This is a genomic window from Desulfovibrio litoralis DSM 11393 (assembly GCF_900143255.1).
In the GTDB taxonomy this organism is placed as follows: domain Bacteria; phylum Desulfobacterota; class Desulfovibrionia; order Desulfovibrionales; family Desulfovibrionaceae; genus Frigididesulfovibrio_A; species Frigididesulfovibrio_A litoralis.
Genome location: NZ_FRDI01000003.1, coordinates 346030 through 399518, shown reverse-complemented (window position 1 = coordinate 399518; position 53489 = coordinate 346030). Strand labels below are relative to the sequence as shown.

Sequence of the window (53489 nt, the reverse complement as noted above, 5' to 3'; positions counted from 1 at the left end):
GCTCTTATCTGAGCGTGAAAGTTTATGCAGTACTGAACGTTACAGCCTGCGTCAACTTGGTGTTTCTTTTATTCAAAGTTGTAATTTGGGACAAAAAGCTCTTGAAATAATAAAAGAAAACAGTAAAAAAAAGAATTTTAACAAGCTACAAGAGCAAAATAAACGATATAAAAACAGACTGGAAAATATCAATAATCTTGCAGGCGAAGAGGCTGCCCTTAAATGGAGGCAGAATCAGAGTTTTTTAAACTCTGCTGAAAACGATTGTTCTTTATATCCCGTTGATTTAATAGTTTGTACCGAACGTTTGAGCGATGGTCATATTTTAGATTTTCTTGAAACCTTAAGGCAAATGCCGGAACAGGAAAATATTGCCGTGCTTGTGCTTCCCGATTCAACTCGTTGTTGGCGTGAATCGGAAAATCTAATGGCGTGTTGTCTTTCTCGCCCTTATACTTTGAATGAATTTCATTCGAAATTATTGCGTGCCAAATATTTGTTGCAAACTGTTGTTAAAGAAAGGATCGCGAATAAAAAATTTGTACAGATTGGTTATTCTCTTGATTTTAAAGTAAAACAGTCTTTATCACAGAAACAAACGGCTCAACCGAACAATAAAGAAACAGACTTTACGGAAAAACGATTAACCTCAGATAATTATTTAGGTTTAGCCAAACCTGAACCTGAAAAGAGAGAACCTTTTCCGCTACTTGATGAGGATTTTATAGAGCTTGTTCCTCATTTTAAGCGAGAATCTTTTTCCCTTGTCGATGATTTTGATGATGACAGATATGAAAAATTTACAAGATTGAGACAAAGAAGTTTTCCTTTGGTTGATGATGAACAGGAATATTCTAGCAATATAAATGTGTTACGAGCGATAAAAACTGTTGTCCCACAAGTTGAAAAAGAACCGGCAAATATTTCTGCTGCTTTAAAACAGCCAAGCGTTCCCAATCAAACCACACAAAACAATCTTTATTCTTTGAATACTGCACAAGACCTTTTAAGACGTGGCTTTTATATAAATGCGGCACATGCGTTTTTGTCTTGTCATGAAATTATAATTCATAATAAAAGAGTTGAACAGGTTGTTTACGCTTCTTGCCAGTATACCGTTGCTCCCAAAGATAATTTGACAAAAATGGTAGAAGCCATGCAACTTGTCGGCGAAAAACATATTTCTCAAAAATTAGAAAAATTACTTCACAAAACCTATGGCTTGTCTCATGCAAAAAATAAAAACAGTCTTATGAAAAAATTCCCAATTTTATCTGATATTTTGAGTGTTGCATCAATGACGGTTTCTGTTTGGCGTAGTCCCGGCGAGTTTAGTGAGTATAGTTCAATTTAATTGCCTTTTAGTCTCACGTTGCTTTTTGAGGCAAGCTGTTGTATTTTTTATTTTATGTTAAATGTAAAACAATTAATTTTACAACACGCTGAAAGGCTTGATGCCTTATCGGTTGATAGCCCGCGTTTGTCCGTTGAGCTTTTATTTGCTCATATTTTACAAATGTCTCGCTCCGATTTGCTGAAAGAGCTTATGCTTCGCCCTGGCTTAAGTTTAGAACGGGAAATATATACTCAAGCTTTGGAGTTGTTGCAAAGACGCGAGCAAGGAGAACCAATCGCCTATATTTTAGGTGAAAAAGAATTTTATGGGCGTAATTTTAAAGTAAATTACGCTACTTTAATTCCACGTCCTGAGACAGAATTAATTATCGATTACGCTTTAGCGTATTTAAAAGATAAAGATATACCGACTTTAACGTTTGCCGATCTGGGAACGGGTAGTGGGTGTTTGGCGATTACTTTAAGTTTAGAGCTTGATATATTGAAAAACACACACAAAAACTTGAAAAGCTTTGCTACGGCATTGGATATTTCTTCTTTGGCGTTAGCTACGGCTAAAAACAACGCTAACTATCATAAATGTAGTAACATATTGTTTTGTCAATCAGATTTAACTAAAGCCTGTTTACAGCCTCAAAAGTTTAACTTGATTGTGAGTAATCCTCCTTATGTTTCAGAGGCGGAATATAAAGATTTAGACAGAGAAGTGAAGAACTTTGAGCCTTATTCCGCTTTGGTTTCAGATCAAAATGGTCTGGCTTTGCCGTTTAAAGCAATAGAAACCGCCGCTTTTTCTTTAAAGAGTGAGGGGTTATTTTTGATGGAATTTGGGTGGTGGCAAGGCGAACAAATTTTAAACGCTTTGAATCCAGAAGAGTGGAAAGACGCAAAAATCATTAAAGATTTATCTGGTTTAGATCGCATTTTATTCGCTGTTAAAGCTTGAAAAAGATTAAAAATCATAGTCTTAAATATCATGAATATTTCAATGTACGCATATTTAAAAACAAAAAATCCGGCAACTAAAATAAAGTTCCCGGATTTTGCATTTTATTTGGTAGCGAGGAAGGGAATTGAACCCCCGACCCTGCGGATATGAGCCGCATGCTCTAACCATCTGAGCTACCTCGCCATTTTTACATGTAAGCATGTAACAAGAAAAGTCTTATATTATAATAATAAAAATATAGCAAGTATTTTTGTTGCTTTGAACATATTTTTTTTATTACAGTGAAAGGAGCTTATTTTTTTATTGCTCAGCCTGTTCTTCCTGTTCTCCTAGTTCGTCAAGCTGTTCTTGACTAAAGCCGTGTTGGAAATATGTTTGTGGCTGAGAACCAATCATTGTTGCCGCGTTATATAAAGAGGCGTTGTTGTCATTTTCTTTATTTTCGTTACTAGTGCTGTTGGTTGCGAGCGAGGCATCTTTTTTATTGTCTGTTTTGGGGGTGGCTGAACATGCACCAAGAGAAAAAGTTCCGACAATGAAAGAGAATATCATCAATATAATAAATAGTTTATTGTTCACTTAAAGCTCCCTTACGCTTCTTTTGAGGAAGAAGTTGTAGTTGTAAATTTGTGTTCAAATTTTTAAGAATTTAAACTAAAACACAGAGTGAAGCAAGTTAATCTTGGTTAAAAACTTTAGATTTTACAAACGCACACAAATCCGTTTCAATTTCTTGTTTTTGTTCGTAATTTTCTGTGATGGCGTTAAATAAATATCCTTTTATTTCGGCATTTTCAGCCGCATCAAGATCTCTTTTTTTATCACCGATTAAAATACAATTTTGTGGGTTTAGCTTCCACTTTTTCAACAGGTAGGTCAACATTCCGGGTTGAGGCTTTCTACATTGGCAGTTTTGTTTAAATTCCGCCACTGTGGCTTCGGGGTGATGTGGACAGTAAACAAACTCGTCGATATGGGCATTTGCTGATTTTAGCTCTTGTTGCATATATGCATGTAGGCTTTTTAGCTCGTGTTCAGTATAAAAACCTCTGGCGATACCTGATTGGTTGGTTACGACAAAAACTAAATAATCACGGTCATTAAAAAGCTTAATTGCCTCTTTTGCCCCTTTTATCCACTTAAAATCTTCTATTTTATAGACATAGCCTGAGTCATGGTTTAAAACGCCATCTCGATCAAAAAATACTGCTTTTTTCATAGTATTTCCAAAACGGTTATTGGGCATCAAGTTGTTTTTCCAAGGTATTAAAAATACTGTCAATATTCTCTATTTGTTGTATTTTCCAAATTCCCTTATTGTTTTGTAAGCGTAAGACGAGCGGAAAAACGTCGCCTGTTCCGTGATCTTTAAATAAAGCGTTTACTGTTGCCGTATTTTTTCCGGCATGTTCTATTTGGGGATAAACCAGTTCTTTGCGACCTTTTGAAATTCCCGTAAAAAGTTCGTCTGTAAGAATTCCGCTTGGATTATATTTTTTACCGGCAAACGCCCCCGAACTTACGCCGTCTTGCAGGAATTGACGTGCGGCGGCAGCTAAAAAGGCTTTAGAAGTTTGATATTCCATAGAATTAGGACCTTTGTTGACGGCTGAACTTGCCAAAACCAACATGGGCGGAAGCACACCTTTTTCCGCCATTTTATCAGCGATAGAGGGAAGGCGATTTAAAAACACTCCAACAACCTGGTTGGTTAAAGCCTCAACATCAACACGCCCTAAAAACATTTCGAGGTTGGCAGTGTCAATTGCTTTTTGAGTTTCTTTAATTATTGCAATAGCCGGGTGTTTTGCGGAATTTTCCGTTTTTTCTCCGTCTTCTGCTTGAGCAAGCAAGATAGCGTTAGTTTTTGCTAAGCCGATAGAGGCTTGAACACATACGATATTGAAAGATAATATTAGGCTTAATATAAGAAGATATTTTTTTTGCATGGTGGTTCTCTGTGTATTAATTATTTTTGGTTGTTATGCCTAAGAGGGCGTTAGCAAATTCCAGTCCGTCAAAGGGGCGTAGGTCGTCCATTTTTTCGCCAAGACCGATAAAAGTAATAGGAATATCGTGTTGCATAACAATAGCCACCGCAACCCCGCCTTTAGCTGTTCCGTCAAGTTTGGTCAAAATTATTTCATCAATGCCACAGGCTTCTTTAAACAGTTTGGTTTGAGAAAGGGCGTTTTGTCCTGTTGTTGCATCAACAACCAAGATGCTGCGGTGTGGAGCCCCCGGGTGTTTTTTTTCTAAAACACGATAAATTTTTTGCAATTCTTCCATCAGGTTGACTTTGGTTTGCAGTCTTCCGGCTGTATCAATAAAAAGTAGATCATAACCTTCGTTAATCGCTTTGTCTAAGGCTTCAAAGGCAACAGCCGCCGGATCAGAACCCGCTTTTTTTGCGAAAAAACCTGCTCCGACTCTCTTTGCCCAAAGTTCAAGTTGTTCTATTGCGGCGGCTCTAAAGGTATCTCCGGCGGCGATTAAAACTTTGCGTCCTTGCATTTGGGCTCTATGTGCCAGTTTAGCAATAGTTGTTGTCTTTCCTACTCCGTTTACGCCGATCATTAAAACAACTTCAGGTAGGTTAACGGCACTAATACGCTTTTTAGGTTCAAAGATAATATTTAATTCTTCAGCCAGTACCGCTTTAAAGTCTTCCGGGTTGGTAAGACCTTGTTTTTGAATTCTGGCTTTTAATCTTTCGATTAAATTAGAGGCGACTTCATAGCCAACATCAGCCATAATTAAGATTTCTTCAAATTCGTCCCAAAAACTTTGGTCAAAACTTTTGTGTCCTTTAATCAGGGTGTCTAAGTGTTTTGAAAGTTGTTCTCTTGTTTTTTCAAGCCCGTTTGAGAGTTTTACAATTAAGCGGTTTCGCTCGTCTTCTTCATCTTCAAGGTCTAAGGCGAGAGCTAAGCGATATTGAAGTTCGGAGCGAAATTCATCAACCTGTTCATAATCCATTTCGTTTAGCCACTTTTGAAAGCTGTCGATAAATTTTTCCGCTTCCGCTTCCGGAACTTCCAAAGAGGCTAAGAAAAAGCGTAAACGCTCCCAAAAATAAGGGGTTACCGTATCGACATCTTCCAGAACATGAAAAAGCCAAGCGGATAATTTGGGTTCGGCGGCTCTTAAATCAACGGTTAACTGTTCTTTCCACGCTGTATCATCAGCGTCAGATTGTGTATCGTTTTGGGTTTGTTCAAGGTTGGGTGGTTGTTGTTCCGGGTTTGGTGTTTGTTCTTTGTTAGAACTCCACAAATTTTTTATGCTCGAAAAAAAGCCCATTTACAAGCTCCTCTTGTTTGTGAAATAAGTTAAAACTAAAATGTTGTTGATTATAATCTGTATTTCATAAAACATCAAATTAAAGATAAAGCTTGTTTTTTATACTAAAAGCTCCTCTTGATATTTTTATCTAAATAGGGTTAGTATAAAAAACGTGCCTTGTGTTACTTGTAATTTATAGGATTAGGTTATGAAATTATCAACAAAAACCCGTTATGCCGTTCGTGTTTTGTTTGAATTGGCTCAGGCGAATAAAGCTTTACCTATGGGGACTATTTCGCAAAATACGGGTATATCGTTACGCACTATTGAACAGATTATTGTTGTTTTAAACGCAAATAATATGACAAAAGGGATTATTGGGCCGGGTGGCGGTATTGTTTTAGAAAAGAAAATAGAAGAAATCAGCTTAGGTGATTTGGTTTATCTTTTTGAAGACGGAATTGAGTTTGTTGTTTGTTGTGGCGATAAATCAAATGATTGTCCTAATCAGCATACTTGTAAAACAAGGTTTATGTGGAAGAAGATTTCGCAAAAGATTCAAGACCAATTAAATACGGTTTCTTTGGTTGATGTTTTGTTTGAAAATAAAATAAATAAAATTTAATTTTTGATTCAATTTTTTAAACTAAAACGGCACTGTTTTTATGATAGACAGTGCCGTTTGTTTTTATGTTATTTATTTTTAAGATTATTTTTTGTTTAAAATGGTATTAAGGTCTTCGCCAGGAGTGCTGATTGGTTTAATGTCAAAAGTTTTTACTAAAGTATCTAAAACCGCAGGAGATAAAAACGCCGGCAGGCTTGGCCCAAGATAAATACCTTTAATACCTAAAGATAATAGGGTTAGTAAAATAGCCACTGCTTTTTGTTCATACCATGATAAAACCAAAGTTAGTGGCAGTTCGTTAACTCCACACTTAAAGGCATCAGCTAAAGCTAAGGCAATTTTAACCGCACCAAAAGCGTCGTTACATTGCCCCACATCTAAAAGTCTTGGAATTCCGCCAATGTCGCCAAGTTGTTTATCAAAAAAGCGAAACTTGCCACAAGCCAGAGTTAAAATTATAGTGTCTTTTGGAGTTTTTTCCACGAATTCAGTATAATAATTACGCCCGGGTTTAGCCCCATCACAACCGCCGACTAAAAAGAAATGTTTAATCGCACCGCTTTTTACTCCGTCTATTACTTTGTCTGCGACGCCTAAAACGGTATTGTGTCCAAAGCCGACCAATATTTTTTTCTGTGGATATTTGGCTATATCTTCTTTGGTGAAACCTTTTAAAGATAGGGCGTGTTCTATAACCTTGGAAAAATCTCCGTTTTTAACGTGAGTAACTCCGGGATAACCGACTAAGCCCGTAGTAAAGACATTTTTTGCGTATTCTTCGGCTGGGCGTTGAATACAGTTTGTCGTAAACAAAATAGCCCCTGGAAAATTAGGAAATTCCTTAGCTTGATTTTGCCAAGCTGTTCCAAAATGTCCTACTAAATGTGGGAATTGTTTTAGCTTAGGGTAAGCATGGGTAGGGAGCATTTCACCGTGGGTATAGATGTTAATCCCTTTACCTGCTGTTTGGTTTAAAAGGTCGTATAAATCTTTTAAGTCGTGTCCGCTGACTAAAATCGCCTTACCTTCAATCGGGGCGAGTGATACTTCGGTTGGAACAGGTTGACCATAAGTTTCGGTATTAGCCGCATCAAGCAGTTCCATTGCTCTTAAGTTGGCTTTTCCACAGTTTAAAACCGCATCAATCCATTCCGTTAAACTAGGTGTTTTCCCATCAAAACCAAAACTTAAGCCACGATAAATATCAGCGTAAAGTTCTGGGTCTTCCTTTTCTAAAATAGCTGCATGATCCGCATAAGCCGCCACGCCTTTTAGTCCAAACAATAGAGTTTGTGCCAAGGAGTTACAATCTTGATCATTCACAAGGGTTTCTATGCTTGCGAGTTTTGCTTGTTCTTGCAAGGCTTGTTCGGAACCTGCTAATTCAAAGTTGAGTAGCGGAGAAGAAGCAGGCATTGAGATTTTTTTCATAAGCTCTTTTCTGGCGCTTATGACTTCTTTTAAAAGAGCAACTAAAGCATCATTATCAAAATTAACGTTTGTCAAAGTTGAAAATAGAGCTTTAACAGTGAGCCTATCGGTTTCTTTATCGACAATTTGTTTTTTTCTTGCTTCTAAAGCGACGAGAGCCAAGCCTCTTAAGGCGTAAACGATTAAATCTTGAGTTGTTGCTACTTCGTCTGTTTTTCCACAGACTCCCGCCTTATTACAGGCTATCCCTCTGGCGGTTTGTTCACATTGATTGCAAAACATGGTCGACTCCATAAAAGTTAAGGGTTATTAATATATTATTTACTATAAAAACGAATAATAAATGACTTTATGATTAACTTGATTTTAAAATAGTCATCTTTTTTTTAATTAACAACCACCTTGGAAGTACGCCTTTTAGTCGTTTGACTAAAAACAATAAAAGAGTAGTGTATAGAATGCTGGATATCAATTGCTTTATTGTTAAACAACCCACTCGCAAGGTGGTTGTTAAACGGTTCTGTTGTGATATATTTCTCAAGTGTGTGTTTTTTTAAATGTGTTTTATTCAGAAACTTTAAATAGGAGGTATAAAGCTTATGCCCAATGATGCCGTGCCTAAAAAAAATAAAAGGCGTCTTGGTTTGGTGTTTTTATCGATGTGTGTCGGCATGTTAGTCTTAGTTGTCGCACATGTGTCTTTAAAAGCCACAGACTCAGCACCTTTTTGCGGTAGTTGTCATGTGATGTCTGATGCGGTAGTTACTCACAGAATGTCGCTACACGCCAAATTAGACTGCAATGACTGTCATTTGCCGGTTAATTTTACAGAGCGAATGATTAATAAAACTATCTTTGGGTTTCATGATTTTACTGCTTTTCATTTTAGTGCTGTAGAGAGTCCTATTTTCTCAAGCCAGAAAACAAAAGATATTGTTCAGGCTAATTGTGTTCGCTGTCATACAGAGAGTACAAGGAATGTTAATATGAACTCTAAACCATATTGTGTTGATTGTCATAGACAAGTACCACATATGAGAACTCTACCAATATCAAAAAGGAAGGTCGGTGATGTCTAAACTATTTTCATTCAGACAAATGAAATATATTGTTACTGTTGGCTTAATAGTCGGGTTGGTGAGTCTTGTGGCTTGTTCCGATACGCCTGATCCTGTTGCACCAAAGTATAATACCAACTTAACGGCTGAAGAAGGCTTGAACGCCTCAGCTTTTGAAAAGCTTTTTCCAAATCAATATAAAACCTATCGAGATAACGACCAAACCGGCGTTAAGCATATGACTGATTTTGGCGGTCCTGTTGCTTGGAGAAAAAACGATAATGTTAATGTGAATGTGATGAGAGCTGACGGAATTACTCCCGAAGGTTTTAAACACGCTCAACCATATTTAAAGAACCTTTGGCTTGGTTATCCGTTTTCTTATGAATACAACAAAGCCCGTGGACATACCTATGCGGTGCATGATATTTTAGAAATTGACCGTATAAACAATTATAGTGAAAAAGCCGGTTTGCCTGCTACTTGTTGGAACTGTAAAACTCCGAATATTCCAAAATGGGTTAAAGAAAACGGAGACGATAAGTTTTGGTCAATGAACTTTCATGATTTTCGTACTAAAGATAAAATCAGCATGAAAGATAACTCAATCAGTTGTGCTACTTGCCATGATCCTAAAACCATGGAACTTGTTATTACTTCTATTCCTCTTAATGAAGCTCTTTTAAAGAAAGGAATTGATTGGAAAAAGGCCTCTCGTAATGAAATGCGTTCTTTAGTTTGTGCCCAGTGCCACGTTGAATATTACTTTAACGAAGCCAAATCTAAAAACGGCGGAATTGATAAAAAGCCTGTGTTCCCTTGGGCAAATGGTTTTGACCCTCAAGATATGTATGAATATTACTCAGATCCAAATCTTGGAGCCACCAAAAACCCCGGATTTGAAGGTCTCTTTGCTGACTGGATTCACCCGGTTTCAAAAACCCCTATGTTAAAGGCTCAACACCCTGAGTATGAAACCTTTATGAATGGTCCTCATGGAGCGGCCGGTGTGGCTTGTGCCGATTGCCATATGCCATATCGTCGTGATGCAAGTGATAACAGAAAATTCTCAAGCCACCAGTGGACTTCGCCTTTGCTTGACCCTAAAATGGCGGCTTGTCGTCAGTGCCACTCAGACAAAACCCCTGAGTTTCTTAAAGAACGTGTAGTGAATACTCAGCAAAAAGTCTATGACCAATTAATGGTTGCTCAAGATTTATCAGTAAAAGCTCATGAAGCCGTACGTCAAGCCCTTGAGTTTGAAGGCGCTAAAAATGAGAAATATGGTGATCTTATAATTGCGGCTCAAGAACAAGTGCGTAAAGGACAATTCTTCTGGGATTTAATTTCTGCTGAAAACAGCGTTGGTTTCCATAACCCAACCAAAGCGTTAAATACTTTGGCAGAGTCTCAACAATATAGCCAAAACGCCATAAACTTGGCAATGCAAGCGACTAACTATGAAATAGGGAAAACGCTTGAAGGTGATATTAAAGAACTTGTTCCGCCAATCTTGAAGTTTTCTCGTGAGTTGCAAATGGATCCTGAGTTTATGCAAACTCATAAGTGGTTAAAATACTTACCTGTAACTCCAAAAGCCGAAAGAGTTTGGAACTTGCAAGAAAAAGTTAGTGCGGTAAAACAGTAAAACAGTAACTTGTTCGTGTAATTAATTATTTAATTAAGCGAAGTAACAAGAATAAAAAATAAGACCATTGTAGATTAATGTTTGCAATGGTCTTATTTTATTTGAGTTTTTTTAAATTTATTGCCAATTTTTCATAAAGTTTATGGTGCTACCTGTTTTTTCTATGTCTTTTAATAAAGCACTACCAAAAATAATACCATGCGGTATATTTTTAAGCTCTTTAATTTGTTCGGGTTTGCTAATTCCAAACCCAAGAGTTATGGGAATGTTTTGTTCTTCATAAAAGACTTTTTTAGCTCGGGCGAGAGTTTCTTCTACCTTTGTGTTAAACGTTTTACGCTCACCTGTTGTTCCCAATACAGAAACCACATAAACATAACCTTCTGAATTTTTAGCATACATACGCATTCTGTCTTCGCTGGTGTTTGTTCCAACCAAAGCAATCAGGGCGATACCCGCTTTTTTTAAAATATCTCTTAGGTTCTCTGCTTCTTCAAAAGGTAGGTCGGGAATAATAAAACCTTCTATCCCTGCTTTTTTAGCGTCAATGGCGAGCTTTTCCAACCCATATTGTAAAAATGGATTATAATAGCCCATTAAAACAAGCCCAGCTTTAAAAGAATATGTATTTTCAATAAGGGTTTGTAAAATCCAGTTTAAAGTAACTCCGTTTTCTAAAGCAAGCACAGAAGCGGCTTCTACCACCGGACCATCAGCGACTGGGTCGGAAAACGGTACGCCAATTTCAATAATATCCGCTCCGTTTTGGTCGAGTTCTTTTAATAAACCCAGAAAATTTTCTTTTTTAGGGTAACCGGCTGTAATAAATGGAATTAAAGCTAAGCGTTTTTGAGCGTTGGCTTTTTCTATGCGTTCTTGTAATTTATGCATGATTTTTCTCGTATATTCCAAGATGTTTAAATAAATTGGTAGTAATTTATAAAAAATTAAAAAAATTAAAGATTGATATGTTGTGTAATAATGCCCATATCTTTATCGCCACGCCCTGATAAATTTACTACAACTTTTGTGTCTTTAGCGAGAGTATGAGCGTTTTCCAAGATCCAAGCGAGGGCATGAGAAGATTCAAGAGCGGGGATAATGCCTTCTTTTAAACTTAAGGTTTTAAGGGCGTTTAGGGCTTTGCTGTCATTAATCATATGATATTCCACACGTTTATTGTCGTGTAAAAAAGCATGTTCAGGTCCAACACCGGGATAATCTAAACCCGCCGAAATGGAATGCGAAGGCAAAATTTGTCCGTCAGCGTCTTGAATGAGCATACTGTGTTGACCGTGCAAAACACCGGGGCGGCCTAGGTTAAGCGGAGCGGAGTGGTAACAGTTAGGTTCGCCTGTTCCGGCGGCTTCAATACCAATAAGGCGTACATTTTTGCAGTCATCGCTATAAGCAAAAGGGTAAAACATACCAATAGCGTTAGAACCACCGCCCACACAGGCTAAGATTATATCAGGTAAAGAACCTATTTGAGCAAGGGCTTGCTCTTTGGTTTCTTCGCCAATAACGGACTGTAAATCTCTCACCAGAGTAGGAAAAGGGTGAGGGCCGGCGGCTGTTCCAAAACAATAATGTGTTGTTTCTTGTTCGGCTATCCAAAAGCGTAAAGCTTCGTTAATAGCGTCTTTTAGAGTTTGCGTTCCGCTAGTAGCAGGCACAACTTTAGCCCCTAATAATTTCATTCGCATAACATTTGGAGCTTGGCGTTCAATATCCACAGCTCCCATAAAAATTGTACATTTTAAACCTAAACGAGCGGCGGCTGCGGCTGTTGCTACGCCGTGTTGTCCTGCTCCGGTTTCGGCGACCATGTGGGTTTTTCCCATATATTTTGTGAGTAGGGCTTGCCCAAGGGTATTATTGACTTTATGAGCCCCCGTATGCAAGAGGTCTTCTCGTTTAAGCCAAAGGGAAATCCCCAATTCGGTTGATAAATTTTGGCAGTGAGTTAAAGGTGTTTTACGTCCTGCGAAATTTGTTAAGAGGTCTTGCAGTTCTTTTTTAAACTTTGTACTCGGCAGAATGGTTTTGCAGGCTTCTTCAAGTTCTAAGAGCGGGGGCATAAGTAATTCCGGTACAAATTGTCCGCCAAAATTACCAAAATAACCTTTTTTCATAAATATATTCCTTTAATTTTATTCTTTATTCTTATATTTGGCTTCGCCACTGATTTAATTGAATAATTTTATTGCAATCTTTTATACCCGGGCTAAGTTCCAAGCCTGAGTTAAAGTCTAAGACGTTAGGCTTGGCTTCATTGAATGCTTGCGAGGCATTGTTTAAATTTAAACCACCAGCTAAAAACCAAGGTTTTGGAAACTTTATTGTGCTTAAGTTAAGCCAGTTGAGGCATTCTCCGCTACCTCCGCCTGATTTTCCCGCATCACACAAAAAATATGCACAATAAGAAGAAAAGCGTTTTAGTTCCGCTTCAAATTTTGTTTGAAATTCGTTTTTATCTTTACACTTTTCCGCAATTTTGTCAGCCCAAACGACTTTAATAATTTTTTCAGGCTTAAAATGATTGCAAAAGGCTTCGTCTTCGTCGCCGTGGAGTTGAATATAGTCTAAATTGAGCGTTGTTGCAATTTCCCTGACTTCATCAATAGGCTGTTTGACAAAAACGCCGACTTTTTTTGTTTTATAGGTCTTGAAAGCTTGAACGCTTTGTTCCAATAAGCTTTGAGCTTGTTCAAGTGTCAATTTTCGAGGGCTTTTAGAAGCAAAAATCAGACCTGTAAAATCAATTCCTTGTTCGCAACAGGTTTGTATATCTTCGGGGCGTGTTAAACCACAAACTTTAAGTTTTAGAGTTGTTGACATTATAGTTTTTCATTAGTGTTTGAAATTTTTGGTAAAAATATACTAAACCGAGCCCCGCCGTCGAGGTTGTTTTCAGCTTTTAATGTTCCGCCAAGTTCAGTTGTTAAAGCGTTCGCAATAAAAAGACCGAGACCTGTTCCGCCATCTTGTTTAACTGCTGAATTTTTGGTGGAAAAAAATGGAGTAAAAATCAGTTTTAAATTTTCTTCGCTGATTCCGTTTCCGTTATCAATAATTTGGATTATGTAAGATTCTGAATTATGGCTTGTTTCAATCTTTATAATACCTTTTTCCTCAACAGCGTCTAAAGCATTATCAAGAATATTAAAAATTATTTGCTCGGTTTTGTTTGCATCAAGTTCGTTGAAATATAGATCAGGTTCAAAATGAGTTTGTATTTCAATCTGTTTCGTTTTGATTTTCTTTTCTAAAAATGAAATGATCTCAATAATTAATGCTTGTAAGTTTGTATTTGTGTTGCGAATATTTTTATTGCGTGCAAAATTTAAGGTTCGTAGTAAAATTTTTGAGGCCCTATCAACGCTTTGTTCTATTTTGCTCGCATTATCTTTTATTTGATCATACTCATTGATATTGTTTTGATTTTCATCATTTAAAATATCTTTAATTAAACCTGCTCGTTCTTTAATAATAGTTAGAGGATTATTTATATCGTGGGCAAGTTCGGCACTATGTTGCCCGAGGCTTGCCAGTTTTGAGCATTCTAAAAGTTGAGCTTCAAGTTTTTTTATGAGTTCTTCTTTTTGGCTGAGACTGTTTGTAAGTTTTTTGAGTTTATTTGTGAATAATAAAAGCACAAGCCAAGAGATTCCCACAAGAAAGGCGAGAAAAAACAACAAGCTGTATAATAGCGTTATATTTGAGGTAAGATTTTGCATGGAACATCAGTAGCATTGATATTGTAATTGGTTAATGATTGTTATCATAAAGAAAAAGCTTGAGGGTGGCAAGCACTCTCAAGCTTTAACAGGATATTGAAAAAAAGCTTTTACTTAGTTTTTAGGCGAGTTGATTCCAAGTTGCCGAAGTAAAACGCTCACCGCTGTTCTCTAAAATAAGACATGCGGTATTAGGGGTTTGATTAATCAATTTGATTGCACTTGAAGTTGGTAAAAGAGCAATGGTTGTTGCCAAAGCGTCTGCCAACATTGTATTTGGTGCAACGACGGATACGGAAGCTATATTAGGGCTTTTTCCCGTATACGGATTGATCAAGTGGTTGTTTTGTTTAGAGCTATCAAAAAAGTTTTCCGAACCGCCTGAGCTTGCAATAGCACCTTGGTTCAGGCGAATTGTTTCAACGCTTTGTCCTTTTTGATAGGGATTGGCTATTCCGATATTCCAGCTTTGTGAATCAATATTAGTTCCACTAACTTTAATATCGCCACCGGCGTTAATCATATAGTCATGGACTTGGTTTTTTTCCAAAACCTTTGCAGCCATATCGGTGATATAACCTTTGGCTATTCCGTCAAGCGTAATACCCATGCCTTGTTTGGCAAAGCTAATACCACTTGCATTAATCTTTACGGAGTTAAGATCAGCGAGTTCTCTTAATTCTTTTATTTCAGAGCTAGAGACGTTTAACTTGGCACTATTGGTTTTATGCGTTTCATAATAACGCAATAAAGGTTCTATAGTCGGGTTAAACATTTCATTCGAACTGAGTGTTATTTTTTGAGCATTTGTTAATACTTCACTTAGCTCGACTGGAATATCTTTAATCTTACCTTGAGCATTTAAAGTTCCGATTACAGAACTCGAAGAGTGGCGATTAAAAATATCAATCAGGCGTTCTATTTCATTAAAAGCAAGACCAATAGCCGTTTCTGCTTGTATTTTGCTTTGACTTTTGGCGGTGATATTAACGATAGTACCCATTAATAGACGGGTTTCTTGGCTAATATGATTTTTAGTCAGGCTGTCTGCCAAAAGTTGAGCCGGGCTTAATACAAATAAAGACGCACCGAGCGTTGTGGCTTGTTTTAAAAAATTACGCCGTGTGAGAGACTTATAGTTCATAATTATATCCTTAAATCTTTGGCGTTATGCGTTAACGGAATCTTCAACGAGTTCTTTCGGTTGTAACACTATTGGCTGTTTTGTGCCTTTGTTTCTTGAACGCAGAATCTTTCTTGAACAGGCCGCAACACAGGCTTCATTACAACTTTCGCCATATGCCAAACATTTTGCGTGATCAATCTCAATACGCAAGTTTTCATATTTTATAGCACCGCCCGGACAAGCTTTAAGACAACTTAAACAGTTAATACAGCCAACTTCGCAAACTTCGCTAACCAATTTAAGCTTTTCTCTTGTGGCACAATAAGACATTACTCTGGCTTGTTGTGGTATAATTTGCAAGATAGAGCGTGGGCAAGTTTTGACACAAACTCCACAGCTTAAACATAGGGCGTCGTTTATTTCTGCCATATTATTTTTTATGGTAATAGCATCAAAAGGACAAGCTCTTACACAGTCGCCAAGCCCTAAACAAGACCAACCACAACGATAAGGTCCACCCTCGATAAGAGCAGCACTCGCACAAGTAGAGGCACCGATATAGTCAAAGCGTTGTTGTACGTTTCCTTCTTCACGAGCACAGCGGCGAAAACATACGTTTTGAGCCCCTTCTTCTACGGCTTTTCCGGCGAGCAGTCCAACTTGTTTCGCTGTGTCCTCTCCACCGACTACACATAAGTTAGCACCAACGTCGGGTGAGTTTAAAACGGCAATAGCATAAGATTCACAGCCGGCAAATCCGCAACCACCACAGTTGGCACCGGGAAGAGCTTCAGTTATTTCTTGGATACGCGGGTCTTCTTTAACATAGAGAAGACGGGAAGCTATAGCCAATAAGGCGGCTAAAGCAAAGCCCAACCCTGCCAACATTAAAACAGAATCGATAACCATATTGCCTCCTTATTAGATCATGCCTTTAAAAGCCATAAAACACATGGACATGAGTCCTGCCATAATTAAGCTGATCGAAGTTCCTTTTAATGCTCTGGGAACATGACATACAGCTAAGCGTTCTCTTATTCCCGCCATTAAAACCAAGGCTAACATAAAGCCAAGACTGGCAGAGAAAGAATAAAACAGGGCTTCGAGAAGACCAAACTCTTCTCTTTGGGCTAAAATCGCAAGACCAAGCACACAACAGTTAGTTGTAATTAATGGTAAAAAGATTCCCAACGCTTTATATAAGGGAGGAGCCGCTTTTTTTAAGAACATTTCAACAAATTGTACAAGTCCTGCAATAAGCAAAATAAATACAATAGTTTGCAAATATCCAAGATCCATAGGGTTAAGCAGATATTTTTGAGCCGCCCAAGTCAAGCCTGTTGCGAGAACGGCAACAAAGATAACGGCACTTCCCATTCCGATTGAAACCGATTTTTCTTTAGAACAACCAAGATAAGGGCATTGTCCCAAAAATTGTGCCAAAACGATGTTGTTTACAAACACGGCTCCGATAAACATAAGAAAATATTCCATAATGAGTTCCTTTCGCTAAGCTCTTTATTTATCGGAACAACCACTGCAACCGCTACAACCGCCACATTCCGCAGGATCTAAAGCTAGTTGATCTTGACCTGCTTTTTTCGCAGACCACATGGTATACCAGTTCATACAAGCGAGCACGATACCTAATACTAAAAACGCACCCGGGGCTTCTACCATTATTCTGAAAGGTTCAAAGTTAGAAAATAAAACGTCATATTTTGTAGGGTCGGCAAAGCCCAAAAAGTCTCTGACCATTCCTATAATAGTTAAAGAGCCAGTTCCTAAAACTTCCCTGATTGCTCCAATAAAAGTTAAGGCAAAGGTATAGCCTATCCCTATTCCAAGGCCGTCAGCCGCAGAGAGCAAGACAGGGTTTTTGGCGGCAAAAGCTTCGGCACGCCCTAAAATAATACAGTTTACAACAATAAGCGGAACGAAAATTCCGAGCTGTTGATAGAGTGTGTAAGTATATGCCTGCATTAAAAGCTCAACGGCTACAACGAGGGTAGCCGAAAGGGCAATAAAACAAACGATACGGACTTTTTTAGGAATAATTGAGCGAACTGAGGATATTACCATGTTTGATAAAACCAAAACAAAGATAACCGCAAGACCCATTCCAAAGCCGTTCCATGCCGATTTGGTAACGGCAAGAGTAGGACAAAGACCTAAAACAAGGCGAAAGGGAGGAATTTCCTTCCAAAGACCTTTTGAAAATTCTTTCCAGATTGATCCCATAACTTACCTCTTTATTGCCACTGACTGGTAATATTGGCTTTAAGTTCTTTATAAATATTAACAGCACTTTGTACTGCCGTAACTGTACCGGTAGACGATATGGTTGCTCCGGAAATAGCGTCTATTTTGCCACCCCTTGAGCTAAGGTTAATATCAAGTCCCTTTCCTTTAAACTGGTTGGTAAACTTGGGTAATGCAACGGCACTACCAATTCCCGGAGTTTCTTTGTGTTCGGTTATACCAATTCCGAGTAAGGTATCTTTTTCGATATTAAATCCGACAATAACACCTATATCTCCGCCATATCCGCCACCTTTTGCTTCAAGGGCAACCCCGATAAGCTTATTGTTTTGTTTATAAGGGAATACGGTAACAACGGTTTTTCCGTCTTTAAGGGTAAAGTCTTTATATTCTTCAAGGGGTTTGTTGTCTGCTTGACTAAAAACGCTCGTAATAGCAGGGCCTTGAATATATTTCAAAACTTGAGCACGAATTGTCGGAGCTGTGGTTTGTTTTAAAAACGAAAGCGTTAAACCGGAAACTCCACAAATAGCAGACAGTACCACCAACATGCTTATTATTTCTCGCATCGTTTAGCTCCTTTTGCCCCAAGGGCGTGGGCGAATAATGTCCAAAAGCGGTGTGCAAAGGTTTGCCAATAAAACCGCAAAAGGAGCACCATCAGCATAAATACCGTAAATACGCATAAGAACGGTCAATATCCCGGCGAGTAGACCGAATAAAATCAAACCGATTGAAGACACAGGGCTTGAGGCGTGGTCGGTGATAAAGAAAAAGCCCATAAGCACGGTACTTCCGGTAAGAAAATAGAGTTCGGGAGAAATATGAGTATTTGGATCTATTTTCCAAAAAATCACTCCGCTAATCAATACGCCTAAAAAATAAGCGATAGTTGCTTCGGGGCGAATTGTTCTTGTTATTAAAAGGTATATTCCGCCTAAGGTAATTGCGGCGATAAAGCCTGTTCCGAGTCCACCGAGTTGTTCGCCAAGCAATAATGCGGAATTAATTCCTTCGGGTAAACTTTGAACTCCGAAATATTTTAATTTTAATAACGGGTCAATTAGGTTAGAGCCTAAAACCATTGCGTTTGGATCCATTTGAGTTGGCCAAGAAATGGTTAAAATTGCCCAACCTACTAGTGGTGTACAGAGCGGGTTTGCTCCAAGTCCGCCAAAAGCTTGTTTCCCGATTGCAATACTTAAAGAGCTTCCGATGATAACGAGCCACCAAGGTGCTCCCGCCGGCAACAATAAAGCAAATAAAAGACCTGCAACCATGGCTGTTCCGTCATAAATGCGGTTTTCTCTATCTGCTAAATACAAACAAAGAGCTTCTGTAAGAACGGCTGTTCCAATAGCCAACATCATAACTCGTAAAGAGAGCAACCCGTAAGTCATTATCGAAAGAATAATGACGGGTATAAGCCCTATAAACATATTGCGAGACATTTTTTGAATACTTCCGCCAAAGTGAGCGTATGGTGGAGTATCTACTGTAAAAATGGGTAGTAAGTTTTTTTCTGTTTTACTGGTCATTACTTTTTCCTGCCTTACACTGGTTGTTGGATTGTATGTTGTCTGCTTACAATGCCAAGCTGATGTTTAGCTATCTTGAAATACTGTTGCATCGGGCGACAGGCGGGACAAACATAACCGCAAAGACCACATTCGATACAAAGTTCTATATATTCTTTGTGGCAGTTGTTGTATTGTTCAAACTCAGCGTAGCGACTCAACATATTGGGGCGTAAACGCATTGGACAAATATTGACGCAAAGTCCACAGTTAATACATGGGTTATCTGTAAGATGAGGAACAGTTCCGTATTTTTCATGGATAATGGCACAATCATTTTGATCTATTCCTCTTTGAGTGCTTGAAAGAGGATAACCGCGCATAAATCCGCCCAAGATGATAGTATCTTTATCTTGAGGTACTGCGTTGACTTGTTCCAATAAAGTGCTGACTGGAGTTCCGATATAAGTAAAGAAGTTTTTGCCTTGAACACTAATAATTGTTTTGTTTAAAGGCAGTCCGCTTTGTGCAACAAGACCAAGGTTAAAGACGCTGTTAAGGTGTACCATGGTAACGTCTTTACTGCTTTCTGTTCCGGTGATTTTTGTAATCAACGGGCGAGCCAAGCTAATTGGATATACGGCTTTAACAAATTGGTTGGTAAAACCTTCGATATTGGTTTTGTTGCCTTCGGGTAACGCCAGAATATATTTATCGGCGTTAGATAAACGTTGAATTAATAGAAGAGCGGCTTTTATTGTTGCCGCATGCGTTGCCAACAATTCTTCGGCATAACACATTCCGGGTTCAGGGTTTAAACCGTTTAAGATGAAAGTTGTGCATGGTCTGGTAAAAGGTCTGGCTGAGATCCCCAAGTTTTTTAAGGCAACAATCAAGTCTTTTGGGGTAAGTTCAAGCAGGTTAACGGGTTTTGCTTCTATATTGGCGTTTGTGTTAGAGTTGAGCGTTTCTTGCCCTTCTCCTTTTGCCAAAGCTTCTTCCATGAATTTTTTTGCATTTTCCAAGGCAGTAGCTTGTGCTTCCTTGCTACAATCAATCTCGATATAGGTACGAGTAATTTCTTTTATTATCCCTGATTTGGGTGCATGGACATCAGGTATATCGTTGTCCTGATGACTTGCGAGTAATGCACCTTGCATAACGCTGCTACGTTTTTTGACATATTTGCAAACGTCGTGTCCTCTAAGAGGAACGAGCAGTGTTTGAATATCGTCTAGCTCAGTAATTTGTAGACGTTCCGGAAAGGTAAGATTGAATAGTTTGTTCATTAGTCCCTCTCTAAGATGTATGACATTGTTTACATTGATCTTTTTTAGGACCTTTCCCGACTTTGTCATGACAACTTATACAGCTGTTGTGGAAAGTATCCATGCGTCCTAACATATTTGAGTGGCAACTTTCGGTACAGCTCGTAAAATACTGTCCTATTTCTTTTAAAGGAAGCTTTTGCAATTCAGGTTGTTCTTCCAAAGTTCCCGGCAACTCATTTTCATGGTGGCAAGAGATACAGGTTTGGATACCGCCTGTGTTAAAATATTTTTCTTGGTGGGCGGTTTTAAAATCGGGAGCGGTACTTGCTCCATGACACGCACCACAAGCATAAACCAAAGGCGTTTTGGTCTTTTCGTTAACCAAGTTACTGACTTTTAAGTCATGATGGCAAGTTACACAGGCAGCATTAGCAGCCTCTTGCAGATTGGTTTTGGCTTTTTCCGGATCAATTGCATAGTCCAAATGTTTTGTGTGTGTAAACACAACCCTTCCGCCGCTGTTTGGCAGGAGGACTTTATTGGGTAGCTCTTCTTTTGCCGTTGCCGGAATAAGGTAGATTGCGAGTGCCGCAAAAATTAGCACGCAACTCACTACTAGCATGGGGAAAGAACGTTTGTTCAAAGTGCCTCCTTTTAACAAATACTGTTTGTTAATCTCAAAAGCTTTAATCAAAAACTCGTTTTAATTAAAGCGTATTAAACTTCTTAGGAATATTTTGTTTATTCCTGTGTATTGTTATATAACAAGAATCATTACATATAATAAAATAAGTAGTGATTAACCCTAGTTTGCAAAAAAATATATTTACGCTGCGAACTGAAGTTTTAAGGAGGTTTTAAGATAGGATATTCATCTTTGAATAAAAGCTATATATAACAAGCTTTACTGTAAAAAGGAAGTGTTGGCAATACACTTTGTGAAAGTACTTTTTATCACAAATACAAAACTATACTTACCACTTTTTAAAAATAATAAAAGTCGCCAAACAAATTAACCCAAAACCCAAGACATAATTCCAACGCATGTTTTCCCCAAGATAAAAAGTTGAGAAAAACATAAAAATGCTTAGAGAAATTACTTCTTGAATTGTTTTTAACTCAACCGCATTAAAATAGCCATAACCAATACGATTGGCAGGGACTTGAAAACAGTATTCAAAAAAGGCTATTCCCCAACTGACTAAAATCATTAAGACCATTGGTCTGGCGGTAAATTTAAGATGTCCATACCATGCAAAGGTCATAAAGATATTGGAAATAAACAATAAAACTATGGTTGTTAATGGGGTTGTAAAATTAAAAGTTGGCATATTTTATTTTTTACGAGCTAAGTTGGTTTGACGTTCACGGGCTATTCCGAGATTATTTTCCGGAACATTTTTAGTAATTGTTGAACCGGCAGCAATAAGGGCATTTTTTTCTATAGTTACCGGAGCAACCAAGGCTGTATTTGAGCCGATAAAGGCGTTGTCTTGTATAATTGTTTTATATTTATTTTTTCCATCATAGTTACAAGTGATTGTTCCCGCCCCTATATTAACGCCGTTTCCTATCTCAGAATCTCCCAAATAGCTTAAATGATTAGCCTTTGAGTTTTTTCCCAGTTTGGTCTTTTTTAGTTCAACAAAATTTCCAACATGAGAATTTTCTTCTAAAATACTCTCGGGACGCAGGCGGGCATATGGTCCGACTATACACTTTTCTCCCACAGTGGCTTGTTCTATATGTGAATAGCTTCTAATTTGAGCGTCTTGCAAAACAGTACTGTTTATAATCGAGGTAAAAGCTTCAATCAGGGCACCTTTTTTAACGGTTGTTTTTCCTAAAATGCGACAGGGACCAAATATTTCAACGCCCGGTTCGATAATGGCTTTTGTTGAGATTTCCACACTATTTGGGTTATGAATAATTACACCTTGTTGCAGTAATTTTTTATTTACTTGTAAACGCAGTAAATCTTCTGCTTCCACCAATTCAAGAGGGCTGTTTATTCCTAAAAGTTCGGGGTTGTTTCCGGCATTAAAGGCGTTTACGTTGAGTCCTTGTTTGTAGGCAAGGCTAATAAGGTCAGTTAGGTAATATTCGGCACTTTTATTTTCTTTTGTGATCAAAGAAAAGAGCGGGCTTATTTTTTCAAGGTTTAGATAATAAATTCCTGCGTTAACTTCTTTTGGTGCGTCGCCATATATTTTGGGGTCATAGTCTTTGGCTTCGATAATTCCGGTAACTTGTTTACCCTTATATATAACTCGCCCGAAAGAACCCGGGTCGTTAAGGCTTAAGCTAATAAAGGCCAGGTCTGATTTTTCTTTTTGGCAAAATTCCAAAAATTGTTGTAGGCTGTTTGATGAAATTAAAGGCGTATCCCCGTTAATAATCAAGATATTTTTTGCCAGAGCTTTTTCAAAGGTTTTAAGACTGACTTGAACGGCGTGTCCTGTTCCCAGTTGTTCGGATTGTAAGATAAATTTTAAATCAGAGTCTTTAAATTCTTTTTCAACCTGTTCTGCTCCGTGTCCGATAACTGCGTAAATTTTTTCAGCGAAAATATTTTTAGTTGCAGTATAAACATGCTCAAGCATCGAGTCTCCGAGTAAAGTTTGCAAAACCTTGGGGCGAGGGGAGTGCATCCTTGTTCCCTTTCCGGCGGCTAAAATTAAGGCAAAAGTATCGGATATTGTGTTTTGACATGGAGATTTTTGGGTATCGGAACAAGGCATATAACTATCCTTAAATATATTGATGTTTTTTTATGATTACTTTAAAAGAAGTTTAATTGAGATTAGCATAGCAAAATTTATTTTGATATACCAGATTAATATTTGAGTGAAAAAAATATTACTTAGCTTAAGTTGAATAAGATATGATAATTTTGTGTTTTCGAAATAACCGTGTTCAGATTTGATGTAAAGTTTTTATTAAAAAAATATTTTTATTATATTTTTTTAAAAAAGTGCTTGACCTTTATGTTTATAAGATATAAATAAACTTTCTGTTAAGCAATAAAGTCAGCTAAAGCTTTTGGCTTGGGTGATTTTTGATTAAGAAATTAATCGGCTTGATAGTGTTAGTATGCTTTAGAGTGTGCTAATCCCTCGTCCTCCTACGGTAGGAGGAGAGCAGGTTGAACCTGTTCTAGTGCGTTCGACTGTATAAAAGCCAGTTGAATTGACATTTGCAGGCGTTGTTGCCTTCTATGTCTAGCCGTTTCAGTTGTTATGACTGTAAGGTTCGTGATAAGAACTAAGGTTCTGTTTACGTTTGGCAATAACCTCCTGTACCCACCTATTAATTAACTCTGTGTGTTGATTAAATAAGGCTGGTGACATACAAGCATTCTTTAATTTATTTCTTAAGCTGTCATTAGCCTGAAGTTTAGGCTTGGTGGTGGGTTATGTTAATAAACTTAGAGGGTGCTTCGTAAAAGAAGTAACCCTTTTTTTGTTGGTTTTGTCAGTTTGTAAACTGCGTATGAGATGCTTTGACGCGTTTAGCGTTGGGGTTTAGTGCCCCTCTTTCGATTGTCGAATTGGGGTTATGTTTTCCAGATTCCGGAGTAAACTGAAATGACAGCAGTAAGCAGTGATCGTATTAGGATAAAGCTTAAAGCCTACGATTACCGCATCCTAGATAAGGCTGTGGCAGAAATCGTTGATACGGCAAAGAATACAGGTGCAGGCATCGCAGGTCCCATTCCTTTGCCAACAAATATCCACAAATTTACGGTAAACCGCAGCGTTCACGTTGATAAAAAATCTCGTGAACAATTCGAGATGCGAATCCACAAACGTCTCATGGATATCCTTGAGCCAACTCAACAAACCGTAGACGCCCTCGGCAAGCTCTCGCTGCCGGCCGGTGTGGACGTTGAAATTAAACTTTAGCGAGGGCAGTGTAATGGCGAAAAAACTTGGAATTTTAGGGCGTAAGCTTGGCATGACCCGTGTCTTTGCCAGTGATGGCTCTGTAGTACCTGTTACAGTTATAGAGGCTAGCCCTAACTATATTGTTAAAGTAAAAGATGAAGCCAAAGATGGCTATCATGCTCTTCAACTTGGTTTTGAAACAGCTAAAGAAAAGCATGTTACAAAGCCAATGAAAGGCTACTTTGCTAAAGCAGGTTGCGGTTTATTCCGCAAACTACAAGAAGTACGTTTATCTACCCCTTCTGAATATCAGGCAGGACAAGAACTTAATGTTTCTATCTTTGCTCCCGGTGAGAAGGTAAAAATTAGTGGTAAAAGCATTGGTAAGGGCTTTCAAGGCGTTATGAGACGTTGGAACTTTGCTGGAGCTTGTTCCTCTCATGGTGCTGAAAAAGTTCATAGAAATGCTGGTGGCATTGGTGCCAATACTGAGCCTGGAAAGGTTTGGAAAGGCAAAAAAATGGCCGGTCACTGGGGTGATGAACAGGTAACTGTACAGAATCTCGTCGTCGTTGATGTACGTGCAGAGGAAAACCTTATCTTAGTTAAGGGTGCTGTTCCTGGTCCTAAAAATGGTCTTATTCTAGTGCGTAAGCAATAAAGCGAGAGGTTTATACAATGGCTGTGGTCAAAATTTATGATCAGCACAATAAAGAAGCAGGTGAAGTAACTCTTTCATCTGATGTATTTGAAGTTTCGCCTCGCCCTGAGATACTTCACTTAGTTGTGAGAGCTCAAAGGGCCGCTAAAAGAGCCGGTACTCATGCTACCTTAACCCGTACTTTAATGGCGGGCGGTGGTGCCAAACCTTGGAGACAAAAAGGTACAGGCAGGGCTCGTGCGGGAAGTAGAAATTCCCCGATTTGGCGTGGAGGTGCGGTGCTTTTTGGTCCTCAACCAAGAAGTTATGAATTTAAAGTAAATAAAAAAGTTAAAAGCCTTGCTCTTAAAATGGCTTTGTCTTCACGTTACCTTAATGGAAAATTAATGGTAGTTAAAGACATTGAGTTGCCGGAAGTTAAGACTAAGCTTTTTACTCAGGTAGCTAAGGTTCTTGAGCTTGAAAAAACTCTTATTGTTGCTCCTTTAAAAAGTAATAATCTGATTCTTTCTGCTCGAAATGTTCCGGGTGTTACCGTAATCACTCCTGAAGACCTCAACGTTTATGATGTCTTGCGTCACAAAAAGCTCGTGCTTTTAGCACCAGCTCTTGAGACGGTTGAAGCCAGGTTTAAGTAATAGTGAGGCTGTAAATGCACTTTACACAAGTCATAATGCGCCCTGTGGTGTCTGAAAAGTCTACTGCCATGAAAGATGAAAATGGTAAGGTAACTTTTATCGTGAACCCTAAGGCAAACAAAATTGAGATTGCCAAAGCTGTTGAAGCTTTGTTTTCTGTTAAAGTAGAAGACGTTAACGTCGTTAGGATGCGTCCTATCGCTCGTCGTCGTCAGGGCAGAGTAGTCGGCAAAACCGTCGGTTATAAAAAAGCCTATGTTACTTTAGCAAGTGGCGATAAAATTGAATTTTTTGAGGGAGTATAATCTATGTCTGTCCGCATTTTAAAACCCACCTCCCCTGGGCGCCGTGGCATGACCGCTTATACCTTTGACGAAATTACTCGCTCAACACCTGAGAAGTCATTAGTTAAAGGAATAACCGAAAGTTCAGGACGTAACAGCTACGGCAGAATAACAAGCCGTAGACGTGGCGGAGGGCATAAACGCCTTTATCGTATAATTGATTTCAAACGAGACAAAATGGGTATTCCTGCTAAGGTTGCTCATATTGAATATGACCCTAACCGTACGGCTCGTATTGCTTTATTGCATTACGCCGATGGTGAAAAACGTTATATTTTGTCTCCGGTTGATTTAAAAGTCGGCGATCAGGTTATTTCCGGTGTCGACGCAGATATTAAAGCCGGCAATGCGTTACCTATGGTACGTATTCCTGTTGGTACCATTTTGCACAACATTGAACTTAGCCCGGGTCGTGGCGGTCAATTTTGTCGTGCAGCCGGTACTTATGCACAACTTGTAGCCAAAGAAGGTAAATATGCTCTTTTGCGTATGCCTTCCGGGGAAGTGCGCAAAGTACTTTCCGCAGGTATTGCAACAATAGGTCAGGTTGGTAATATCCATCACGAAAATATGAATCTTGGTAAAGCCGGCCGTAATCGCTGGCTTGGTCAAAGACCTAAAGTTCGCGGTGTTGCGATGAACCCTGTTGATCACCCATTAGGTGGTGGTGAAGGTAGAAGCTCTGGTGGTAGACACCCGGTTACACCTTGGGGTAAACCAACTCGTGGCTACAAAACTCGTGATAGAAACAAAGCCTCAACTAAGCTTATTGTTAAGCGCCGCAGCAAGTAGTAGGAGTTCCACATGCCAAGATCACTTAAAAAAGGTCCCTTTGTGGACGTTTCTCTCCAGAAAAAAGTGGATACAGCGAATGAAAATAAAGACCGTAGAGTTATTAAAACTTGGTCTCGCCGTTCCACTATCCTTCCAGAAATGGTTGGAATTACCTTTGCGGTTCATAACGGTAAAAAGTTCGTGCCTGTTTTTGTAACAGAAAACATGGTCGGACATAAACTTGGTGAGTTTTCTTTAACTCGTACCTTTCATAGCCATTCTGGCGACAAAAAAGCCAAAGGCAAGAAATAGTGGGTGAACAAATGCAAGCTAAAGCAATTGCAAAAAACGTACGTATTACTGCACGCAAAGCACGCTTGGTCGCCCGCAACGTTAAGGGTATGCCGGTTGAAAATGCTTTAAATGTGTTGAAGTTTACGCCAAAAAAAGCAGCAAATATCATTTATCAGGTTATGCGTTCTGCTCTTGCTAACGCAGAAGATCAATTAGCCGGTGTTGATATTGATGCTATGATGGTTAAAGATGTCATTGTTAACGAGGGTCCAACCTGGAAGCGCTTTATGCCACGTTCTCAAGGACGTGCGAATAATATCATGAAACGCACCAGTCACATTACTGTGATACTCTCAGAATAGTAGGAAGAGCCACATGGGTCAGAAAGTACATCCCTTCGGATTCCGGCTTGGGTATAATAAAAACTGGCAGTCTCGCTGGTTTAGCACAAAAGAATACCCTGCCTTCGTCTTTGAGGATCACAAAATCCGCAAATATGTTAAAAAACTTCTCTTTAGTGCCGGTCTTGCCAATATAGAAATTGAGCGTGCCGGTGGAAAAGTTCGTCTTATTCTTTCAACCGCCCGTCCCGGTATTGTTATCGGACGCAAGGGTGCTGAAATTGAAAAATTAAGAAGCGATCTTAAAAGAAAGTTTGGTTGTGACTTCAATATTGAAGTTAATGAAATTCGCCGCCCTGAAATCGATGCACAGCTTGTTGCCGAGAATATCGCTCAGCAACTAGAACGTCGCGTTGCTTTTAGAAGAGCCATGAAACGTACTGTTTCCATGAGTCGTAAATTTGGAGCAGAAGGTATCAAAATCAACTGTTCCGGTCGTTTGGCTGGTGCTGAAATCGCACGTACCGAATGGTATCGTGATGGTCGAGTGCCTCTGCAAACTTTACGTGCAGATATCGATTATGGTTTTGCTGAAGCCAACACAACTTACGGCATAATTGGCGTAAAAGTGTGGATTTTCAAAGGCGAGCTTTTAGATAAAGAGGTTGAACAATAATGTTGAGCCCATCTAGAACAAAATTCCGTAAGCGTCAAAAAGGACGCTTGAAAGGACCTGCTGTTAAAGGTTCCAATATCGCTTTTGGTGATATTGGCTTGAAAGCTATGGAACACGGTAAGCTGACTTCTCAACAGATCGAAGCTGCTCGTATTGCCATGATGCGTCATATTAAGCGTGGTGGTAAAGTTTGGATTCGTATATTTCCGGATCAATCTTATACTTCTAAACCGCTTGAAGTGCGTATGGGTTCAGGTAAAGGTTCACCGGCTGGTTGGTATGCACCAGTTAAGCCGGGTCGTATTTTATACGAAATCAAGGGCGTTAGCTTAGATTTAGCGAAACGTGCTTTAACTTTAGCCGCTCACAAGCTCCCTGTAAGAACCAATATTGTGGTTAAGGAGGGTGCATTCTAATGGCAGATAAAAGAAAAAATAATCTCTTAAAGCTTAACGACTTAAGTGTTGCTGAGCTTAAAGCGAAGCTAGAAGAAGCCCGTAGAGCAAACTTTGATGGTAGATTGCAAAAAGCAACAGGTCAGTTGACCAAAACCTCAGAGCTTCCTCGCACGAGAGCTGAAATAGCTAGAATATTGACTATATTGAAGAGGAAGGGAGCCTAATATGCAAGGTACACTTCAGAACCTGAAGGGGAGAACCCAAACCGGCACTGTGGTGAGCGACAAAAACGACAAGACTATTGTTGTTAGAGTTGAAACCTTGGTGAAACACCCCCTTCTAAAAAAATATGTTCGTCGTCATAAAAAGTTTACCGCTCATGACCCTGAGAATCAGTGTCATGTTGGTGACGTTGTGACTATTGTTGAGTTTCGTCCGCTTAGCCGTAATAAGCGTTGGCATCTTGTATCTATACTGGAAAAAGCCGTTTAGGCAGGGGTAAACCATGATTCAGGTTGAAAGTACACTTGAAGTAGCGGACAACAGCGGAGCCAAAAAAGTTGCTTGTATTAAAGTACTTGGTGGTTCAAAACGTCGTTACGCTTCCGTGGGTGATATTATTGTGGTTTCTGTTAAAGATGCCATGCCCCACAGTAAGGTAAAAAAAGGCGAAGTAATGTCTGCTGTGATAGTTCGCACTAAAAAAGAAGTGCGTCGTGCTGATGGTTCTTATATTAAGTTTGATACTAACGCCGCTGTGCTTTTAAGCAAACAGGGCGAGCCTGTCGGAACTCGTATTTTTGGACCAGTAGCTAGAGAACTCAGAGCGAAGAACTTCATGAAAATAGTTTCACTCGCCCCCGAAGTTCTTTAAGAAAAAAAAATTCTAAAGAATTTCTCAGGCGTGTAAGGAGTTCATCTTAATGAAAATGTTCAGAATAAGAAAAGACGATAAAGTTATTATCGTTGCCGGAAAAGATAAAGGTAAAGTAGGTAAGGTTCTTAAAGTCCTTCGTAAGAAAGACAGAGTCCTTGTTGAAAAGGTAAATATGGTTAAACGCCATACAAAACCTAACCCTTATCAACAACAACCCGGTGGAATTGTCGAAAAGGAAATGCCAATTCACATTTCTAATGTGATGTTTATGTGTAGCGCGTGTGCTAAGCCTTCTAGGGTTGGTTACCGCTATTCTGACGATGGTAAAAAAATTCGCTTCTGCAAGAAGTGTAACGAAAATATTGCTTAAGGTGATAGACGATGACGCGTCTTGAAAAGATATACAGTGAAAAAGTGGTTCCGGCTCTGCAAAAAGAATTTAACTATAAATCTACAATGCAGGTTCCCGGGCTGGAAAAGGTTTCATTAAACATCGGGCTTGGCGTTGCCTCGCAAAACAACAAGCTAATGGAAGAAGCCGTCGCGGAACTTTCCGCTATCGCTGGTCAGAAGGCCGTTGTTACCCGAGCTAAAAAATCAATAGCTGCTTTCAAGCTCCGTGAAGGAATGCCTATTGGCTGCCGAGTAACTCTACGTGGTGAACGTATGTGGGACTTCCTTGACAAGCTTGTTAACTTCGCATTGCCACGCGTTCGCGATTTTCGCGGAGTTCCTGATCGTGGTTTTGATGGCAGAGGTAATTTTACTCTAGGTATTAAAGAGCATTCGATCTTTCCAGAGTTAGAAGCTGACAGAGTTGATAACCCAAAAGGTATGAATATCACTATTGTCACAACTGCAGAAAGCGACCGTGAGAGCAAGTTATTACTTGAATATCTCGGCATGCCCTTTAGGAAATAAGGAGAATAGACCTTGTCACGCACAGCTCTTGAAGTAAAGGCACAACGTAAACCAAAGTTTTCTTCTCGTGCCTATAACCGTTGTCCTATTTGTGGGCGTCCTCGCGGATTTCTTCGTAAGTTTGGAATTTGTCGTATTTGCTTCCGTAATATGGCATTACGCGGAGAATTACCGGGCGTTCGCAAGTCTAGCTGGTAGTATTTTATATTAAATTAAATATAAAATAAGTAGCGTTTGCTACTCTCAAAAAGTTATTAAATATTTTTTATAATTAATATTTTTTGTTAGTTGTTAAAATAATTGGGTTTATTTAATTATTTCAATTGATAAACCCTTAATTAAACTTTTGAGCTATTTACAAAGCTTGTATTTTTTTGTAAATAACTTTCTGCACGAATTTTTTGTGCAGAAAGTTATATAATTTATGTTAATTTGGAGAGCAAGGAATGATTACAGATCCTATTGCGGATATGTTAACTCGAATCCGCAACGCACATTTGGCCCTTCATAAGGAAGTTCTTGTGCCGCGCTCTAATCTTAAAGTCGCTATCGCTGATATATTAAAAGAAGAAGGATATATCAATAGCGTTACTTTAGATGAGCAGCACATTAAAATTTCTTTAAAGTATGTCAAAAACACCGCTGCTTTAGCCGGTCTTAAGCGTATAAGCAAACCCGGTCGCCGTGTTTATGTTAATGCCCATCAAATTCCAAAAGTTCAAAACGGACTCGGAATTTGCATAGTTTCAACCTCTCGCGGTTTGCTTGAGGGTAGTAAAGCCCACGCACAGAAAGTAGGCGGCGAACTACTTTGCGAAGTTTGGTAGGGGGAAATTATGTCAAGAATAGGTAAACTCCCTATTTCAATTCCAAGTGGCGTTGAAGTAAAATTTGGTGATGTTATTGAAGTTAAAGGTCCTAAGGGAAGTCTTTCGACTCCTTTAGAAGCGACATTAAGTTACGAAATTGTCGATAACCAAGTTGTTGTAACTCGTAAAGATGACTCTCGCTACGCTCGTGCCCAACACGGTCTGCGTCGCACTCTTCTTTCTAACTGCATTATTGGTGTAACAAACGGTTTTTCCAAAACTTTAGACGTTTTGGGCGTTGGTTACAAGGTTGCGGTAAAAGGCAATACTGTTGAACTTGCTATTGGTTTTTCTCACCCTGTTTTGATTGATTTACCTGCCGGTATTCAAGCAAAAGCAGAAGGTCAAAAACTTACTATCAGCGGAATCAGCAAAGAGTTAGTCGGCGAAGTCGCAGATCGTATTCGTCGCTTACGCAAGCCTGAACCTTATAAAGGTAAGGGTATTAAATATGAGACCGAAATTATCCGTCGTAAGGCCGGTAAATCGGGCGGTAAGAAGTAGGCGGAAAATATTATGTTGAGAAAAGAAGATGCTAGAATTCGCCGTAAGGTGAGAATTCGTAAAAAAATTTCTGGTACTTATGAGCGCCCACGTTTAGTCGTATTTCGCTCTAACCTGCATATTTATGCCCAGATTATTGATGATACTAGTGGTACAACTTTGGTCTCTGCTTCCACTCTTTCTTTACAAAAAAATAAAGAAAAAGCCGGTTGTAATAAAGAAGGTGCTATGCTCGTAGGTAAAGAGATTGCTCGTCTTGCCAAAGAAAAAAGCATTGCACAGGTAGTGTTTGACCGTAACGGCTATATTTATCATGGTCGCATCAAGGCTGTTGCCGATGGTGCCCGTGAAGCCGGACTTGAATTCTAGGCAGGGAAAATAATGGAACAAAATGAATTAGGCATACACGAAAAAATAGTGGCTCTTAACCGAGTTGCTAAAGTTGTAAAAGGCGGACGTCGCTTTAGTTTTAGTGCCCTTGTTGTTGTTGGCGACGGAAAAGGTCAAGTCGGTTACGGCTTAGGTAAAGCTCAGGAAGTTCCCGAAGCTTTGCGTAAGGCTACCGAACGTGCCAAAAAAAATATGGTAAGTATTGCTTTGGTTGACGGAACTTTACCTTATGAAGTGCTTGGTGCTTACGGAGCAGGAAGAGTTATGCTCAAACCTGCCTCTAAAGGAACGGGAATTATCGCCGGTGGTGCGGTGCGTGCTGTTATGGAAGCCGTTGGCATTCATGATGTGCTTGCAAAAGCTATCGGTACAAATAACCCCCATAACGTTCTTAGAGCGACTGTTGCCGGTTTAGCTTCTTTGCGCAGTGCGGAAGAAGTAAGCGAAATTCGTGGCATTAAACTTGAAGCTCCTCGTAAGTAGGGATAATTTAAGGATAAAACCATGATAAAAGTAAAATTGATTCACAGTCGTATAGGCTGTAACCCGGCTCAACGTAAAGTTTTAGATGCTTTAGGGTTACGTCATACATATATGGAAAAGACTTTTAAAGATAATCCTGCCGTACGCGGAATGCTCAATAAAGTTAAACATTTGGTTGAGGTAATAAACTAATGGAATTACATGAACTTTATCCATTTGCTGAAGAACGCAAGACCAGAAAACGCGTAGGACGCGGTTCAGGTTCCGGTCTTGGTTGTACAGCCGGTAAGGGTAATAAAGGACAAAATGCTCGTTCTGGTGGTGGGGTAAGACCCGGCTTTGAAGGCGGTCAAATGCCTATTCAACGCAGACTTCCAAAACATGGTTTTAGCAACTATTTGTTTAAAGCCGAGTATTCTATTATTAACTTAGATCGTTTATCTGCAGCCTTTGAAGGTGTTAGCGAAATTAGTCTTCAAGATATTTATGACCGTGGGCTTGCTAAAAAAGGTAGCTCCGTAAAAATTCTTGGAAGCGGTGAAATTGCTAAAGCCGTTAAAGTTGAAGCACACAGCTTTAGTGCTTCAGCCAAAGCTAAAATCGAACAAGCCGGCGGCAGTATAAAATCTATTGAAGTCGTTAAAGCTTCTTAACTTTTGTGAAAGTTTGAGGATTGGTGAAGCGTGTCTAACCCAGGAACAGATAAGTTCGGTAAACAACAATCAGAACTGCTAAGTAAAATTCTTTGGACTTTAGGGCTACTGGCTGTATATCGTATTGGTATTCATGTCCCTGTTCCCGGTGTCAATATCGAAGCACTAAAATTAGTCTTCGAAGAGGCAGCCAGAAGTACAAGCAACTTAGTCGGTATGATTGATATGTTTTCCGGCGGTGCTTTGTCTCAACTGCCTATTTTTGCCTTGGGTGTTATGCCTTATATTTCTGCATCTATCATAATGCAGTTGCTTCAGGTTATCTTTCCTGATTTAAAACGCATGGCAAAAGAAGAAGGTGCGGCAGGGCGGAAAAAGATTACTCAATATACTAGATACGGTACAGTTTTTATAACTGCTTTACAGGGTCTTGGTTTGGCTATTACTCTCGAAGGAATGCAAACAGGAACGGCTGTTCCGGTTATTATGGATCCGGGTTGGAGTTTTAGACTTATTACGGTTATTACCTTGATTGCCGGAACAAGCTTTCTTATGTGGCTTGGGGAACAAATTACCGAAAAAGGAATAGGAAACGGAATCTCTCTTATTATCTTTTCCGGAATTGTTGCCGGTATTCCAAGAGCGATAACAAACTCTGTTTCTCAGTTTTCCGCCGGGGATATGTCGATTCTTATCCCTGTTGTTGTCTTGATAATTATGGCTGTTGTATTGATTTTTATTGTTTTTGTAGAAAGAGGGCAACGCCGTATCCCTATCCATTATGCCAAAAGGCAAATTGGAAGAAAGATTGTTGGCGGACAAAGCACTCATTTACCTTTAAGAATTAATACAGCCGGAGTTATTCCCCCTATTTTTGCTTCAAGTTTGTTGATATTTCCTGCGACTATTGCAAGTATTTCTTCAAACGAATGGGTAAAAAACATTGGTGCGTATATAGCTCCCGATACCTTAATTTATAATATAGCTTTTATTGTTCTTGTCGTATTATTTTGTTTCTTTTATACAGCGATTATTTTTGACCCAAAAGATATAGCCGAAAATTTAAAGAAACAAGGTGGCTTTGTTCCCGGTATAAGACCCGGGGTGAATACGGCAGAATATATTAACCGTGTACTTTTACGCATTACTCCTTGGGGTGCCGCCTATATTTGTTTGGTGTGTCTACTTCCTTTGATTTTGCGTATATATTTTAACTTACCTTTTCAATACGGTGGAACAAGCCTATTGATTTTAGTAGGTGTTGCGATGGATTTTATGAGTCAGGTTCAATCTCATATGATCTCAACCCAATATGAAAGTTTATTGGGTAAAACAAAGCTTAAACCTCGCTATTAATTTTAGGTTGTTAAATGAAAAAGTATCGTGGTATATTTCTGAAAAACGAAAAAGAAATCGCAATAATGCATGAGGCGAACAAGATAGTTTCAAATATTTTAGATATTTTTGAAAAAGAAGTTCGCCCCGGCGTTGAAACGATGCTTTTTGAAGAAATAGCCCAAGATGAATGTCTTAGTAATGGCGTTAAGCCGGCATTTCAAGGCTATTGCGGTTACCCTTACGCGATATGTTGTTCGGTTAATGAACAAGTAGTTCACGGGTTTCCGTCAAATCGCACTCTTTTGGAAGGCGATATAGTTAGCTTTGATATGGGTGTTGTTTTAAACGGTTTTTTTGCTGATTCAGCACGAACTTTTACCGTCGGGGAAGTTAAACCTGAGGTAGAAAAGTTGGTTGCTGTTACCAAAGAAGCTCTTTGGAAAGGTATAAAAAAAGCCGTTGTAGGCAACTCATTGTCAGATATTAGTCAGGCTGTTCAAGAACATTCCGAGCAAAACGGATATGCGGTGATACGCCGTTTTGTCGGTCATGGCATTGGCGTCGCCTTACATGAAAAACCCGAGATACCTAACTTTGTATCAAGGGGAATGGTTGATGTTCCATTGCAAAGTGGAATGGTTTTAGCTATTGAACCCATGTTAGCCATGGGTACCCATGAAGTCGAGATCCTCTCCGATAAATGGACAGCTGTTACAAAAGACGGAAAATATTCCGCCCATTTTGAACACAGCGTTGCAGTTACACCGAATGGTCCTTTGGTTTTAAGCCACTGGGCAAAAAATCAGTTATAAATGTATTATCTAATTTTGTTGACGAATAGTTGAGATAGTGCTATTACTCAACGTTGTTACAAAAGTCTTTATTTTTTTTTGTAAAGACACGATAATTATGGAGTGATCATGAAAGTCAGACCTTCAGTTAAAAAAATGTGCCCCAAATGCAAAATTCTTCGCAGAAAGGGCATTTTGAGGGTGATTTGCGAAAACCCCAGACACAAACAACGTCAGGGATAAGCGAAGCAGGAGTTTTACGTGGCAAGAATTGCAGGAATTGATCTGCCCAAGGGCAAACGTGCCGATATTGCTCTTACTTATATTTATGGGATTGGTCGTGCTAGCGCCTTGCGTATCCTTGATGCGGCAAAAGTAGCTTGGACTCGTGGCATCGACGATCTCAGTGCAGATGAAATTAACGAAATCCGTAAGGAAATCGAACAAAGTTGTAAGGTTGAGGGCGATTTACGTCGCGAAGTTTCATCAAACATAAAAAGATTGATGGAAATAGGTTGTTATCGTGGACTTCGCCACCGCAAGGGTTTACCTTGTCGTGGTCAAAGAACTAAGACAAATTCTCGTACTCGTAAAGGACCACGTCGTGGTACTGCCTCTAATAAAAAGAAGTAGAGCTGAGAATTTTTTCTTATCCTAAGATAAATTATTAGAGAAAACCTAAAACTGGATAATCCAGTTATTCAGCTTTAAGAGAGTAAGTACATGTCAGCAGCAAGACCCAAAAGAGCGGTCAAGAAAAAAGAAAAGAAAAATGTTCCGGTTGGCGTAGCCCATATCCAGGCAACATTCAATAACACAATAATTACTTTTACAGATACTCGTGGGAATACCGTGAGCTGGTCAAGTTCGGGTCAAAGCGGTTTTAAAGGTTCTCGCAAGAGTACGCCTTTTGCTGCTCAAGTCGCAGCAGAACAAGCCGCACGCAAAGCCCAAGAAAACGGTATGCGTACCGTTGGTATATTTGTTAAAGGTCCGGGATCCGGACGTGAAGCAGCGATGCGTGCAATTAACAGTGCAGGCTTTAAAATTGCTTTTATTCGGGATATTACCCCCATTCCTCACAACGGTTGTCGCCCGCCTAAGCGACGCCGCGTCTAGTTAAGGGAGGATCTGATTTTGGCTAAGTATAATGATTCTAAATGCCGCTTGTGCAGACGCGAAGGAGCTAAGCTCTTTTTAAAAGGTGATCGTTGTTACACTGATAAGTGTGCTTACGACCGTCGCCCTTATGCCCCCGGTCACGCCGGTCGCGCTCGCAAAAAGCTTTCTGATTATGCCTTACAATTGCGTGAAAAACAAAAAGTGCGTCGTGTTTACGGCGTTCTGGAACGTCAATTTAGCAATTATTTTGTTAAGGCAGATATGGCAAAGGGTGTTACTGGTACTAACCTGCTTTCCTTCTTGGAACGCAGACTTGATAACGTAATATATCGTATTGGTTTTGCTAACTCTCGCTCTCAAGCGCGCCAGCTAGTAAGACACGGTATCTTTACTTTAAACGGTCGTAAGGTTAATATCCCATCACTATTGGTAAAAATTGGCGATCAGCTTTCTATTCCTGAGAAAAATCGCAAAATTCCTGTAGTGGCGGAAGCACAAGAAGTAATTGCTCGTCGTGGTTGTCCTGCTTGGCTCGAGGTTGAAGCCTCAGCGTTTAAAGCGACAGTAAAAGCTTTACCACAAAGAGATGATATTCAGTTCCCAATCAACGAAAGCCTGATAGTGGAGCTTTACTCCAAGTAAGCGGGGTTGATATGCTCATAAAACAAGGTGACAGATTGATTAATAAGCGAAACTGGTCTGAGCTTGAAAAGCCGGAACAGATTATTCGCACCAGTGATCCTTCTGATGTCCTATATGGCAAATTTATTTGTGAGCCTTTTGAAAGAGGCTATGGAATAACAATAGGTAACTCTTTGCGTCGAGTCCTTCTCTCTTCTTTACAGGGTGCAGCTTTTGTATCAGTAAAGGTTAGCGGAGTTCAGCATGAGTTTTCTACTATTCCGGGTGTACTTGAAGATGTTACGGACATCGTTCTAAACTTAAAACAAGTACGTCTTTTTATGGATACGGAAGAACCTCAGCGTATTGAGCTTAAAGTTAAGGGTAAGGGTGTTGTTACTGCGGGTAATATCGAAGTAAATCAACACCTTGAAATCTTAAACCCTGAGCAACATATACTTACTGCAACAGATGATGTAGACCTTTTATTTGAACTTGAAGTGCGTATGGGTAAGGGCTTTGTTACTGCCGATATGCATGAAGGTCTTTCTGATGAAATTGGTCTTATAGCCTTAGATGCAAGCTTTTCGCCTGTGCGTAAGGTTTCTTATGCCGTAGAACAAGCACGTGTTGGACAAATGACCAACTATGACAAGCTTGTTTTAGAGGTTTGGACTGATGGTTCTGTTTCCCCTGATGATGCTATTGCATACAGTGCAAAGATATTAAAAGATCAAATGTCTGTGTTTATCAATTTTGATGAACGTGGAATTATCGAAAGTAGCTCAGGTACAACAGGACGCAGTGAATTAAATGAAAATCTGTTTAAGCATATTGATGATCTCGAACTTTCCGTTCGGGCTACTAACTGCTTAAAAGGTGCTAATATCTCTACTTTAGGAGATTTAGTCCAAAAAACAGAAAATGATATGCTTAAATTTAAGAACTTTGGTCGTAAAACTTTAGATGAAATTCGTAAAGTTCTCGCTGACTTAAGTCTTGATTTTGGCACAAAAATAGATAATTTCGATAAGAAATATCAAGAATGGAAGAGGAATCAGCAAAATGAGGCACAGTAACACCGGCAGAAAGCTAAGCCGAAGCGGTAATCATCGTAAAGCGTTGTTTCGCAATATGACTAAAGCCCTGTTAACTTATGGCAAAATTCGTACTACCGAAGCAAAAGCTAAGGAATTGCGTAGTGTGGTGGAACCTCTTATTACACTCGCTTTGCGTGATGACTTACACTCTAGACGTTTGGCTTATGATTTTTTAGGTAATCACCAGATGGTTCAAACTCTGTTTGCAGAAGTTGCACCGCCTTTTAAAGGTGTTAATGGTGGTTATACTCGTATTACTAAGTTGGCTCTTCCCCGTAAGGGCGATTCTGCCCCAATGGCAGTTTTAGAACTAACTAAAGAATCAGTAAAAACAGAAGCTTAATTACTACTGTAAAAAAACAATAAAAAGGGTATATCTTAATTATAAGATATACCCTTTTTATTTAACTATATAAAAATTTAAGATTATTATTAAAAAATTGCAAAAATATAAAAAATAGTATTTAATCCTTTTTGTTTTTATGAATAAAATTTTAGAGTACGGTTAAATATGAAAGAAGTTGAAATTTTTACTGATGGGTCTTGTTTGGGAAACCCGGGCGCCGGGGCTTATGCGGCGATTTTACGCTATAACGGCACAGAAAAAAATATTGTGGGCGGTTTTTCTTTAACCACAAATAATAGAATGGAAGTAATGGCGGCGATATCTGCTCTTGAATTGTTAAAAGAACCTTGCAAGGCAACGATTTATACAGACTCTCGTTACTTGTGTGATGCGATTGAAAAAAAATGGTTGAAAGGTTGGCAAAAAAACGGTTGGAAAACAGCCGCCAAAAAAGCCGTTAAAAACCAAGATTTATGGGAACGTTTGGCGATTTTATTAGAAAAACACCAAATACGTTTTGTGTGGGTCGAAGGACACGCCGGACATATAGAAAATGAAAAATGCGATGAACTCGCCAGAACAGAGGCGGCGAAAAAATCTCTTCCGCCTGATTTAGGTTTTGAACCGAATAAATAAATTTTGCCTGAAAATAAATGAAATATTTTAAATAATAAAATTAGTATGATGTATAAAAACACAGAATCCTTGCAAGTTGTCAAAGCTTCTCGAATATTTCCTTTTCGCAAAGAAAAAATCGCCAGAGGAAGAGAAAAGCTATTTGCTCCGACAGAAGTTTTGGATAATGCTGTTATTGTGGCTAAAGACGGTTGTATTCTTGAAGTAGAAACTTGGTCTGATTTTAAACGTCGTGCAAATATTAAACCCTATCAGCTTAAAGACTTAGGTGATGTCAGTTTGGCACCATCTTTTACAAATGCCCATTGCCACCTTGAATTATCACATTTACGGGCTGAATATAATTTAGGCTTAGTTCAAGGACAAGGCTTTGTTCCTTGGGTAAAAAGCTTGTTGATTGCTGTTGATCAAGGGAAAGGCTTGGCTCAAGAAAGTTATAAGCAAGCTATCTCTCAAGCAATCGACGACTTATTGATAAGTTATACTCAGGCTGTTGGAGATATAAATAGTGGAAATTGTTTACAATTAAGCAAACAATTAAGTTTTGTGGGAATTAACGCCCACTTTTTTTTAGAAAGTTTTGGATATGGGGCTGAGTCTATTCCCTCTTTTTGGCACGATTTACCCAAAACGTGGACGCAGGCAAGAACGGAAAGGGACGTTAAAGAGTCTTTGTTTCAGGCAAGTGTTTCCGGGCATTCTTTATATAGTTGTTCTATTGAAAATTTGCAAAAGGCAAAGGCTTTGTGCAATGTTCAAAACAGTATTTTTTCCATGCACTTAGCCGAACATAATGATGAACTTGAATTTTTGCAGACAGGCAAGGGGGCTTTAAGCGAACTTTTATCCGTGCGTGTTTTACCAAAAAACTTTACGCCTCCTCGTTTATCTCCTATACTTTTGGCTGATAAGCTTAGTTTGCTTGATGACAAAAGCTTGGCTGTGCATTGCGTGCATTGTACGCCGAGTGAAATTGCTTTAATGGGTGAGAGGCAGGTTTTTGTTGCTTTATGTCCAAGGAGCAATGAATTTATCGGGGTTGGTGAGGTTGATTTACTCGCTTTGATAAACTCCGGTGTTGCTCTTTGTCTTGGAACGGACAGCATTGCCTCAAATAATGATTTGAATATGTTGAATGAAATTAACGCCTTAAAAAAATTAGCTCAAAAACAAAAGATTGAGTTACCTTTAAGAACAATAATACGCATTGCGGCTTTAAACTCGGCTTATGCCTTGGGTTTTATAAAAAATAAAAAGTTTGGGCTTGGTAGACTAGAGAAAGCTTATAAATTTTGTTATAGTATTTTTGAGAATGAAAATTAAATATATTTTTTTAATATTTTAAACCAGTTATGGTGTTTTTATATGCAGACACAAAGTTACGTTTGGAAACATAAAGATTTAATCGACGTTACTGCTTTAAAAGAAGCTGATGTAATGTATCTCTTGGATAATGCAGAACAATTTTATGAGCTTAATACTCGCCCGATCAAAAAAGTGCCTACTTTACGTGGTAAAAGCGTAATTATGTTTTTTGTCGAACCGAGTACGCGTACAAAAACTTCTTTTGATGTAGCAGGGAAACGCCTTTCAGCCGATACTTTTTCTTTGGCAAAAAGCGGAAGCAGTATCAGTAAGGGAGAAAGCCTTAAGGATACTGCGTTAACCTTGGAAGCTATGACGCCAGATGCGATTGTTATTCGCCATTCTGCCAGCGGAGCGGCACAATTTTTAGCAGAACGACTTGATTGTTCAGTAATTAACGCCGGAGACGGTTGGCACGCTCACCCGACCCAGGCCCTGCTCGATTGTTTCTGTTTGCGTCGTTATTTTAAAAGTGATTTTACCGATAAAAAAGTTTTAATTTTGGGCGATATTGCTCACAGTAGGGTTGCCCGTTCCAATATACATCTTTTAACAATGCTTGGAGTTAAAATTAAGGTTTGTGCTCCAAGCACTTTACTGCCAAGAGGGATAGAAGAGTGGGGCGTTGAAGTATTTACTGACTTAGATAAGGCTTCTAAAGATGTTGATGCGATTATGTGCCTGCGTCTTCAGTTAGAACGTCAACAGGCGGGTCTTTTACCTGATTTGAATGAATATTCCAAGCGTTATTGCCTAACTCAAAAACATCTTGAAAACTCCGGTAATATTGTCAAAGTTTTACACCCCGGACCTATTAATCGAGGTTTAGAAATTTCTTCTGAGTTGGCAGATTCGCCGGAAAGCTTAATTTTAGAACAGGTGGCGGCCGGTGTTGCCACTCGCATGAGTATTTTATTTGCCTTATTGACTCGTAACGAAAAAGTATAATTTATCTTTTTTAGATATAAGAATATATTAAAACTATTGCAAAATAATGATTCTGATTTGATTCAACGTAGTTAAACAGCTGAGGAATTTTTTAATGTTTACAAATAATCTGCTTTTAAAAAATGTAATTTTAGCCGGAAATTCCGAAGGGCTTAAAGACATTTTGGTTTTAGACGGAAAAATTAATCGGGTCGATAAGGTCGGAGTAATTAATCATACTGAAAATACTCCACACTATGATGCCAAAGGTTTATTGTGTTTTCCGAGTTTTATTGATGCCCATACGCATATGCGTGAACCTGGTTATGAATATAAAGAAGATATTCAAAGCGGTTTAACGGCGGCGGCTTATGGTGGATTTAGTGCAATTATGTGCATGGCAAATACCAAGCCTTGTAATGATTCGGCGAGCGTTACTCGTTTTATGCTTGAACAAGCGAATAAAGCTTTTCCTCAAGGTCCTTTTTTATACCCTGTCGGAGCTTTGACAGTTGGACTTAAAGGAGAAGAATTGGCTCCTTTGGCGGAATTGAAAGAAGCCGGTTGCATTGCGTTTTCCAATGACGGTCGCCCTATGGAAAATTCCGATTTGTTTCGTCATGCGGTGGAGTATGCCGCTGATCTAAATATGTTGGTAATTGATCATTGTGAAGATTTAAGCCTTGCCAAAGGCGGGGTTATGAATGAAGGCATTAGTTCGGGGCGTTTGGGCTTAAAAGGTCAACCTGTTGTTGCCGAATCTTTGCATGTTGCCCGTGATATTTTAATGGCGGAATATTTAAACCTTCCTGTTCATTTAGCTCATATTAGCACTGCACAATCAGTTGAGTTAATACGTTGGGCAAAAAAACGCGGAGTTAAAGTAACGGCCGAAACTTGTCCGCATTATTTATTGTTAGATGATACTGCTTTAAGCGGATATGATGCCAATTATAAAGTCAGCCCGCCTTTACGTTCGATTAATGACGTGGTTGCTTTAAGTTTTGGACTTGCCGAAGGGGTTATTGACATAATGGTTACTGATCATGCTCCGCATGCGGCTCATGAAAAAGAAAAAACTTTGGACGAAGCACCTTTTGGTTTTACAGGATTGGATTTAGCTGTTAGTTTAAGCTTTGAACTTGTTAAAAAGGGAATTATTTCTTTAACTCGCATGGTTGAAATTTGGTCAACGGCTCCCGCCTCTTTATTTAACTTGCCGGTTAATAGATTTGAAGTTGGCGATCCTGCTGATTTCTTTTTATTTGACCCTGATGAAAAGTGGGTTGTTGGGCGTGATACTTTAAAATCAAAGAGCGTAAACACCCCTTGGCTTGGCGAACAGATAACCGGGCGAGTTAAACAACATTGGCTCTCAGGGCGTCCGCTTATAGCTTAGATAAGTAATTTAAGGAGATTTGATTAATGAATTCAGCTTATAAAGAAGCTTTAAGTATAGCAAAAATTTTAATGCGTAACGGCTTTGATGCTTATGTTGTAAATGCAAAGTTACAATCAGAAATATTGGAAGCGAGTGAAGAAAACGGAATAATGCCTGCGGTTGATATTGCCTGTAAGGCGAGTTTTGATGATTTAAAACCTCTTTTTTCCTCTTTAAATTCTTCTTTTGACCTTGGGGTTGTGGGCGTTTTGGAAAGCAATAACGTGCAGATTACCTTTTATAGTTTAAATAGTGCCGATTCTGCCAATCCTGAAAATCTTTTTATCTGGATAACTCCGGGTATGTTAAAGCGTATGCAACAAGCGGGCATGGCAAACGTTGGCTTATCCAGAGGTTGTACGCCGATCAGCCAGAATGAGTTTGAAGGTTTTAATGATTTTTCAAGTGGTTTTGTTAGTATAGTCGGACTTCCCGAACAGACAATAAAACGTGATTATTTATTGGGTTTACGTGCCTTGCGTTATGCTGCCAACTATGAACTTCCGATTGAACCGCTTACTTGGATGGCGATATTAAGAAGTGCCCAAGATTTGCTTGATTATACTTCGCCAAATGACTTTATAAAAGAATGGCGTTTGGTTGAGCCAAAAAAAATGTGGAAATTTGCCCAACTACTTTTTGACGCTCATATTTTACACGGTATTATTCCTGAAGTTTCAGCACTATCAAGAGTTATGCAAACCAGAAACGATAGTTCTGATGCGACTGAAAATGTTTTTGATCATACTATCGCTTGTATGAAACATTATCCTCAGGGCGAGTGGGAAGATGATTGGCTTGGAACTTTTGCCGTATTTTTCCATGATGTAGGTAAGCTTTATACAGCCGACTATTTTAGAGGTCTGTGGACTTTTTATCAACATCATACTGTTGGAGCTCAAATTGTAAGGAGTATTCTTAAACGTTTGAATATTCCTGCTGATGAAAGTGCTGCAATTTGCCACTTAGTAAAACATCATATTGCGTTTTCTTTTACTTTAACAGACCGTGGTTTGCGTAAGTTTAATCAGATAGATGACAATAAACGTATAATGGCGATGTATCAGGCTGATATTAAATCCAGAGACGGAAGTTATACGGCATATAATCATAATATCAAATACCTTGAAAAAGCTTTAAACCCAGAGTCGATGAACGAACCTCTTTTAAACGGTAATGAGATTATGGATTTTAGTGGCTTTGAACCCGGTAAAGAGATAGGTGAAATTCGTGATGCTTTGTTAAAAGCTCAAATATCCGGTGAGGTAAAATCAATTCCTGATGCGGTTGATTTTGTTATGGCACTGGTTAAATCAATAAAAGAAAAAAAGAAATAGTTTTAGATAGATTTACATAAAAAAAAGAGCGGTATAATTAAATTACACCGCTCTTTTTTTAGTTTGTTTTATAGAATATTTTCATTAAGGTTCAGGCTGTCTAAAACTTCTTTAACTATTTGAGTTCGACTTTCTATTCTGTTGTCTATTAAAGAATCTTGAGTTTCCAGTAAAATTCCACCGCTTTGAATATTCGAGTCTGCTTGTACTCGCCATATTTTTAAGTCGGGATATTTTAAAGAAGCACTACTTATAATATCATTAATAATAAATTCATCATCAGGGTTAACCTTAATAATAACATTATTTCTATTATCAAGTTTGAGCATTGCCTCTCGGAAGAGCTTTTCCAAAACAAGTTTCTTTTCTTCTGATAATTCATAAGCAAGAATTTTTTCTACGGCTTGTTTGGTTAAAATTACCAAATCTTCTCTATATTTATCAAAGATTTTAGAACTTTGTCCTTGTATGGCTTCAATCACAGACCCTACGTTTGCCCCAAGCTCTTTTCTAAATTCTTCAAGCTCGTTTTTAGCTTCGCTTAAACCATCAGTATAGCCTTTTTCTTTGGCATCTTTATAGAGTTGTTCAGATTCTGCTTTCGCATCTCTAATAATCTCAGTAGCTTTAGCGATAGCTTGTTTTTTGATACGTTCCAAATATTCTTTTTCTGTTTTTTCGTCCCAGATTTTTGCATTTGAACTACCGCTTAAGTTTTTTAGCGATACTTCAAGCAAGGGGTTTGGTCCCATAAAAACCGTGCTTGAACCATGTGTTTTTGAAGTTTGATTTATTGGGACAGCAGCCTGATTTAACGGCATTGCCTCTGTATTAATATTTTGATTAGACAAAGACATCACCACCTCCGCGGCTAACAACGACTTTTCCTTCTCCCTCAAGTTTGCGAACGGCTTTAACAATATTTTGTTGTGCCGCTTCAACATCAGCGAGTTTGGTTGGTCCCATAATTTCAAGATCTTCTCTGATCATTGCGGAGGCACGTTCGGACATATTCTTAAAGAAGATTTCTTTTAATTCATCAGAAGCACCTCTGAGTGCCATAGTCATATCTTCGTTTGAGATTTCTTTTAAGAGTTCACGTACAGAACGATCATCAAGCGCTTTGACATCTTCGAATACGAACATGAGGTTTCTGATGTCTTCTGCCATTTGAGCGGCTTCTTCTTCGATTTCTGCCAAGACTTCTTCTTCGGTTGCCCTGTCGCATGAGTTAAGTATTTCGGCAACAGATTGAACACCACCGACTTTGCGTCCTTCTTTTCCGCCCATGGCAATAACCTGACTTTGTAATACTTTATCAACAGCGGCGAGCATTTCATCAGAAACAGCTTCTAATCTTGCCAAACGCATTAATATTTCTGAGCGAGAACCGGCAGGAAGGTTTTGTAATAAACCTGATGCTTGTTCCGGTGCTAAGTGTCCGAGTAAAAGAGCCAGAGTTTGCGGGTGTTCGTTCCTTAATATTTGAGCAAGGAAACGAGGGCTGATATTGGCTATATCTCTAAAAGGAGCAGTACTTGAACTTAAACCAAGCGTATCGATAACATACTTGCTTGTATCGCTGTCAAGGTTTTTCAAGAGTAAGCGTTTAACAGTCTCAGAACCACCGCGTACTTCTTCGCGTCCGCTGATCATGCTATAATGAAACTCTCTTAAAACAGCTTCTACTTCTTCTTTGGGTACAACATCAATAGCTACTATGGCTTTTGAGATTGCGGCAATTTCTTGACGCTCCATACGTTTAAATACTTCTGCTGCAAATTTGTCGCCTAAGGTTAATAATAAAACAGCGGTTTTTTGTAATCCGTTTAAGGTGGAGTTATTATCGTTTTGCACCTTTTGCTCCTTCTGGTTCTTTTGACCATTGGCGAATAATGCTTACAGCTTGTTCCATGTTTTGCTCAGAGAGCTGGAGTGCGTGTGCTTTAATATCTTCTATTTTTTGAATTGCTTCAAATACTTCAGATTCGGCTATTCCCTCAATAAGGGCTAAGCGTTCTTCGCCCATAGGTAAACCTTCGAGCCCCTCAAGCATTTCGCCTTCGACTTTTGGTCTAATTAGAGCCAAGACCACAGGGCGTACAACCATTACAAGGAAGAGGAAGATAAGCAGGGCGTTTAAGAATGGCTTGCCAAAGCGTAAGGCGTAATCAGACATTACTTCGCCAACACTTAAATCAGGTAAAGATTCGCTTTCTGAAAAAGCAATACTGCTAACTTCTATACTGTCTCCTCTTGCACTGTCAAAGCCAACAGCCGAGGCAATTAAAGACTTAATGCGTTTCATTTCTTCATCTGAGCGAGGGCTGAAAACTGTTTCGTTGGTATCGGGGTTTGTGTTATAAACTCCGTCAACAATAACGGCAACACTTAATCTTGTTATTTCACCGACTTGACCGACTATGCTTTGTTCTTCTTTGTTAATTTCAAAGTTGGTGGTACGAGATTCACGGTTGCTAGCTTGGTTGCTTTGTCCGTTTCCGAGTCCATCACCTCTAAAGTTAGTTTCCGGAACACCGGCATTTAAGTTTGATTGCCCTTGGGTTGATTCTTCGCTTCTTTGTTCAGAGCGTACAACGGTTTTATCGGGGTCAAAAAGTTCTTTTCTGAATGTACGTTGGCTAAAATCGAGGTCGGCGTTAACCTTAGCAATTACTTTTCCCTGACCGATAATGGGGGTAAGCATTTCCTCAATGCGGCGTTCTATACTTTGTTGTACTGATAATCTATGATCAAGTTGAGTCGAGCTTGTTCCGACTAAGCTTCCGTCTTCTGCCGGTTCAAATAAGATTCTTCCGCCTGAGTCCGCTACTGTGATGCGGTTTCTATCCATACCTTCAACAGACATGGTAACTAAGTTAACGATAGCTTGAACTTCTTTTGGGTCTATTTTTGAGCCTTCTCTGAGCTTTATAACTACTGATGCAGAGGGTTGAAGTTTTTCTTCAACAAAGAGGCTACGACGTGGAATAACAAGGTGGACTCTGGCTGATTCAACGCTTGGAAATTCTGAAATAGTTCTTGCGAGTTCGCCTTGTAAGGCTCTTTGATAGTTTATTTTTTGAATAAAATCGGTTTGTCCGACTTTTACATCGTTAAATATTTCAAAGCCAACGCCTTGTCCTTGAACAGTACCTTCTCCGGCTATTTTCAATCTTGTTTCATAAACCAGATTTGAAGGAACGCTAATGGTTGTTCCCCCGTTTTCAAGTCGATATGAAACTTTTTCTGCCTGCAACACTTTCACTATGCGTCCGGCATCTTCTTGTGCCAGATTACTATAGAGTACTTGATAGTCGGGTTGACCTACCCACCAAACCAAAGCGGCAAAAGCAACAACAAAGGCGACTGCCAAAAAACTTATAAGAAAACGTTGAGAGGTCGTAAAACGAGACCAAAAATTTTTAAGTTGTTCAAGCACTGTATTAAAAGACATATGACGTACTCCACAGAAGAAAAGATATATTGACTTTTTAAGTTAAACTATTGGTTAATATTAATTAAAACTGAACCTTGCTGAGTTCACGATAGGCGTCCATCAGCTTATTACGTACAGCCGTTGTCATATTCATGGCTAAGCCGGCTTTTTGTAAAGCAATCATCAATTCATGAACATTTTGTTGTTCACCAGAGGCAAAAGCTTCTATCATGGTATTTTTTTCTCGTTGCATATTATTGACGGTATTTAGAGAACTTTTAAAAGTTTCTTCAAAGCTGTTTACCGGTATGGTTTTAGTTTGCAACATTTGAGAGCGGTTAGATCTATCTGCTCTGTCAAAATTTGCCTGAGCTTCGGAATAGGCTTTTAGAGCCGTATTTTGTGTGTTATTGTTAAAACCCATGTTGTCCTCCTTTATCTACCTATTTCTAAGGCTTTGTTATACATAGCTTTAACGGTATCCATCGTCGCTACGTTGGCCTCATAATTTCTTTGAACAGTCATCATGTGTGCCATTTCTTCAACTACGTTAATATCGGGATATTTAACTATTCCGTCTTGGTTGGCGTCCGGGTGTCCGGGTTCGTATATTTCTTTTTCCGGTCTTTTGTCGGCGACTATATCCATTACCCTTACGCCTTTTAGTTCTCTGTCTAAGGCACTTTGCATTTGTCGACTAAAAGAGCTGTCTACATCTGTTGCCGCCATAACTACCGATTTTCTGCGATAAGGTCCGCCTTCGGCTGTTCTGGTTGTTTTAACGTTGGCAAGGTTCATGGAAATAATATTTAAGTAGGTACGATCAGCAGAAAGAGCAGAAGCACCTATATCAAGAGCAGTCATAAAGTCCATTATTTTTGTCCTTCTTGTATGATGTTTTTTACACCGTCATAGCCACTTTTAATTACGGTTGTGAGTGTGTTATATTGTAGAGAATTTTTAGCCATAGCCGCCATTTCTTTATCTAAATTAACAGCATCAAGACCATCAATGACACGTGGTTCAAACTGTGTATTTAAGTCTGCTTCAAAAGTGTTGGGGTTAAATACTGACGGTAGGTGGCGTGGAGAGGTTCGACTCATTTTACCTCTTGCATCAATTCCCAAGGCTGATTGAAGTTCTTTTTCAAAATGAAGCTCTTTTGACTTGTATCCCGGGGTCTGTATATTTGCGAGGTTACTCATGACAACATTCTGACGCTCAAGTTGCATGTCGAGAACTCTGCCTGCAAGAGCCAAGTGGGGTTCAAATAGTGTTTTCATGTGCTTTATCCTTTGCGTTGCGGAAAAAAGTTCCGTTTTTTTATAAACTTACGCAAAATAGAGAAGCAAAAAGCGTTCCAATTTGATAAATCAAATAAAATCAATATGTTGTCTGAAAATTATTTTATAACAGTGTCAAAATACAGGCTGTTCGCTATTGGCACAAGAAATGCTCTTTTCTATATATCAGTGAAAGTTTGGAATACTTTTCCTAGTGCCAGCATTTTATGTCAAACCAATAAAGTATAACATTTAAGTATGAGGGGAAACACAATGAGCAATCATATTGATTATGAAATTAACAAAGAATTGGGCGAATGTTATTTACACATGGGCGATTATGATAAAGCTGAAGAATATTATCAAAAAGCTGCCCAGAGTGCTGATGATATTGCAGCTCCTTTTTTAGGTTTAGCAACTATTTATGTGCAACGTGGTGATTATGATGCTGCTTATGCCCAATACAGTAAAGCCGCCGGCATTGAAAAAAGTGATAAAGCTTTAGCCGGAATGGGTTTAGTACAAATGGAACGCAAAGATTATGATGCGGCCTATGCTAATTTTAAACAAGCCCTTGAAATTAATCCTGAAAACATGGTTGCTATGAACTGTTTAGTTCAAATTGCTCATGTTCAAGGTCGCTTGTCTGAGCTTGTAACTGTTCTTGAAAACTGCTTAAAGATAAAAGAAAGTGATGCTGTAAACTTTACTTTAGCCGGTTGTCTTGTCGCTTTAGGGCGTAAAGAAGAAGCAAAAAAATATTTACAGGCGATTATGGCTCAAAACCCTAAACACGAAGCCGCACAAACCCTGCTTGCAAATATTGCCTAATTATTTATATTTTTAAATTTTGTTTTAACCTGCCAGCCTAAGAAAAAGCTTAGACGGTTAAACGCATACGAATAACCCATAAGAGGAATATGGCAAAAAAGCCGTAAAAATTCCCCTCCCCAATTGACTCTCCGTATATTTTGAGCTGGCGCCAAATATCGGGGAGTCTTTTTTAGTTGAGCATAAAAAAATTGTTTTGCCAAAATTTTATCTTGCAACGTGTGATACCGAGTGTTTGATAGATTGCTTCGAGTTTATTGGCGTGTCCAAAAAGTTCGCCTTGATAACGTTTGGGGATAAAAATTTTATTAATTTTGCTTTTATGTAAGGCTTTATAATAGATAATTTTTTGACTTATAAAAGCTAATAAAGCTTGGCTTCTGATAATTTGCCCAAGAGCGGGGTGGTTTAATCCTGCTATTGTTGCTTTTTCAAGCTCGGGTTCAGGAGACAAGCCCATGCGGATAATTGTTATTTTATTTTCCCACGCCATTAATTGAGCTTGACTGAATAAGATTGTGATTAAGGGAAGGTTCCAAATTTTAAATTCTTTTTTCTGCCAAACCGTCTCAAGCTCGGCACCTTTGATTACCTGACAGGGATAAAGGCGTAATGATTTTGGTTTGAGCCTTTTGACCCAATCAAGGTCGTTTAAAAACATGGTTGGGGTTTGTCTGGGTAAGTTTGGTAAAAGCTGAATACCCAAGTTTAAGCCGGAGTTTTTTACTATTTCACAGGCACTTATTGCCTGTTTTGCAGAATAGCCCCTGCGAACCGCATTGAGAACTTCGTCAGAAAAACTTTGAATGCCAAGTTCGATCATGCTTAACCCAAAACTTTTTAAGGTAATAAGCCAATCTTTTTCGATACTGTCTGGTCTTGTGGAACAGCGAATATTACTTAAGAAACCGTTTTCAACATTGTTATGATATTTTTGTGTCGTTTTTAAAAGGGCGAGTTGAGCTTCGTTTGGCAGGGCGGTAAAAGTTCCGCCATAAAAAGCGAGTTCTACGTTTTTATTTTTAAGAGTCTGAGTTTTTTTTTGATATGCTGATAAAAAAATATCTAAACGTTGAGTTTCGTCTTTTAAATTAAAAGGTTTAAGCGTTTTTATACCTGTTTGTTTTTCTTGAGCACAAAAAATGCATCTTTGTTTGCAACCGGCATAAGGTAAAAAAAACGGCAAAATAGTTTCTTTTTTTTTATTGTCCGGAGCGTTGAAAAACATAGATAAGCCTTTTGTGTGTGATAAAACTTTTAATTGTTTTAATATATGGTAAATATTTAGTTTGTGTTATTAAAAAGTTAGTTGAGAGTATAGCTTACAGTAAGAATTTATTTTCGTAAATAGGAGAATAATGCTTGCCAGTATTGATAAAAAAATATAATAATACCTTATATTATAATGAATATTGTAGAATCTAAAGGGATAAAATGCAAAAACAGCCATTAAACCAAGATTGTATTTTTTGCAAGATCATATCAGGGATTATTCCTTCTTCAAAGGTTTTTGAAAATGAAACTATTTTGGCATTTTTAGACGTAAGTCCGATTAAACCCGGGCATACTTTAATTATTCCCAAAGGACATTATGAAAATCTTTTAGACTTGCCCGAACAATATTATTCTGAATTAATTAAGATTTCTCAGAAAATCGGCAAAAGCATTATTGAGAGCGGTTTAGGAACAGGCTTTAACTTAGTGCAAAATAACTTTCCTTCTGCCGGGCAAGTAGTAATGCACGCTCATTGGCATATTATTCCTCGCAATGATTCTGATGGGCTTTATTGTTGGGCGGGCAATCAATATAAAGATACAAATCAAATGCTTGAAATTGCAAATAAACTTTCAAGTTTAATAAAATAATAAGGGAGAAGTTACTATGAATGCAACGACTTTAACAAAGGCTGATTTAGTAGACGGAATTTACGAAAATGTTAATCGTAACCGTGCTGAAGTAAAAGATATTGTTGAAGATTTACTCAACATTATGAAAAATTCTATAAAAAAAGATCATGCCTTGTTAATTAGCGGTTTCGGAAAGTTTGAAGCTTACGGAAAGACTGCTCGCAGAGGCAGAAACCCTCAAACTGATGAGTCTATTACTTTACCTCCGCGTAAAGTTGTTGTATTTAGACTTTCTCGTAAGTTTAGAGAAGAGCTAAACGGCTAATTTTATTATAAAATAAAAGCTTGTTATAAGATTTTTGGCTTTATCCAATAGTCATTCTGCTGGTGTTGCCTTTTGTTGCGTTGTCTTTTGTTGCGTTGTCTTTTGTTGTATTTTTTTATAAGAAATACAAGATGTGGAGATGTTATGGGATTTTTTAGCAATTTATTTAAGAAAAAAGAAACAAAAAACTTAGATCAAACAAATGACAACAAGCAAGCCTCTGTACAAAACACTGATCAGAATACTGTTCGAGCCGATAATAATAAACTCTTAACTCCGCCAACAATGGATGAATCTAGCGATTTTAAAATGGTTATGGAGGTACACCCGCTTGCCGGTAATCTTTGTATTGCCTTGCCTGTTGAATGGGTACCTTTTGAAAGCGATAGGTTTAGAGCCAAAAATGCTGATGGTTCTGTTTTAGTTTCTGTTTCAGTCTTTTCTATTAGTCCGGAACAGGCGGCTTCTTTTTCTTCTAGCGATTATATTCAAGACCAACGTGGATTATTCCAACGTTTTGTTGATGAAGGCGGTTATGAACCTTATGATGACTTTCATGCCGAAGATACTTTTGTAATGCAAAGCTTTAAGGTTGATGAGGAAACTCAATATTACCTTCATATGCTTTTGCAAGCTGATGAATTGTATTTGATCAATATTATTATTCGTAATGTTGGTGATTATTCCCTGAAAATGCGAACGACCATACAAGCAATAAAAATGAGTATCGCTCCGTGTTAATTGAGACTATTGCACAATAGGCTCAAAGTGGCTTTCGTCAGAAAGACACTCCAAAACAGAGTTTTGCAATGGTGTTAATTTGATAAAAGTTAGTCTGATAAAATAAAAAGTCCGCTATAAAAACGCTTGGTTTTATAACGGACTTTTTTTATATTTATTTCATGTGGTTATAAAAAGGGGCTAAGTGCCTCTTTTCCTTCTCTGGTTAAAATAATATGCTTGGCTTTTATTTTTGAACCGCTAGTTTTTATGGCATTTTCTACCGCAGCAGCCAACCCTCTGCAACAAGGGACTTCTACTCGTAAAACAGTACACGAACGCATATTGGCATTTTTAAAGATCGCCTCAAGTTTTGGCTGGTAATTATCAAAGTTTTCAAGCTTTGGACAAGCTAACAGCAGAACTTTGTGTTGAAGATATTCCGCATGAAAGTTTTTTGCCAAAGCTACCGCACAATCTGCACAGATTAGTATATCGGCATTTTTCAAAAACTCGGCGTCAGGGGAAACAAGGTGTATCTTAAAAGGCCAGTTATTGAGACTGCCGTTAAGTTTTTCCCCTGTTTTATCAAGAGGCTTGTTTTGTGCCGTGCTGAGGCAACTTTGTGTTTTCTTTGTCTTTAAATATTCAATGGTTGCTTTTTCGTCAAAAGCTTCGGCTTTTCGCTGAATTACTTTTAATGCACCCGTTGGACAATGACTTAAACAGGCACCAAGCCCGTCGCAATAGATTTCTTTAACAAGTTTTGCCTTGCCGTCGATAATTTCTATTGCCCCTTCCATACAACCAAGTACACAAAGCCCGCAACCGTTACAGAGTTCTTCATTAATTTCAACAATATTGCGTAGTTGTTTCATTTTAAATATGTCTTATGACTTTTTAAATTCAGTAACGAGCGAAGAAATAGATTCGTTAAGTTGTGATAACTCTTCTACTAATTTGGTTGCATCAACCATTAACTCTGTGTTTTCGTTAGCAAATCTGTGAATTGCCGACATGCCTTGGTTTATTTCTTCA

Annotated in this window: 71 protein-coding genes and 1 tRNA gene (2 of these 72 only partly in view); 43 read left to right on the top strand and 29 right to left on the bottom strand. The window is 38.7% G+C overall.

Going from position 1 to position 53489, the window contains the following annotated elements:
- Nucleotides 1-1354: the 3' portion of a hypothetical protein gene (locus tag BT999_RS04375; RefSeq protein ID WP_072696547.1), read on the top strand. It extends 29 nt beyond the left edge of the window; only the last 1354 of its 1383 coding nucleotides appear in the window; its start codon lies beyond the left edge, outside the window; its stop codon occupies nt 1352-1354.
- A 54-nt stretch (nt 1355-1408) separates the two neighbouring features.
- Entirely contained in the window at nt 1409-2302 is an 894-nt protein-coding gene (gene prmC / locus BT999_RS04370) for a peptide chain release factor N(5)-glutamine methyltransferase (RefSeq protein WP_072696658.1), read from the top strand.
- Between the two features lie 109 nt (nt 2303-2411).
- Here prmC and BT999_RS04365 read toward each other — a convergent pair.
- The 5 genes from BT999_RS04365 to ftsY all read right to left on the bottom strand — a co-directional run bounded on the left by BT999_RS04365 (nt 2412) and on the right by ftsY (nt 5608).
- Nucleotides 2412-2488: transfer RNA gene (locus BT999_RS04365), tRNA-Met, on the bottom strand.
- Between the two features lie 117 nt (nt 2489-2605).
- Nucleotides 2606-2884, bottom strand: coding sequence for a hypothetical protein (locus BT999_RS04360; RefSeq protein WP_072696546.1), 279 nt, complete (start codon nt 2882-2884; stop codon nt 2606-2608).
- A 97-nt stretch (nt 2885-2981) separates the two neighbouring features.
- Entirely contained in the window at nt 2982-3524 is a 543-nt protein-coding gene (locus BT999_RS04355) for a D-glycero-alpha-D-manno-heptose-1,7-bisphosphate 7-phosphatase (protein ID WP_072696657.1), read from the bottom strand.
- A gap of 16 nt (nt 3525-3540) precedes the next feature.
- Nucleotides 3541-4254, bottom strand: coding sequence for a hypothetical protein (locus BT999_RS04350; protein WP_072696545.1), 714 nt, complete (start codon nt 4252-4254; stop codon nt 3541-3543).
- 16 nt (nt 4255-4270) lie between these two features.
- Nucleotides 4271-5608 carry a signal recognition particle-docking protein FtsY gene (gene ftsY / locus BT999_RS04345; RefSeq protein ID WP_072696544.1) on the bottom strand — a complete coding sequence of 446 codons (1338 nt, stop codon included), beginning with the start codon at nt 5606-5608 and terminating at the stop codon, nt 4271-4273.
- 190 nt (nt 5609-5798) lie between these two features.
- Between ftsY and BT999_RS04340 the strand changes: the two genes are divergently transcribed.
- Complete coding sequence (locus tag BT999_RS04340) at nt 5799-6215, top strand: RrF2 family transcriptional regulator (protein WP_072696543.1); 417 nt, start codon at nt 5799-5801, stop codon at nt 6213-6215.
- An 84-nt stretch (nt 6216-6299) separates the two neighbouring features.
- Here BT999_RS04340 and hcp read toward each other — a convergent pair whose 3' ends face one another.
- Nucleotides 6300-7931, bottom strand: coding sequence for a hydroxylamine reductase (gene hcp / locus BT999_RS04335; RefSeq protein ID WP_072696542.1), 1632 nt, complete (start codon nt 7929-7931; stop codon nt 6300-6302).
- Between the two features lie 317 nt (nt 7932-8248).
- Here hcp and BT999_RS04330 point away from each other — a divergent pair, with 317 nt between their 5' ends.
- Both BT999_RS04330 and BT999_RS04325 read left to right on the top strand, forming a co-directional pair.
- The gene (locus BT999_RS04330) at nt 8249-8728 is read left to right on the top strand and encodes a cytochrome c3 family protein (RefSeq protein WP_072696541.1); all 480 of its coding nucleotides are present in this window, start codon (nt 8249-8251) and stop codon (nt 8726-8728) included.
- Complete coding sequence (locus BT999_RS04325) at nt 8721-10355, top strand: ammonia-forming cytochrome c nitrite reductase subunit c552 (protein ID WP_072696540.1); 1635 nt, start codon at nt 8721-8723, stop codon at nt 10353-10355. The genes BT999_RS04330 and BT999_RS04325 overlap by 8 nt, the downstream gene beginning before the upstream one ends.
- 117 nt (nt 10356-10472) lie before the next feature.
- Here BT999_RS04325 and trpA read toward each other — a convergent pair whose 3' ends face one another.
- The 14 genes from trpA to glmU form a co-directional block, all read right to left on the bottom strand.
- Nucleotides 10473-11246 carry a tryptophan synthase subunit alpha gene (trpA, locus tag BT999_RS04320; protein ID WP_072696539.1) on the bottom strand — a complete coding sequence of 258 codons (774 nt, stop codon included), beginning with the start codon at nt 11244-11246 and terminating at the stop codon, nt 10473-10475.
- Between the two features lie 65 nt (nt 11247-11311).
- Nucleotides 11312-12490, bottom strand: a complete 1179-nt coding sequence (gene trpB / locus BT999_RS04315) for a tryptophan synthase subunit beta (RefSeq protein WP_072696538.1) — start codon at nt 12488-12490, stop codon at nt 11312-11314.
- 31 nt (nt 12491-12521) lie between these two features.
- Complete coding sequence (locus BT999_RS04310) at nt 12522-13196, bottom strand: phosphoribosylanthranilate isomerase (protein ID WP_072696537.1); 675 nt, start codon at nt 13194-13196, stop codon at nt 12522-12524.
- Nucleotides 13196-14095 (bottom strand): sensor histidine kinase, encoded by a 900-nt coding sequence (locus BT999_RS04305; protein ID WP_072696536.1) that lies wholly within the window; start codon nt 14093-14095, stop codon nt 13196-13198. Before BT999_RS04305 ends, BT999_RS04310 begins: the two co-directional genes overlap by 1 nt.
- A 121-nt stretch (nt 14096-14216) precedes the next feature.
- Nucleotides 14217-15239 carry an FAD:protein FMN transferase gene (locus BT999_RS04300; RefSeq protein ID WP_072696535.1) on the bottom strand — a complete coding sequence of 341 codons (1023 nt, stop codon included), beginning with the start codon at nt 15237-15239 and terminating at the stop codon, nt 14217-14219.
- 24 nt (nt 15240-15263) lie between these two features.
- Nucleotides 15264-16130 carry an RnfABCDGE type electron transport complex subunit B gene (rnfB, locus tag BT999_RS04295; RefSeq protein WP_072696534.1) on the bottom strand — a complete coding sequence of 289 codons (867 nt, stop codon included), beginning with the start codon at nt 16128-16130 and terminating at the stop codon, nt 15264-15266.
- A gap of 12 nt (nt 16131-16142) precedes the next feature.
- Entirely contained in the window at nt 16143-16715 is a 573-nt protein-coding gene (locus BT999_RS04290) for an electron transport complex protein RnfA (protein ID WP_072696533.1), read from the bottom strand.
- A gap of 24 nt (nt 16716-16739) precedes the next feature.
- On the bottom strand, nt 16740-17462 hold the full coding sequence (rsxE, locus tag BT999_RS04285; RefSeq protein WP_072696532.1) for an electron transport complex subunit RsxE: 723 nt from the start codon (nt 17460-17462) through the stop codon (nt 16740-16742).
- Between the two features lie 11 nt (nt 17463-17473).
- A complete protein-coding gene (gene rnfG, locus BT999_RS04280) occupies nt 17474-18052 on the bottom strand; it encodes an RnfABCDGE type electron transport complex subunit G (protein WP_072696531.1) in 579 nt (192 codons plus the stop codon).
- A 3-nt stretch (nt 18053-18055) separates the two neighbouring features.
- The gene (locus tag BT999_RS04275; protein WP_072696530.1) at nt 18056-19021 is read right to left on the bottom strand and encodes an RnfABCDGE type electron transport complex subunit D; all 966 of its coding nucleotides are present in this window, start codon (nt 19019-19021) and stop codon (nt 18056-18058) included.
- A gap of 14 nt (nt 19022-19035) precedes the next feature.
- On the bottom strand, nt 19036-20289 hold the full coding sequence (locus tag BT999_RS04270) for a 4Fe-4S dicluster domain-containing protein (protein WP_072696529.1): 1254 nt from the start codon (nt 20287-20289) through the stop codon (nt 19036-19038).
- Between the two features lie 10 nt (nt 20290-20299).
- On the bottom strand, nt 20300-20914 hold the full coding sequence (locus tag BT999_RS04265) for a cytochrome c3 family protein (RefSeq protein WP_143145488.1): 615 nt from the start codon (nt 20912-20914) through the stop codon (nt 20300-20302).
- Between the two features lie 331 nt (nt 20915-21245).
- Nucleotides 21246-21602: a DMT family protein gene (locus BT999_RS04260; protein WP_072696527.1), complete on the bottom strand. Its 357-nt coding sequence runs from the start codon at nt 21600-21602 to the stop codon at nt 21246-21248.
- A 3-nt stretch (nt 21603-21605) separates the two neighbouring features.
- The gene (gene glmU / locus BT999_RS04255; RefSeq protein WP_072696526.1) at nt 21606-23012 is read right to left on the bottom strand and encodes a bifunctional UDP-N-acetylglucosamine diphosphorylase/glucosamine-1-phosphate N-acetyltransferase GlmU; all 1407 of its coding nucleotides are present in this window, start codon (nt 23010-23012) and stop codon (nt 21606-21608) included.
- A gap of 846 nt (nt 23013-23858) precedes the next feature.
- Between glmU and rpsJ the strand changes: the two genes are divergently transcribed.
- The 34 genes from rpsJ to BT999_RS04085 all read left to right on the top strand — a co-directional run bounded on the left by rpsJ (nt 23859) and on the right by BT999_RS04085 (nt 44005).
- Nucleotides 23859-24176, top strand: coding sequence for a 30S ribosomal protein S10 (rpsJ, locus tag BT999_RS04250; protein WP_072696525.1), 318 nt, complete (start codon nt 23859-23861; stop codon nt 24174-24176).
- A 13-nt stretch (nt 24177-24189) separates the two neighbouring features.
- Nucleotides 24190-24819 (top strand): 50S ribosomal protein L3, encoded by a 630-nt coding sequence (rplC, locus tag BT999_RS04245; protein ID WP_072696656.1) that lies wholly within the window; start codon nt 24190-24192, stop codon nt 24817-24819.
- A 17-nt stretch (nt 24820-24836) separates the two neighbouring features.
- Entirely contained in the window at nt 24837-25457 is a 621-nt protein-coding gene (gene rplD, locus BT999_RS04240) for a 50S ribosomal protein L4 (protein WP_072696524.1), read from the top strand.
- 14 nt (nt 25458-25471) lie between these two features.
- Nucleotides 25472-25762 carry a 50S ribosomal protein L23 gene (rplW, locus tag BT999_RS04235; protein WP_072696523.1) on the top strand — a complete coding sequence of 97 codons (291 nt, stop codon included), beginning with the start codon at nt 25472-25474 and terminating at the stop codon, nt 25760-25762.
- A gap of 3 nt (nt 25763-25765) precedes the next feature.
- Nucleotides 25766-26593: a 50S ribosomal protein L2 gene (gene rplB / locus BT999_RS04230; protein WP_072696522.1), complete on the top strand. Its 828-nt coding sequence runs from the start codon at nt 25766-25768 to the stop codon at nt 26591-26593.
- A 12-nt stretch (nt 26594-26605) separates the two neighbouring features.
- Nucleotides 26606-26887 carry a 30S ribosomal protein S19 gene (gene rpsS, locus BT999_RS04225; RefSeq protein ID WP_072696521.1) on the top strand — a complete coding sequence of 94 codons (282 nt, stop codon included), beginning with the start codon at nt 26606-26608 and terminating at the stop codon, nt 26885-26887.
- Between the two features lie 11 nt (nt 26888-26898).
- Nucleotides 26899-27231, top strand: coding sequence for a 50S ribosomal protein L22 (gene rplV / locus BT999_RS04220; RefSeq protein WP_072696655.1), 333 nt, complete (start codon nt 26899-26901; stop codon nt 27229-27231).
- A 13-nt stretch (nt 27232-27244) separates the two neighbouring features.
- Complete coding sequence (gene rpsC / locus BT999_RS04215) at nt 27245-27886, top strand: 30S ribosomal protein S3 (RefSeq protein ID WP_072696520.1); 642 nt, start codon at nt 27245-27247, stop codon at nt 27884-27886.
- Nucleotides 27886-28302: a 50S ribosomal protein L16 gene (gene rplP, locus BT999_RS04210; RefSeq protein ID WP_072696519.1), complete on the top strand. Its 417-nt coding sequence runs from the start codon at nt 27886-27888 to the stop codon at nt 28300-28302. The genes rpsC and rplP overlap by 1 nt, the downstream gene beginning before the upstream one ends.
- Entirely contained in the window at nt 28302-28508 is a 207-nt protein-coding gene (rpmC, locus tag BT999_RS04205; RefSeq protein WP_072696518.1) for a 50S ribosomal protein L29, read from the top strand. The genes rplP and rpmC overlap by 1 nt, the downstream gene beginning before the upstream one ends.
- Nucleotide 28509: 1 nt before the next feature.
- The gene (gene rpsQ, locus BT999_RS04200) at nt 28510-28776 is read left to right on the top strand and encodes a 30S ribosomal protein S17 (protein ID WP_072696517.1); all 267 of its coding nucleotides are present in this window, start codon (nt 28510-28512) and stop codon (nt 28774-28776) included.
- Nucleotides 28777-28789: 13 nt separating this feature from the next.
- Complete coding sequence (rplN, locus tag BT999_RS04195) at nt 28790-29158, top strand: 50S ribosomal protein L14 (protein WP_072696516.1); 369 nt, start codon at nt 28790-28792, stop codon at nt 29156-29158.
- Nucleotides 29159-29207: 49 nt separating this feature from the next.
- Nucleotides 29208-29531: a 50S ribosomal protein L24 gene (rplX, locus tag BT999_RS04190; protein ID WP_072696515.1), complete on the top strand. Its 324-nt coding sequence runs from the start codon at nt 29208-29210 to the stop codon at nt 29529-29531.
- 11 nt (nt 29532-29542) lie between these two features.
- Nucleotides 29543-30082, top strand: a complete 540-nt coding sequence (rplE, locus tag BT999_RS04185; protein ID WP_072696514.1) for a 50S ribosomal protein L5 — start codon at nt 29543-29545, stop codon at nt 30080-30082.
- Between the two features lie 12 nt (nt 30083-30094).
- Nucleotides 30095-30280, top strand: a complete 186-nt coding sequence (locus tag BT999_RS04180) for a type Z 30S ribosomal protein S14 (protein ID WP_072696513.1) — start codon at nt 30095-30097, stop codon at nt 30278-30280.
- A 248-nt stretch (nt 30281-30528) separates the two neighbouring features.
- The gene (gene rpsH / locus BT999_RS04175; protein WP_072696512.1) at nt 30529-30909 is read left to right on the top strand and encodes a 30S ribosomal protein S8; all 381 of its coding nucleotides are present in this window, start codon (nt 30529-30531) and stop codon (nt 30907-30909) included.
- Between the two features lie 9 nt (nt 30910-30918).
- Entirely contained in the window at nt 30919-31455 is a 537-nt protein-coding gene (gene rplF / locus BT999_RS04170; protein ID WP_072696511.1) for a 50S ribosomal protein L6, read from the top strand.
- A gap of 12 nt (nt 31456-31467) precedes the next feature.
- Nucleotides 31468-31824, top strand: coding sequence for a 50S ribosomal protein L18 (gene rplR / locus BT999_RS04165; RefSeq protein ID WP_072696510.1), 357 nt, complete (start codon nt 31468-31470; stop codon nt 31822-31824).
- Between the two features lie 12 nt (nt 31825-31836).
- Nucleotides 31837-32328, top strand: a complete 492-nt coding sequence (gene rpsE, locus BT999_RS04160; protein WP_072696509.1) for a 30S ribosomal protein S5 — start codon at nt 31837-31839, stop codon at nt 32326-32328.
- A 21-nt stretch (nt 32329-32349) separates the two neighbouring features.
- Nucleotides 32350-32520, top strand: a complete 171-nt coding sequence (gene rpmD, locus BT999_RS04155; RefSeq protein ID WP_072696508.1) for a 50S ribosomal protein L30 — start codon at nt 32350-32352, stop codon at nt 32518-32520.
- Nucleotides 32520-32981 (top strand): 50S ribosomal protein L15, encoded by a 462-nt coding sequence (rplO, locus tag BT999_RS04150; protein WP_072696507.1) that lies wholly within the window; start codon nt 32520-32522, stop codon nt 32979-32981. Before rpmD ends, rplO begins: the two co-directional genes overlap by 1 nt.
- Before the next feature lie 30 nt (nt 32982-33011).
- Nucleotides 33012-34337 carry a preprotein translocase subunit SecY gene (secY, locus tag BT999_RS04145; RefSeq protein ID WP_072696506.1) on the top strand — a complete coding sequence of 442 codons (1326 nt, stop codon included), beginning with the start codon at nt 33012-33014 and terminating at the stop codon, nt 34335-34337.
- A gap of 14 nt (nt 34338-34351) precedes the next feature.
- Entirely contained in the window at nt 34352-35131 is a 780-nt protein-coding gene (map, locus tag BT999_RS04140; RefSeq protein ID WP_072696505.1) for a type I methionyl aminopeptidase, read from the top strand.
- 108 nt (nt 35132-35239) lie between these two features.
- Nucleotides 35240-35353 (top strand): 50S ribosomal protein L36, encoded by a 114-nt coding sequence (gene rpmJ / locus BT999_RS04135; RefSeq protein ID WP_072696504.1) that lies wholly within the window; start codon nt 35240-35242, stop codon nt 35351-35353.
- 18 nt (nt 35354-35371) lie between these two features.
- Complete coding sequence (gene rpsM / locus BT999_RS04130; protein ID WP_072696503.1) at nt 35372-35743, top strand: 30S ribosomal protein S13; 372 nt, start codon at nt 35372-35374, stop codon at nt 35741-35743.
- Nucleotides 35744-35833: 90 nt separating this feature from the next.
- Nucleotides 35834-36229, top strand: coding sequence for a 30S ribosomal protein S11 (gene rpsK / locus BT999_RS04125; protein WP_072696502.1), 396 nt, complete (start codon nt 35834-35836; stop codon nt 36227-36229).
- An 18-nt stretch (nt 36230-36247) separates the two neighbouring features.
- Nucleotides 36248-36874, top strand: a complete 627-nt coding sequence (gene rpsD, locus BT999_RS04120) for a 30S ribosomal protein S4 (RefSeq protein WP_072696501.1) — start codon at nt 36248-36250, stop codon at nt 36872-36874.
- An 11-nt stretch (nt 36875-36885) separates the two neighbouring features.
- On the top strand, nt 36886-37932 hold the full coding sequence (locus BT999_RS04115; protein ID WP_072696500.1) for a DNA-directed RNA polymerase subunit alpha: 1047 nt from the start codon (nt 36886-36888) through the stop codon (nt 37930-37932).
- Nucleotides 37919-38296 (top strand): 50S ribosomal protein L17, encoded by a 378-nt coding sequence (gene rplQ, locus BT999_RS04110; RefSeq protein ID WP_072696499.1) that lies wholly within the window; start codon nt 37919-37921, stop codon nt 38294-38296. Before BT999_RS04115 ends, rplQ begins: the two co-directional genes overlap by 14 nt.
- Nucleotides 38297-38464: 168 nt before the next feature.
- A complete protein-coding gene (gene rnhA / locus BT999_RS04105; protein ID WP_072696498.1) occupies nt 38465-38935 on the top strand; it encodes a ribonuclease HI in 471 nt (156 codons plus the stop codon).
- Nucleotides 38936-38980: 45 nt separating this feature from the next.
- Entirely contained in the window at nt 38981-40258 is a 1278-nt protein-coding gene (locus tag BT999_RS04100) for an amidohydrolase family protein (protein ID WP_084650581.1), read from the top strand.
- A 42-nt stretch (nt 40259-40300) separates the two neighbouring features.
- Entirely contained in the window at nt 40301-41248 is a 948-nt protein-coding gene (locus BT999_RS04095) for an aspartate carbamoyltransferase catalytic subunit (RefSeq protein ID WP_072696496.1), read from the top strand.
- Between the two features lie 94 nt (nt 41249-41342).
- Complete coding sequence (locus tag BT999_RS04090; protein ID WP_072696495.1) at nt 41343-42626, top strand: dihydroorotase; 1284 nt, start codon at nt 41343-41345, stop codon at nt 42624-42626.
- A gap of 26 nt (nt 42627-42652) precedes the next feature.
- Complete coding sequence (locus BT999_RS04085; protein WP_072696494.1) at nt 42653-44005, top strand: HD domain-containing protein; 1353 nt, start codon at nt 42653-42655, stop codon at nt 44003-44005.
- A 68-nt stretch (nt 44006-44073) separates the two neighbouring features.
- Here BT999_RS04085 and BT999_RS04080 read toward each other — a convergent pair whose 3' ends face one another.
- From BT999_RS04080 to flgB, 6 genes are all read right to left on the bottom strand, one after another.
- The gene (locus BT999_RS04080; RefSeq protein WP_178139310.1) at nt 44074-44862 is read right to left on the bottom strand and encodes a FliH/SctL family protein; all 789 of its coding nucleotides are present in this window, start codon (nt 44860-44862) and stop codon (nt 44074-44076) included.
- Nucleotides 44849-45862: a flagellar motor switch protein FliG gene (gene fliG / locus BT999_RS04075; RefSeq protein WP_072696493.1), complete on the bottom strand. Its 1014-nt coding sequence runs from the start codon at nt 45860-45862 to the stop codon at nt 44849-44851. The genes BT999_RS04080 and fliG overlap by 14 nt, the downstream gene beginning before the upstream one ends.
- Nucleotides 45849-47462 carry a flagellar basal-body MS-ring/collar protein FliF gene (gene fliF / locus BT999_RS04070; RefSeq protein ID WP_072696492.1) on the bottom strand — a complete coding sequence of 538 codons (1614 nt, stop codon included), beginning with the start codon at nt 47460-47462 and terminating at the stop codon, nt 45849-45851. The genes fliG and fliF overlap by 14 nt, the downstream gene beginning before the upstream one ends.
- Nucleotides 47463-47526: 64 nt before the next feature.
- Nucleotides 47527-47868 (bottom strand): flagellar hook-basal body complex protein FliE, encoded by a 342-nt coding sequence (gene fliE / locus BT999_RS04065; RefSeq protein WP_072696491.1) that lies wholly within the window; start codon nt 47866-47868, stop codon nt 47527-47529.
- 11 nt (nt 47869-47879) lie between these two features.
- A complete protein-coding gene (gene flgC / locus BT999_RS04060) occupies nt 47880-48317 on the bottom strand; it encodes a flagellar basal body rod protein FlgC (RefSeq protein WP_072696490.1) in 438 nt (145 codons plus the stop codon).
- Nucleotides 48317-48727 (bottom strand): flagellar basal body rod protein FlgB, encoded by a 411-nt coding sequence (gene flgB, locus BT999_RS04055; protein WP_072696489.1) that lies wholly within the window; start codon nt 48725-48727, stop codon nt 48317-48319. The genes flgC and flgB overlap by 1 nt, the downstream gene beginning before the upstream one ends.
- A gap of 273 nt (nt 48728-49000) precedes the next feature.
- Here flgB and BT999_RS04050 point away from each other — a divergent pair, with 273 nt between their 5' ends.
- Nucleotides 49001-49558: a tetratricopeptide repeat protein gene (locus tag BT999_RS04050; protein ID WP_072696488.1), complete on the top strand. Its 558-nt coding sequence runs from the start codon at nt 49001-49003 to the stop codon at nt 49556-49558.
- Between the two features lie 172 nt (nt 49559-49730).
- Here BT999_RS04050 and BT999_RS04040 read toward each other — a convergent pair whose 3' ends face one another.
- Nucleotides 49731-50786, bottom strand: coding sequence for a radical SAM protein (locus BT999_RS04040; RefSeq protein ID WP_072696486.1), 1056 nt, complete (start codon nt 50784-50786; stop codon nt 49731-49733).
- 206 nt (nt 50787-50992) lie between these two features.
- Between BT999_RS04040 and BT999_RS04035 the strand changes: the two genes are divergently transcribed.
- The 3 genes from BT999_RS04035 to BT999_RS04025 all read left to right on the top strand — a co-directional run bounded on the left by BT999_RS04035 (nt 50993) and on the right by BT999_RS04025 (nt 52472).
- Complete coding sequence (locus BT999_RS04035; RefSeq protein WP_072696485.1) at nt 50993-51424, top strand: HIT family protein; 432 nt, start codon at nt 50993-50995, stop codon at nt 51422-51424.
- A 16-nt stretch (nt 51425-51440) separates the two neighbouring features.
- Complete coding sequence (locus tag BT999_RS04030; RefSeq protein WP_072696484.1) at nt 51441-51731, top strand: integration host factor subunit alpha; 291 nt, start codon at nt 51441-51443, stop codon at nt 51729-51731.
- Between the two features lie 144 nt (nt 51732-51875).
- Entirely contained in the window at nt 51876-52472 is a 597-nt protein-coding gene (locus tag BT999_RS04025) for a hypothetical protein (protein WP_072696483.1), read from the top strand.
- A gap of 167 nt (nt 52473-52639) precedes the next feature.
- Here the strand turns inward: BT999_RS04025 and BT999_RS04020 are convergent, their stop codons facing one another.
- Together BT999_RS04020 and BT999_RS04015 are read right to left on the bottom strand one after the other, a co-directional pair.
- Nucleotides 52640-53329 carry an ATP-binding protein gene (locus BT999_RS04020; protein WP_072696482.1) on the bottom strand — a complete coding sequence of 230 codons (690 nt, stop codon included), beginning with the start codon at nt 53327-53329 and terminating at the stop codon, nt 52640-52642.
- Between the two features lie 12 nt (nt 53330-53341).
- On the bottom strand, nt 53342-53489 hold the final stretch of the coding sequence (locus BT999_RS04015; protein ID WP_072696481.1) for a methyl-accepting chemotaxis protein. 1604 nt of this gene lie beyond the right edge of the window; 148 of the gene's 1752 nt are visible here — the last part of the coding sequence; its start codon lies off the right edge, out of view — the gene reads right to left on this strand; its stop codon occupies nt 53342-53344.

Excerpts from the sequence above, each read along its gene's own strand:
- fliE (WP_072696491.1), bottom strand. The coding sequence starts at position 47,868 with ATGGGTTTTAACAATAACACACAAAATACGGCTCTAAAAGCCTATTCC.
- rnfB (WP_072696534.1), bottom strand. The coding sequence starts at position 16,130 with ATGGTTATCGATTCTGTTTTAATGTTGGCAGGGTTGGGCTTTGCTTTA.
- BT999_RS04310 (WP_072696537.1), bottom strand. The coding sequence starts at position 13,196 with ATGTCAACAACTCTAAAACTTAAAGTTTGTGGTTTAACACGCCCCGAA.
- BT999_RS04115 (WP_072696500.1), top strand. The coding sequence starts at position 36,886 with ATGCTCATAAAACAAGGTGACAGATTGATTAATAAGCGAAACTGGTCT.
- prmC (WP_072696658.1), top strand. The coding sequence starts at position 1,409 with ATGTTAAATGTAAAACAATTAATTTTACAACACGCTGAAAGGCTTGAT.
- flgB (WP_072696489.1), bottom strand. The coding sequence starts at position 48,727 with ATGAAAACACTATTTGAACCCCACTTGGCTCTTGCAGGCAGAGTTCTC.
- BT999_RS04095 (WP_072696496.1), top strand. The coding sequence starts at position 40,301 with ATGCAGACACAAAGTTACGTTTGGAAACATAAAGATTTAATCGACGTT.
- rplF (WP_072696511.1), top strand. The coding sequence starts at position 30,919 with ATGTCAAGAATAGGTAAACTCCCTATTTCAATTCCAAGTGGCGTTGAA.
- rnhA (WP_072696498.1), top strand. The coding sequence starts at position 38,465 with ATGAAAGAAGTTGAAATTTTTACTGATGGGTCTTGTTTGGGAAACCCG.
- BT999_RS04030 (WP_072696484.1), top strand. The coding sequence starts at position 51,441 with ATGAATGCAACGACTTTAACAAAGGCTGATTTAGTAGACGGAATTTAC.
- map (WP_072696505.1), top strand. The coding sequence starts at position 34,352 with ATGAAAAAGTATCGTGGTATATTTCTGAAAAACGAAAAAGAAATCGCA.
- rplO (WP_072696507.1), top strand. The coding sequence starts at position 32,520 with ATGGAATTACATGAACTTTATCCATTTGCTGAAGAACGCAAGACCAGA.
- flgC (WP_072696490.1), bottom strand. The coding sequence starts at position 48,317 with ATGGACTTTATGACTGCTCTTGATATAGGTGCTTCTGCTCTTTCTGCT.
- BT999_RS04340 (WP_072696543.1), top strand. The coding sequence starts at position 5,799 with ATGAAATTATCAACAAAAACCCGTTATGCCGTTCGTGTTTTGTTTGAA.
- BT999_RS04040 (WP_072696486.1), bottom strand. The coding sequence starts at position 50,786 with ATGTTTTTCAACGCTCCGGACAATAAAAAAAAAGAAACTATTTTGCCG.
- rpsJ (WP_072696525.1), top strand. The coding sequence starts at position 23,859 with ATGACAGCAGTAAGCAGTGATCGTATTAGGATAAAGCTTAAAGCCTAC.
- trpA (WP_072696539.1), bottom strand. The coding sequence starts at position 11,246 with ATGCATAAATTACAAGAACGCATAGAAAAAGCCAACGCTCAAAAACGC.
- rpsH (WP_072696512.1), top strand. The coding sequence starts at position 30,529 with ATGATTACAGATCCTATTGCGGATATGTTAACTCGAATCCGCAACGCA.
- rplQ (WP_072696499.1), top strand. The coding sequence starts at position 37,919 with ATGAGGCACAGTAACACCGGCAGAAAGCTAAGCCGAAGCGGTAATCAT.
- rplW (WP_072696523.1), top strand. The coding sequence starts at position 25,472 with ATGCACTTTACACAAGTCATAATGCGCCCTGTGGTGTCTGAAAAGTCT.
- rpsQ (WP_072696517.1), top strand. The coding sequence starts at position 28,510 with ATGCAAGGTACACTTCAGAACCTGAAGGGGAGAACCCAAACCGGCACT.
- BT999_RS04325 (WP_072696540.1), top strand. The coding sequence starts at position 8,721 with ATGTCTAAACTATTTTCATTCAGACAAATGAAATATATTGTTACTGTT.
- rplR (WP_072696510.1), top strand. The coding sequence starts at position 31,468 with ATGTTGAGAAAAGAAGATGCTAGAATTCGCCGTAAGGTGAGAATTCGT.
- BT999_RS04085 (WP_072696494.1), top strand. The coding sequence starts at position 42,653 with ATGAATTCAGCTTATAAAGAAGCTTTAAGTATAGCAAAAATTTTAATG.
- BT999_RS04020 (WP_072696482.1), bottom strand. The coding sequence starts at position 53,329 with ATGAAACAACTACGCAATATTGTTGAAATTAATGAAGAACTCTGTAAC.
- BT999_RS04300 (WP_072696535.1), bottom strand. The coding sequence starts at position 15,239 with ATGAACTATAAGTCTCTCACACGGCGTAATTTTTTAAAACAAGCCACA.
- rpsC (WP_072696520.1), top strand. The coding sequence starts at position 27,245 with ATGGGTCAGAAAGTACATCCCTTCGGATTCCGGCTTGGGTATAATAAA.
- rpsK (WP_072696502.1), top strand. The coding sequence starts at position 35,834 with ATGTCAGCAGCAAGACCCAAAAGAGCGGTCAAGAAAAAAGAAAAGAAA.
- trpB (WP_072696538.1), bottom strand. The coding sequence starts at position 12,490 with ATGAAAAAAGGTTATTTTGGTAATTTTGGCGGACAATTTGTACCGGAA.
- BT999_RS04355 (WP_072696657.1), bottom strand. The coding sequence starts at position 3,524 with ATGAAAAAAGCAGTATTTTTTGATCGAGATGGCGTTTTAAACCATGAC.
- rplB (WP_072696522.1), top strand. The coding sequence starts at position 25,766 with ATGTCTGTCCGCATTTTAAAACCCACCTCCCCTGGGCGCCGTGGCATG.
- rpsE (WP_072696509.1), top strand. The coding sequence starts at position 31,837 with ATGGAACAAAATGAATTAGGCATACACGAAAAAATAGTGGCTCTTAAC.
- BT999_RS04090 (WP_072696495.1), top strand. The coding sequence starts at position 41,343 with ATGTTTACAAATAATCTGCTTTTAAAAAATGTAATTTTAGCCGGAAAT.
- BT999_RS04035 (WP_072696485.1), top strand. The coding sequence starts at position 50,993 with ATGCAAAAACAGCCATTAAACCAAGATTGTATTTTTTGCAAGATCATA.
- rsxE (WP_072696532.1), bottom strand. The coding sequence starts at position 17,462 with ATGGGATCAATCTGGAAAGAATTTTCAAAAGGTCTTTGGAAGGAAATT.
- rpmJ (WP_072696504.1), top strand. The coding sequence starts at position 35,240 with ATGAAAGTCAGACCTTCAGTTAAAAAAATGTGCCCCAAATGCAAAATT.
- BT999_RS04330 (WP_072696541.1), top strand. The coding sequence starts at position 8,249 with ATGCCCAATGATGCCGTGCCTAAAAAAAATAAAAGGCGTCTTGGTTTG.
- BT999_RS04275 (WP_072696530.1), bottom strand. The coding sequence starts at position 19,021 with ATGACCAGTAAAACAGAAAAAAACTTACTACCCATTTTTACAGTAGAT.
- hcp (WP_072696542.1), bottom strand. The coding sequence starts at position 7,931 with ATGTTTTGCAATCAATGTGAACAAACCGCCAGAGGGATAGCCTGTAAT.
- ftsY (WP_072696544.1), bottom strand. The coding sequence starts at position 5,608 with ATGGGCTTTTTTTCGAGCATAAAAAATTTGTGGAGTTCTAACAAAGAA.
- BT999_RS04080 (WP_178139310.1), bottom strand. The coding sequence starts at position 44,862 with ATGTCTTTGTCTAATCAAAATATTAATACAGAGGCAATGCCGTTAAAT.
- rplP (WP_072696519.1), top strand. The coding sequence starts at position 27,886 with ATGTTGAGCCCATCTAGAACAAAATTCCGTAAGCGTCAAAAAGGACGC.
- BT999_RS04305 (WP_072696536.1), bottom strand. The coding sequence starts at position 14,095 with ATGCAAAATCTTACCTCAAATATAACGCTATTATACAGCTTGTTGTTT.
- fliF (WP_072696492.1), bottom strand. The coding sequence starts at position 47,462 with ATGTCTTTTAATACAGTGCTTGAACAACTTAAAAATTTTTGGTCTCGT.
- glmU (WP_072696526.1), bottom strand. The coding sequence starts at position 23,012 with ATGCCTTGTTCCGATACCCAAAAATCTCCATGTCAAAACACAATATCC.
- rplN (WP_072696516.1), top strand. The coding sequence starts at position 28,790 with ATGATTCAGGTTGAAAGTACACTTGAAGTAGCGGACAACAGCGGAGCC.
- rplE (WP_072696514.1), top strand. The coding sequence starts at position 29,543 with ATGACGCGTCTTGAAAAGATATACAGTGAAAAAGTGGTTCCGGCTCTG.
- BT999_RS04290 (WP_072696533.1), bottom strand. The coding sequence starts at position 16,715 with ATGGAATATTTTCTTATGTTTATCGGAGCCGTGTTTGTAAACAACATC.
- BT999_RS04270 (WP_072696529.1), bottom strand. The coding sequence starts at position 20,289 with ATGAACAAACTATTCAATCTTACCTTTCCGGAACGTCTACAAATTACT.
- BT999_RS04260 (WP_072696527.1), bottom strand. The coding sequence starts at position 21,602 with ATGCCAACTTTTAATTTTACAACCCCATTAACAACCATAGTTTTATTG.
- rpsS (WP_072696521.1), top strand. The coding sequence starts at position 26,606 with ATGCCAAGATCACTTAAAAAAGGTCCCTTTGTGGACGTTTCTCTCCAG.
- rplX (WP_072696515.1), top strand. The coding sequence starts at position 29,208 with ATGAAAATGTTCAGAATAAGAAAAGACGATAAAGTTATTATCGTTGCC.
- BT999_RS04350 (WP_072696545.1), bottom strand. The coding sequence starts at position 4,254 with ATGCAAAAAAAATATCTTCTTATATTAAGCCTAATATTATCTTTCAAT.
- rplC (WP_072696656.1), top strand. The coding sequence starts at position 24,190 with ATGGCGAAAAAACTTGGAATTTTAGGGCGTAAGCTTGGCATGACCCGT.
- rpmC (WP_072696518.1), top strand. The coding sequence starts at position 28,302 with ATGGCAGATAAAAGAAAAAATAATCTCTTAAAGCTTAACGACTTAAGT.
- rpmD (WP_072696508.1), top strand. The coding sequence starts at position 32,350 with ATGATAAAAGTAAAATTGATTCACAGTCGTATAGGCTGTAACCCGGCT.
- BT999_RS04025 (WP_072696483.1), top strand. The coding sequence starts at position 51,876 with ATGGGATTTTTTAGCAATTTATTTAAGAAAAAAGAAACAAAAAACTTA.
- rplD (WP_072696524.1), top strand. The coding sequence starts at position 24,837 with ATGGCTGTGGTCAAAATTTATGATCAGCACAATAAAGAAGCAGGTGAA.
- rplV (WP_072696655.1), top strand. The coding sequence starts at position 26,899 with ATGCAAGCTAAAGCAATTGCAAAAAACGTACGTATTACTGCACGCAAA.
- rnfG (WP_072696531.1), bottom strand. The coding sequence starts at position 18,052 with ATGCGAGAAATAATAAGCATGTTGGTGGTACTGTCTGCTATTTGTGGA.
- BT999_RS04100 (WP_084650581.1), top strand. The coding sequence starts at position 38,981 with ATGATGTATAAAAACACAGAATCCTTGCAAGTTGTCAAAGCTTCTCGA.
- BT999_RS04050 (WP_072696488.1), top strand. The coding sequence starts at position 49,001 with ATGAGCAATCATATTGATTATGAAATTAACAAAGAATTGGGCGAATGT.